At 60.4% G+C, this 55,508-nt stretch carries 56 protein-coding genes and 3 pseudogenes (2 of these 59 cut by a window edge); 22 read left to right on the top strand and 37 right to left on the bottom strand.

Features of this window, described 5'->3' with window-relative positions; all coding sequences use genetic code 11:
* Positions 1-426, top strand: the 3' end of a protein-coding gene (locus QMK55_RS24770; RefSeq protein ID WP_320330149.1) for an aldehyde dehydrogenase family protein. The gene continues 966 nt to the left of window position 1, outside the view; the window shows 426 of its 1,392 coding nt (coding positions 967-1,392); its start codon lies off the left edge, out of view; it ends in the stop codon at positions 424-426.
* Between the two features lie 172 nt (positions 427-598).
* On the opposite strand, the gene QMK55_RS24765 is transcribed toward QMK55_RS24770, so the two are convergent.
* Positions 599-2,134, bottom strand: a complete 1,536-nt coding sequence (locus QMK55_RS24765) for an MFS transporter (RefSeq protein WP_320330148.1) — start codon at positions 2,132-2,134, stop codon at positions 599-601.
* Positions 2,135-2,237: 103 nt separating this feature from the next.
* Between QMK55_RS24765 and QMK55_RS24760 the strand changes: the two genes are divergently transcribed.
* Positions 2,238-3,134, top strand: coding sequence for a LysR family transcriptional regulator (locus QMK55_RS24760; protein WP_320330147.1), 897 nt, complete (start codon positions 2,238-2,240; stop codon positions 3,132-3,134).
* 3 nt (positions 3,135-3,137) lie between these two features.
* Here the strand turns inward: QMK55_RS24760 and QMK55_RS24755 are convergent, their stop codons facing one another.
* The gene (locus QMK55_RS24755) at positions 3,138-4,307 is read right to left on the bottom strand and encodes a DUF1624 domain-containing protein (protein ID WP_320330146.1); all 1,170 of its coding nucleotides are present in this window, start codon (positions 4,305-4,307) and stop codon (positions 3,138-3,140) included.
* A 214-nt stretch (positions 4,308-4,521) separates the two neighbouring features.
* Here QMK55_RS24755 and QMK55_RS24750 point away from each other — a divergent pair, with 214 nt between their 5' ends.
* The gene (locus QMK55_RS24750) at positions 4,522-5,118 is read left to right on the top strand and encodes a paraquat-inducible protein A (protein WP_102357277.1); all 597 of its coding nucleotides are present in this window, start codon (positions 4,522-4,524) and stop codon (positions 5,116-5,118) included.
* A complete protein-coding gene (locus tag QMK55_RS24745) occupies positions 5,115-5,804 on the top strand; it encodes a paraquat-inducible protein A (RefSeq protein WP_102357279.1) in 690 nt (229 codons plus the stop codon). The genes QMK55_RS24750 and QMK55_RS24745 overlap by 4 nt, the downstream gene beginning before the upstream one ends.
* Here the strand turns inward: QMK55_RS24745 and QMK55_RS24740 are convergent.
* On the bottom strand, positions 5,737-8,763 hold the full coding sequence (locus tag QMK55_RS24740) for an FAD-binding and (Fe-S)-binding domain-containing protein (RefSeq protein WP_320330145.1): 3,027 nt from the start codon (positions 8,761-8,763) through the stop codon (positions 5,737-5,739). The genes QMK55_RS24745 and QMK55_RS24740 overlap by 68 nt on opposite strands.
* 159 nt (positions 8,764-8,922) lie before the next feature.
* Between QMK55_RS24740 and QMK55_RS24735 the strand changes: the two genes are divergently transcribed.
* Positions 8,923-9,807, top strand: a complete 885-nt coding sequence (locus tag QMK55_RS24735; RefSeq protein ID WP_102357283.1) for a LysR substrate-binding domain-containing protein — start codon at positions 8,923-8,925, stop codon at positions 9,805-9,807.
* A 688-nt stretch (positions 9,808-10,495) separates the two neighbouring features.
* Here the strand turns inward: QMK55_RS24735 and QMK55_RS24730 are convergent.
* The gene (locus QMK55_RS24730; RefSeq protein WP_102357285.1) at positions 10,496-10,831 is read right to left on the bottom strand and encodes a hypothetical protein; all 336 of its coding nucleotides are present in this window, start codon (positions 10,829-10,831) and stop codon (positions 10,496-10,498) included.
* 185 nt (positions 10,832-11,016) lie between these two features.
* Here QMK55_RS24730 and QMK55_RS24725 point away from each other — a divergent pair, with 185 nt between their 5' ends.
* Positions 11,017-11,256: a hypothetical protein gene (locus QMK55_RS24725; protein WP_095136471.1), complete on the top strand. Its 240-nt coding sequence runs from the start codon at positions 11,017-11,019 to the stop codon at positions 11,254-11,256.
* A gap of 60 nt (positions 11,257-11,316) precedes the next feature.
* Here the strand turns inward: QMK55_RS24725 and QMK55_RS24720 are convergent, their stop codons facing one another.
* The gene (locus tag QMK55_RS24720; protein ID WP_102357287.1) at positions 11,317-11,514 is read right to left on the bottom strand and encodes a DUF2188 domain-containing protein; all 198 of its coding nucleotides are present in this window, start codon (positions 11,512-11,514) and stop codon (positions 11,317-11,319) included.
* Between the two features lie 223 nt (positions 11,515-11,737).
* Between QMK55_RS24720 and QMK55_RS24715 the strand changes: the two genes are divergently transcribed.
* Entirely contained in the window at positions 11,738-12,100 is a 363-nt protein-coding gene (locus tag QMK55_RS24715) for an NUDIX hydrolase (protein ID WP_102357289.1), read from the top strand.
* A gap of 4 nt (positions 12,101-12,104) precedes the next feature.
* Here the strand turns inward: QMK55_RS24715 and QMK55_RS24710 are convergent, their stop codons facing one another.
* The 3 genes from QMK55_RS24710 to QMK55_RS24700 all read right to left on the bottom strand — a co-directional run bounded on the left by QMK55_RS24710 (position 12,105) and on the right by QMK55_RS24700 (position 14,435).
* Positions 12,105-12,347, bottom strand: coding sequence for a DUF1652 domain-containing protein (locus QMK55_RS24710; protein WP_102357291.1), 243 nt, complete (start codon positions 12,345-12,347; stop codon positions 12,105-12,107).
* 109 nt (positions 12,348-12,456) lie between these two features.
* Positions 12,457-13,356 carry a polysaccharide deacetylase family protein gene (locus QMK55_RS24705; protein ID WP_102357292.1) on the bottom strand — a complete coding sequence of 300 codons (900 nt, stop codon included), beginning with the start codon at positions 13,354-13,356 and terminating at the stop codon, positions 12,457-12,459.
* Positions 13,357-13,487: 131 nt separating this feature from the next.
* A complete protein-coding gene (locus QMK55_RS24700) occupies positions 13,488-14,435 on the bottom strand; it encodes an ABC transporter substrate-binding protein (protein WP_320330143.1) in 948 nt (315 codons plus the stop codon).
* 291 nt (positions 14,436-14,726) lie between these two features.
* Between QMK55_RS24700 and QMK55_RS24695 the strand changes: the two genes are divergently transcribed.
* Both QMK55_RS24695 and QMK55_RS24690 read left to right on the top strand, forming a co-directional pair.
* Positions 14,727-15,713 (top strand): aliphatic sulfonate ABC transporter substrate-binding protein, encoded by a 987-nt coding sequence (locus QMK55_RS24695; RefSeq protein WP_102357296.1) that lies wholly within the window; start codon positions 14,727-14,729, stop codon positions 15,711-15,713.
* 60 nt (positions 15,714-15,773) lie between these two features.
* Positions 15,774-16,616 (top strand): ABC transporter permease, encoded by an 843-nt coding sequence (locus QMK55_RS24690; protein ID WP_102357298.1) that lies wholly within the window; start codon positions 15,774-15,776, stop codon positions 16,614-16,616.
* A gap of 3 nt (positions 16,617-16,619) precedes the next feature.
* Here the strand turns inward: QMK55_RS24690 and QMK55_RS24685 are convergent.
* Positions 16,620-16,775: pseudogene (locus QMK55_RS24685) on the bottom strand (FKBP-type peptidyl-prolyl cis-trans isomerase); the annotation flags it as partial.
* Between the two features lie 382 nt (positions 16,776-17,157).
* Between QMK55_RS24685 and QMK55_RS24680 the strand changes: the two are divergent.
* Positions 17,158-18,498, top strand: coding sequence for an S-type pyocin domain-containing protein (locus QMK55_RS24680; RefSeq protein WP_320330142.1), 1,341 nt, complete (start codon positions 17,158-17,160; stop codon positions 18,496-18,498).
* The gene (locus QMK55_RS24675; protein WP_320330141.1) at positions 18,498-18,749 is read left to right on the top strand and encodes a bacteriocin immunity protein; all 252 of its coding nucleotides are present in this window, start codon (positions 18,498-18,500) and stop codon (positions 18,747-18,749) included. Before QMK55_RS24680 ends, QMK55_RS24675 begins: the two co-directional genes overlap by 1 nt.
* A 14-nt stretch (positions 18,750-18,763) precedes the next feature.
* On the opposite strand, the gene QMK55_RS24670 is transcribed toward QMK55_RS24675, so the two are convergent.
* Together QMK55_RS24670 and QMK55_RS24665 are read right to left on the bottom strand one after the other, a co-directional pair.
* Positions 18,764-19,213, bottom strand: a complete 450-nt coding sequence (locus tag QMK55_RS24670; RefSeq protein WP_320330140.1) for a hypothetical protein — start codon at positions 19,211-19,213, stop codon at positions 18,764-18,766.
* 165 nt (positions 19,214-19,378) lie between these two features.
* A complete protein-coding gene (locus QMK55_RS24665; RefSeq protein WP_102357299.1) occupies positions 19,379-19,717 on the bottom strand; it encodes an FKBP-type peptidyl-prolyl cis-trans isomerase in 339 nt (112 codons plus the stop codon).
* Positions 19,718-19,880: 163 nt separating this feature from the next.
* Here QMK55_RS24665 and QMK55_RS24660 point away from each other — a divergent pair, with 163 nt between their 5' ends.
* Entirely contained in the window at positions 19,881-20,960 is a 1,080-nt protein-coding gene (locus QMK55_RS24660) for a sensor domain-containing diguanylate cyclase (protein WP_320330139.1), read from the top strand.
* Positions 20,961-20,969: 9 nt separating this feature from the next.
* Here QMK55_RS24660 and QMK55_RS24655 read toward each other — a convergent pair whose 3' ends face one another.
* The gene (locus tag QMK55_RS24655) at positions 20,970-21,278 is read right to left on the bottom strand and encodes an RcnB family protein (RefSeq protein WP_102357303.1); all 309 of its coding nucleotides are present in this window, start codon (positions 21,276-21,278) and stop codon (positions 20,970-20,972) included.
* Positions 21,279-21,489: 211 nt separating this feature from the next.
* Here QMK55_RS24655 and QMK55_RS24650 point away from each other — a divergent pair, with 211 nt between their 5' ends.
* From QMK55_RS24650 to QMK55_RS24635, 4 genes are all read left to right on the top strand, one after another.
* The gene (locus QMK55_RS24650) at positions 21,490-22,086 is read left to right on the top strand and encodes a LemA family protein (RefSeq protein WP_102357304.1); all 597 of its coding nucleotides are present in this window, start codon (positions 21,490-21,492) and stop codon (positions 22,084-22,086) included.
* A gap of 22 nt (positions 22,087-22,108) precedes the next feature.
* Positions 22,109-24,079: a M48 family metallopeptidase gene (locus QMK55_RS24645; RefSeq protein ID WP_102357306.1), complete on the top strand. Its 1,971-nt coding sequence runs from the start codon at positions 22,109-22,111 to the stop codon at positions 24,077-24,079.
* 723 nt (positions 24,080-24,802) lie between these two features.
* A complete protein-coding gene (locus tag QMK55_RS24640) occupies positions 24,803-26,095 on the top strand; it encodes an MFS transporter (RefSeq protein ID WP_102358886.1) in 1,293 nt (430 codons plus the stop codon).
* Positions 26,096-26,107: 12 nt separating this feature from the next.
* Positions 26,108-26,875, top strand: coding sequence for a substrate-binding domain-containing protein (locus tag QMK55_RS24635; protein WP_320330138.1), 768 nt, complete (start codon positions 26,108-26,110; stop codon positions 26,873-26,875).
* Here QMK55_RS24635 and QMK55_RS24630 read toward each other — a convergent pair.
* From QMK55_RS24630 to QMK55_RS24570, 13 genes are all read right to left on the bottom strand, one after another.
* Complete coding sequence (locus tag QMK55_RS24630) at positions 26,865-27,779, bottom strand: LysR family transcriptional regulator (protein WP_102358888.1); 915 nt, start codon at positions 27,777-27,779, stop codon at positions 26,865-26,867. The two genes, QMK55_RS24635 and QMK55_RS24630, sit on opposite strands and share 11 nt — an antisense overlap.
* A gap of 61 nt (positions 27,780-27,840) precedes the next feature.
* Positions 27,841-28,464, bottom strand: coding sequence for a hypothetical protein (locus tag QMK55_RS24625; RefSeq protein WP_102358889.1), 624 nt, complete (start codon positions 28,462-28,464; stop codon positions 27,841-27,843).
* 108 nt (positions 28,465-28,572) lie between these two features.
* A complete protein-coding gene (locus QMK55_RS24620; protein WP_320330137.1) occupies positions 28,573-29,646 on the bottom strand; it encodes a ketoacyl-ACP synthase III in 1,074 nt (357 codons plus the stop codon).
* Positions 29,643-29,885 carry an acyl carrier protein gene (locus QMK55_RS24615; RefSeq protein WP_320330136.1) on the bottom strand — a complete coding sequence of 81 codons (243 nt, stop codon included), beginning with the start codon at positions 29,883-29,885 and terminating at the stop codon, positions 29,643-29,645. Before QMK55_RS24615 ends, QMK55_RS24620 begins: the two co-directional genes overlap by 4 nt.
* A 36-nt stretch (positions 29,886-29,921) precedes the next feature.
* Positions 29,922-31,277 (bottom strand): fatty acid--CoA ligase family protein, encoded by a 1,356-nt coding sequence (locus tag QMK55_RS24610; RefSeq protein ID WP_320404490.1) that lies wholly within the window; start codon positions 31,275-31,277, stop codon positions 29,922-29,924.
* A gap of 19 nt (positions 31,278-31,296) precedes the next feature.
* A complete protein-coding gene (locus QMK55_RS24605; RefSeq protein ID WP_320330134.1) occupies positions 31,297-31,611 on the bottom strand; it encodes a hypothetical protein in 315 nt (104 codons plus the stop codon).
* Between the two features lie 41 nt (positions 31,612-31,652).
* Positions 31,653-32,471: an SDR family oxidoreductase gene (locus tag QMK55_RS24600; RefSeq protein ID WP_102358894.1), complete on the bottom strand. Its 819-nt coding sequence runs from the start codon at positions 32,469-32,471 to the stop codon at positions 31,653-31,655.
* Positions 32,471-33,244: an SDR family NAD(P)-dependent oxidoreductase gene (locus QMK55_RS24595; RefSeq protein WP_320330133.1), complete on the bottom strand. Its 774-nt coding sequence runs from the start codon at positions 33,242-33,244 to the stop codon at positions 32,471-32,473. The genes QMK55_RS24600 and QMK55_RS24595 overlap by 1 nt, the downstream gene beginning before the upstream one ends.
* Positions 33,241-34,422 (bottom strand): NADH:flavin oxidoreductase, encoded by a 1,182-nt coding sequence (locus QMK55_RS24590; RefSeq protein ID WP_320330132.1) that lies wholly within the window; start codon positions 34,420-34,422, stop codon positions 33,241-33,243. Before QMK55_RS24590 ends, QMK55_RS24595 begins: the two co-directional genes overlap by 4 nt.
* Positions 34,419-35,492, bottom strand: coding sequence for an AfsA-related hotdog domain-containing protein (locus QMK55_RS24585; protein WP_320330131.1), 1,074 nt, complete (start codon positions 35,490-35,492; stop codon positions 34,419-34,421). The genes QMK55_RS24590 and QMK55_RS24585 overlap by 4 nt, the downstream gene beginning before the upstream one ends.
* A 64-nt stretch (positions 35,493-35,556) precedes the next feature.
* On the bottom strand, positions 35,557-39,201 hold the full coding sequence (locus QMK55_RS24580; RefSeq protein ID WP_320330130.1) for an indolepyruvate ferredoxin oxidoreductase family protein: 3,645 nt from the start codon (positions 39,199-39,201) through the stop codon (positions 35,557-35,559).
* Positions 39,202-39,574: 373 nt separating this feature from the next.
* Positions 39,575-39,838: a hypothetical protein gene (locus QMK55_RS24575; protein WP_320330129.1), complete on the bottom strand. Its 264-nt coding sequence runs from the start codon at positions 39,836-39,838 to the stop codon at positions 39,575-39,577.
* A 203-nt stretch (positions 39,839-40,041) separates the two neighbouring features.
* On the bottom strand, positions 40,042-40,374 hold the full coding sequence (locus QMK55_RS24570) for a hypothetical protein (protein WP_320330128.1): 333 nt from the start codon (positions 40,372-40,374) through the stop codon (positions 40,042-40,044).
* 42 nt (positions 40,375-40,416) lie between these two features.
* Between QMK55_RS24570 and QMK55_RS24565 the strand changes: the two genes are divergently transcribed.
* Positions 40,417-42,225: a monovalent cation:proton antiporter-2 (CPA2) family protein gene (locus tag QMK55_RS24565; protein WP_102358900.1), complete on the top strand. Its 1,809-nt coding sequence runs from the start codon at positions 40,417-40,419 to the stop codon at positions 42,223-42,225.
* A gap of 656 nt (positions 42,226-42,881) precedes the next feature.
* On the opposite strand, the gene hcnC is transcribed toward QMK55_RS24565, so the two are convergent.
* The 4 genes from hcnC to QMK55_RS24545 all read right to left on the bottom strand — a co-directional run bounded on the left by hcnC (position 42,882) and on the right by QMK55_RS24545 (position 46,630).
* On the bottom strand, positions 42,882-44,141 hold the full coding sequence (gene hcnC / locus QMK55_RS24560) for a cyanide-forming glycine dehydrogenase subunit HcnC (protein ID WP_102358433.1): 1,260 nt from the start codon (positions 44,139-44,141) through the stop codon (positions 42,882-42,884).
* The gene (hcnB, locus tag QMK55_RS24555; RefSeq protein ID WP_102358434.1) at positions 44,134-45,543 is read right to left on the bottom strand and encodes a cyanide-forming glycine dehydrogenase subunit HcnB; all 1,410 of its coding nucleotides are present in this window, start codon (positions 45,541-45,543) and stop codon (positions 44,134-44,136) included. Before hcnB ends, hcnC begins: the two co-directional genes overlap by 8 nt.
* Positions 45,540-45,854, bottom strand: coding sequence for a (2Fe-2S)-binding protein (locus QMK55_RS24550; RefSeq protein WP_102358468.1), 315 nt, complete (start codon positions 45,852-45,854; stop codon positions 45,540-45,542). The genes hcnB and QMK55_RS24550 overlap by 4 nt, the downstream gene beginning before the upstream one ends.
* 236 nt (positions 45,855-46,090) lie before the next feature.
* Positions 46,091-46,630 (bottom strand): hypothetical protein, encoded by a 540-nt coding sequence (locus QMK55_RS24545; protein ID WP_320330127.1) that lies wholly within the window; start codon positions 46,628-46,630, stop codon positions 46,091-46,093.
* Between the two features lie 30 nt (positions 46,631-46,660).
* Between QMK55_RS24545 and QMK55_RS24540 the strand changes: the two genes are divergently transcribed.
* Positions 46,661-46,834 (top strand): hypothetical protein, encoded by a 174-nt coding sequence (locus tag QMK55_RS24540; protein ID WP_320330126.1) that lies wholly within the window; start codon positions 46,661-46,663, stop codon positions 46,832-46,834.
* A 24-nt stretch (positions 46,835-46,858) separates the two neighbouring features.
* On the opposite strand, the gene QMK55_RS24535 is transcribed toward QMK55_RS24540, so the two are convergent.
* A complete protein-coding gene (locus QMK55_RS24535) occupies positions 46,859-47,800 on the bottom strand; it encodes a hypothetical protein (RefSeq protein WP_102358436.1) in 942 nt (313 codons plus the stop codon).
* A 192-nt stretch (positions 47,801-47,992) separates the two neighbouring features.
* Positions 47,993-48,328 (bottom strand): hypothetical protein, encoded by a 336-nt coding sequence (locus QMK55_RS24530; RefSeq protein WP_102358437.1) that lies wholly within the window; start codon positions 48,326-48,328, stop codon positions 47,993-47,995.
* A 165-nt stretch (positions 48,329-48,493) separates the two neighbouring features.
* On the opposite strand from QMK55_RS24530, the gene QMK55_RS24525 reads away from it, so the two are divergent.
* Both QMK55_RS24525 and QMK55_RS24520 read left to right on the top strand, forming a co-directional pair.
* Positions 48,494-49,177, top strand: coding sequence for a response regulator transcription factor (locus tag QMK55_RS24525; protein ID WP_102358438.1), 684 nt, complete (start codon positions 48,494-48,496; stop codon positions 49,175-49,177).
* On the top strand, positions 49,155-50,549 hold the full coding sequence (locus QMK55_RS24520; RefSeq protein ID WP_102358439.1) for a sensor histidine kinase: 1,395 nt from the start codon (positions 49,155-49,157) through the stop codon (positions 50,547-50,549). The genes QMK55_RS24525 and QMK55_RS24520 overlap by 23 nt, the downstream gene beginning before the upstream one ends.
* Positions 50,550-50,688: 139 nt before the next feature.
* Here the strand turns inward: QMK55_RS24520 and QMK55_RS24515 are convergent, their stop codons facing one another.
* Together QMK55_RS24515 and QMK55_RS24510 are read right to left on the bottom strand one after the other, a co-directional pair.
* Positions 50,689-51,099 carry an SRPBCC family protein gene (locus QMK55_RS24515; protein WP_320330125.1) on the bottom strand — a complete coding sequence of 137 codons (411 nt, stop codon included), beginning with the start codon at positions 51,097-51,099 and terminating at the stop codon, positions 50,689-50,691.
* 30 nt (positions 51,100-51,129) lie between these two features.
* Complete coding sequence (locus QMK55_RS24510) at positions 51,130-51,927, bottom strand: SDR family NAD(P)-dependent oxidoreductase (RefSeq protein ID WP_320330124.1); 798 nt, start codon at positions 51,925-51,927, stop codon at positions 51,130-51,132.
* A 379-nt stretch (positions 51,928-52,306) separates the two neighbouring features.
* Here QMK55_RS24510 and QMK55_RS24505 point away from each other — a divergent pair, with 379 nt between their 5' ends.
* Positions 52,307-52,966, top strand: a complete 660-nt coding sequence (locus QMK55_RS24505) for a methyltransferase family protein (protein ID WP_102358442.1) — start codon at positions 52,307-52,309, stop codon at positions 52,964-52,966.
* 177 nt (positions 52,967-53,143) lie between these two features.
* On the opposite strand, the pseudogene QMK55_RS24500 reads toward QMK55_RS24505, so the two are convergent.
* The 4 genes and pseudogenes from QMK55_RS24500 to QMK55_RS24485 form a co-directional block, all read right to left on the bottom strand.
* Positions 53,144-53,410, bottom strand: a pseudogene (locus QMK55_RS24500) (HAD-IA family hydrolase); the annotation flags it as partial.
* A gap of 147 nt (positions 53,411-53,557) precedes the next feature.
* Positions 53,558-53,824 (bottom strand): annotated as a pseudogene (locus QMK55_RS24495) (HAD-IA family hydrolase); the annotation flags it as partial.
* A gap of 147 nt (positions 53,825-53,971) precedes the next feature.
* Positions 53,972-54,640 (bottom strand): HAD-IA family hydrolase, encoded by a 669-nt coding sequence (locus QMK55_RS24490; RefSeq protein ID WP_320330123.1) that lies wholly within the window; start codon positions 54,638-54,640, stop codon positions 53,972-53,974.
* Positions 54,641-54,718: 78 nt separating this feature from the next.
* Entirely contained in the window at positions 54,719-55,132 is a 414-nt protein-coding gene (locus QMK55_RS24485; RefSeq protein ID WP_102358444.1) for a response regulator, read from the bottom strand.
* A gap of 199 nt (positions 55,133-55,331) precedes the next feature.
* On the opposite strand from QMK55_RS24485, the gene QMK55_RS24480 reads away from it, so the two are divergent.
* Positions 55,332-55,508 carry the start of a class I SAM-dependent methyltransferase gene (locus tag QMK55_RS24480; protein ID WP_320330122.1) on the top strand. The gene runs 765 nt beyond the window's last position, so 177 of the gene's 942 nt are visible here — the first part of the coding sequence; it begins with the start codon at positions 55,332-55,334; its stop codon lies beyond the right edge, outside the window.

Raw genomic sequence — 55,508 nt, 5'->3', positions numbered from 1 at the left:
CAAGTGCGCGACACCCTCGAAGAAGGCGCCACCCTGCTGCTCGGCGGCGGCAAGGCCCAAGGCCCGGGTAACTACTATGAGCCGACCGTGCTGGCCGACGTTACCGACCGCATGACCTCGTTCAAACAGGAACTGTTCGGCCCGGTGGCGTCGATCATCACCGCCCGCGATTGCGCCCACGCCATCGCCCTGGCCAACGACAGCGACTTCGGCCTGACCGCGACGATCTACACCGCCAACGTGCAACTGGCCCAGCAACTGACCAGCGAACTGGAAACCGGCGGCGTGTTCATCAACGGCTACTCCGCCAGCGACCCGCGCGTGAGCTTCGGCGGCGTGAAGAAAAGCGGTTTCGGCCGTGAACTGTCGCACTTCGGCGTACGCGAGTTCTGCAACGCGCAGACGGTGTGGCTGGATCGCAAATAACCCGGGACATCAGCTTCCGCAGCGCCTACAGGTTGGGAGCCTGACAACGACCTTGCGAGCGACACCGAAATCTGTGGGAGCGGGCTTGCTCGCGAATGCGGTGGATCAGTCACTTTTGCAGTGATAGACCTTCCCTCTTCGCGAGCAAGCCCGCTCCCACTGTGGTCTGGCGTCAAGCCGTTGCCTGTTGCGACTCTGTGACCGTTCGGTTCTTGCTCAACAGCGCGAGCACCACCGCCGCCGAGACCAGGGTGATCACGGTGAGGATGTGCAGCAGGTACTGAAACGCCGAAGCATAACCCTGCACCAGACGCTCATTGGCCAGCCCCGGAAGCGTGTTGATCGCATGCGCCATGTCGCCCGTGGTGACCCGGTGCGCGGTCTCGGCAATCAGCGCCGCATCGACACTGCCTGCCACTGCCCCCCTCAGATCGGTATTCAGCAGCGAAGTCAGCACTGCGGCCACAACCGCCAGCGCAATGCCCTCACCCGCCACTCGCACGGTATTGAAGATCCCCGCCGCCATCCCCGCGCGCTCTTTCGGTACGACGCTGACCGACAGACCATCCATCAACCCCCAAGGCAAACCGGTGCCAATCCCGACCAACACCATCGCAATGACCAAGGCCAATTTCGGCTCGCCGACGTCGTACAGGCTCACCCCGTGCAACCCCAATGCAGCGATCAGAAAACCAATCCCCGACAAGATCCCCGCCGAGACAAAACGGGTCATCGACGCCGCCAGCATCGGTACCACCAGCATTGGCGCCGACAGCGCCAGCAACAACAGGCCGGCGTCGATTTCGCTCAAGCCTTCCACGCCGATAAAGCGCAATGGCAACATCACCACCAGCACGATGTAGCAAAAGCAGGTGCCGATCGGCAGCATCTGTACGCCAATGAAGCGCGGAAAACGAAACAGGGTCAGATCGAGCATCGGGTGTTTGACGCGCATTTCGATCGTCACGAACAACGCCAGCAACAATGCCGAAGCACTCAGCAGACCGACCACCAGCGGACTGCCCCAACCGCTTTCCGGGGCCTGAATCACGCCGAAGGTGAACAACGCCAGCATCGCGCTGAAGGTGATCGTGCCCGGCCAATCCAGCCCCATGGCATCCGGGTTGCGGCTTTCGCGCATGCGTGGCAGGCCGAAGACCATGGCGATCACGCCGATCAGCGCGGTGAAGAGGAAAATCGCCCGCCAGTTGAGCGCCTCGATCAACGCGCCCGCCACCAACGGCCCGAATGCCAGGCCGATGCCGAATGTGGTGCCGAGCACGCTGTACGCACGGGTCCGCGCATGGCCTTCGAACTCCTGCGCCAACGACGCTGAACCGCTGGCCAACGCCGCAGCACCGGCCACGCCCTGCACCGCACGCAGCCCATCCAGCCAGTACACCGAGGGTGCCAGGCTCTGGGCAATCGATGCTGCGGTGAACAGCAACATGCCGAAGGTGAACAGGCGTTTACGCCCATAGACATCGGCCAGTGCCCCCGCCGCCATCAGCAGACTGCCGAACGACAACATAAACGCATTGGTGATCCAGGTCAGGGCAACGGGGCTGCCGCCCAGATCACGGCCAATGGCGGGCGTCGCCACCGCGCCACCGGTGAAACTCAAGGGAAGTACCAGTGCCGACAGGCAGACGGCCGCGAGAATCAGCAGCTTGTTACGCGCTCCTTGCGATTGAGCGACAGTTGTCATGAACTCATCCTTTATAAAAAATTGTCAGGCTGCGACTTTAAGGCCGTGTTACTGATGTGATAATCCCAACAATTTTTCATGACTTTGTGAAAGGCATTCACAGATGAAATCACCCTCAGCAGCAGACCTCTCCGTATTCCTCTGTACGGCACAACACTTGAGTTTCAGCAAAGCCGCCGTCGAACTTGGCCTCACACCCTCAGCCCTGAGCCATTCGGTAAAGGCACTGGAGAATCGCCTCGGGGTGCGCCTGTTCAATCGCACCACCCGCAGCGTGGCGTTGACCGAGGCCGGCGAGCGCCTGTACACGCGGTTGAAACCGGCGTTCCGCGACATCGACGACGCACTGGAAGACCTCAACCATTTTCGCGACAAACCCACGGGCAACCTGCGCATCACCTGCGGACGCCAGGCGTGCGAACTGGTATTACTGCCGATTGCCAGCGAGTTCTTGCAGGCGTATCCGGACATTCGAATGGAAGTGGTCGAAAGCGAGGCATTGCTGGATATCGTCGCCGGCGGATTTGATGCGGGCGTGCGCTTTGGCGATCGACTGGAGGCCGACATGGTATCGCTGCCGATTGGCCGGGCAATGCGTTCGGTGGTGGTCGCTTCGCCGGCATTCCTTGAACGCCATCCTGCGCCGCAAAAAACCGAAGATCTGCACGACTTGCCGTGCCTTCGCCACCGCTACCCCAGTGGCACGTTGTATCGCTGGGAGTTCGAACGTGACGGCATTGCCCGGGAAATCGAGGTCAGCGGACCACTGACCCTGGGCGACGTCAGCCTGATGGTCGGCCCCGCGCTGCAAGGCCTGGGATTGGCGTATGTGTTCGATGACATGGTCAGCGAACACTTGGCGTCGGGGCGTCTGATTCAGGTTTTGGCCGACTGGTGCCCTTACTATCCGGGGCTGCATCTGTACTACCCGAGCCGGCGCCATGTACCGGCACCGCTCAAGGCTTTTATCGACTTCGCGCGCGAGCGCAGTGGCCACTAGGGCTTACAGATATTTCAGCCAGGCGATGTCGCGACGCCGCGATTTCAGCGCGGAAAACCAGCGCACCGCCGGGTACAGCGCCAGCGCCAACAGCACCGATACCAGCCATATCGCCGCTACTGAATCGAAGCCGAAATAGCTACCGTGGTTAAGGCCGAACAGCCCCACGATGATCAGATACAGCACCTTCAGCACATACAGGTGCAGCAGATAGAAAAACATCGGCGCCGAACCGAAAACGCACAACCAGCGAATCCAGCGACGTGCCTGCCCCCGTTCAAACACCCGCAACAGCAGCAGTCCCACACTCAACGTCAGGGTGATGAACAGCAGCGATGGTGGGTACTTGGTGATGTTGAAAAAGGACATCAGCGTTTGCACGGTCGTGTCGTGCAACGCCCAAGGCTTATCGCCGTAACCGTTGAGCAGCCGCAGCCCCACAAAACCCAGCAGACCGCCGACACCCCCCAGCAACAGACACTGCTGACGAATCCCCGCATCGGCCACGCGGGCGAACCACGGGCCCAGCGCATAACCCAAGCCGATCACACCGATCCACGGTAACAGCGGATACGAGGTGCGTAAGCGCAAGCTGTCACCGGCCTCGATCCAGCCGCGGTCATGCAGGATCGCCCACGGCACATGCAGTGCCGACTCCGGCGCGAAATGCAGCCCATCGAGCAGGTTATGCCCGGCAATGATCGCCAGGCTCAGCGTCAGCAATAGCCAGCGCGGCAGCCAGACCAGCAGCGACAACGCGATCATGCTCAGGCCAATCGCCCAGATTACCTGCAGATAGATCGCGCTCGGCGGCAACTGAAACGTCCACGCGAAGTTCACCAAGGTGAATTCCAGCACCACCAGAAACAGCCCGCGCTTGAATAGAAAGGCACTCACGTCGGTCTTGCCCGCGTACTTCTCGCCAAACAGCCACGCGGACAGCCCGGTTAGAAACACGAACACCGGCGCGCACAGATGCGCCAGCGTCCGGCTGAAAAACAACGCCGGCTCGGTGTTGGCAATGTCCATCGGGTCGCCGACCTGACGGTGCAGGAGAAACGTCTCACGCACATGGTCCAGCAGCATGAACAGGATCACCAGACCTCTTAACGCATCAATGGACAGCAGGCGACCGGTCGGCGCCGGGGGGGTGCGAGCAAACGCAATCGTCATGGACATTTCGCCATCGAAAGGATGAGCTGGAGTGGGTGCAACTGCACGCCACCCGGAAAAATTCGCGTTACTCTATAACATTATCGATCGAAGCCCAAGCCAAACGCTACTGGTTCTCAAAAATGAAGCTTGCGCCGTCATTTGCCCAATCACGTCAGGCTTCTATAGTGATCAAGCGCCCTCCGCCCTTTGCGCCTGCTGTCGAGCGTTGTCCATGACCCAGACCGAACACCTGATCATCTGCGAGCACTGCGATTGCGTGTACGAAAAAGTCGTGCTCGGCAAACACCAGAAAACCTCCTGCGTGCGTTGCGGTGGCGTGCTGCAGCGCTATAACGGCCTGACCATCGAGCAGCGCCTGGCCCTGAGCTTCACCGCAGCCATGCTGTGGCTGTTCGCCAACTTCTACCCGGTGATGAGCATCAGCATGAAGGGCCTGAAGAACAGCGCGACGCTGTGGGACTCGGTGCTGGCGTTGAGTCAGGGGCCGATCACGTTCATGGCGATGGTCGCGGCGATTTCAATCATCATCGCCCCGGCGTTTCAGCTGGTGCTGTTGATCTGGGTCCTGAGTTTCGCCCTGTCCTCGCGACGCGCGCCGGGGTTCAGGTTGTGCATGCGCTGGCTGGAAACCCTGCGTCCGTGGAGCATGCTTGAAGTGTGTCTGCTGGGGGCGATGGTGGCAGTGTTCAAACTGGCCGGGCTGCTCGACGTGCTGCCGGGCATCGGCCTGTTCGCCCTGGCCGTGTTGAGCCTGATGATGATCCGCATCGCCGGCCGCGACGTTCGTGATTTGTGGGACATTCTATGAAGCGACCACCGACCGCCAGCGAACTCAACCTGTGCCTGTGCCACAGCTGCGGACTGGCCTGCGACATGACCGACGAGCCGCACGAATGCCCGCGCTGCGAGGCACCGTTGCATCGGCGCAAGACCAACTCCCTGACCCGCACCTGGGCCTACATGTTCGCTGCGCTGGCGTTTTACGTGCCAGCCAATCTGCTGCCGGTGATGAACACCGTGATGCTCGGCAATGGCGCCGACAGCACGATCATGAGCGGCGTGCTGGAGTTCTGGGAAGGTGGTGCGTGGGACATCGCCCTGATCATCTTTATCGCCAGTATTGCGGTGCCGGGGATCAAGTTCGTCGCCCTGACGCTGCTGCTGATCACCGTGCAGCGCAACAGTGGCTGGGCGCGCCGTGAGCGCTCGAAGCTGTTCCGTTTCGTCGAGCTGATCGGCTATTGGTCGATGCTCGACGTGCTGGTGGTCGCGCTGGTCGCGGCGCTGGTGAAGTTCCAGGCGCTGGGCGATATCGAACCACGACCGGGCATTCTGTTCTTCGGCCTGGTCGTGGTGTTCACCATGCTCTCGGCGATGAGTTTCGATCCACGGTTGATCTGGGACAACGCTCCGGACGATGAACCGCTCAGCGACGTACCACCTCAAGCAACACCTGCAACGGATGGCGCAACGCCCGATCCGACTGGCGCTTGACCTGACTGCGGCACGAATAACCGGTGGCCAGCGCCTCACCACGTTCGGCCGGCGCCTCAACCTGCCTGGCCCAGGATTGCTCGTAGATCACCGCCGAGGTTTCGCGATTGCGCGCCTCGTGGCCATAAGTGCCGGACATGCCACAGCAACCGGTGGCCTGCGTCGCCAGTTTCAACCCGACCCGTTCGAACACCTGTTCCCACTGCCGCGTGGCGGCCGGTGCGTTGGTTTTTTCGGTGCAGTGCGCCAGCAGGCGGAATGGCTGGGCCGCGTCGGTACCGGTCTGCTCTGGCATCACCTTGAGCAGCCATTCCTGAACCAGCGCGACTTCCGGGCATTCCTGCAGGCCGGGTACTTTCAGGTATTCCTGGCGATAGACCAGGGTCATCGCCGGGTCCAGCCCCACCAACGGCACGCCGACATCCGCCAGCTCACGCAGTTGCTGCGCATTGCGCAACGCCGCGCGGTTGAACGCCGATAGGAAGCCCTGCACATGCAGCGGCTTGCCATTGGCACTGAACGGCGCCAGATGCACCTGATAGCCCAGCCGCGAAATCAGCTCCAGCAGATCCGCCAGCAGCGGCGCCTCGAAGTAACGGGTGAACGCGTCCTGCACCAGCACCACACTGCGCTCGCGTTGCGCCGGGGTCAGCGCCGACAGTTTGGCAACCGTCGCCGGCTGCACATTCCAGCGCCGCAACGCCGCGTGGAAATCAAAGCGACTGAGCAGCGGCACATCGACCATGCCGCCGAGGCGCTCCAGCAACTTGCGGACAACCGAGGCGCCCATCAAACCGTTGTACAGCGCCGGAATCCGCGCCATGTACGGGATGCTGTACTCCAACGACGCGATCAGATAATCCCGCGCCGGGCGCAGATAACGAGTGTGATACAGCTCGAGAAAGCGCGAACGGAACTCCGGCACATTGACCTTGACCGGGCACTGGCCCGCGCAGGATTTGCACGCCAGGCAACCGGCCATGGCGTCGTAGACCTCATGGGAAAAGTCAGCGCCCTGGCTGCGACTGTTGCGCCAGCGCATCCACAAGTTGCTGAAAAAACCCGGACGACGGATCGCATCGGACAGCACATCCACGCCCGCCTCGCCCTGCAATCGTAGCCATTCGCGGATCAGCGATGCGCGGCCCTTGGGCGATTGCGCACGCTCGCGAGTGGCCTTCCACGACGGGCACATGGCGTCATCAGGATCGAAGTTGTAGCAGGCGCCGTTGCCGTTGCAATGCAGGGCCGCGCCGTAGCTTTGCCAGACTTTCTCGTCGATCTGCCGATCCAGTTCGCCACGCAGGGTCACCTCGTCGATCTTCAACAGCGTCGCGCCGCTGTTGGCCGGGGTGGCGATCTTGCCCGGGTTGAACTGGTTGAACGGGTCGAACGCGGCTTTCAATGCTTGCAGCGCCGGGTACAGCTCGCCGAAAAACGCCGGCGCGTATTCCGAACGCAAGCCTTTGCCGTGCTCGCCCCACAACAGGCCGCCGTAGCGCTGGGTCAGCGCTGCCACGCCATCGGACACCGGGCGCACCAGCGCCGCTTGCTGCGGGTCTTTCATGTCGAGAATCGGCCGTACATGCAACACGCCGGCATCGACATGGCCGAACATGCCGTACTGCAAATCGTGGCTGTCGAGCAGCTCGCGCAGCTCGGCGATGTACTCGGCCAGGTGCTGCGGCGGCACCGCCGTGTCTTCGACAAACGGCTGCGGCCGCGCTTCACCGGCGACATTGCCGAGCAGGCCCACCGCCCGTTTGCGCATGCCATACACCTTGTTCACCGCCGCCTGCCCGACCGCCAGCGTATGGCCCAGGCGTTCAACCGTGGCGTCGCTGCTCAAGTGTTCGAGGAAGGCTAGGACCCGGCGCTGCAGATCGTCAGGATCATCACCGCAGAACTCCACCAGGTTGATCCCCAGCGTCGGCCGTTCAGCGCTTTGCGGGAAGTATTCGGCGACGCCGTGCCAGACGATGTCCTGCATCGCCAGCAACAATACTTTCGAGTCGACGGTTTCAATCGACAGCGGCTTGAGCGCCATCAGCGCCCGGGCATCACGCAATGCGTCCATGAACCCGGCGTAGCGGATGTTCACCAGCATGGTGTGTTTGGGGATCGGCAGTACGTTGAGCCTGGCCTCGACCACAAACCCCAGCGAGCCTTCGGCGCCGCACAGCACGCTGTTGAGGTTGAAGCGATTGTCGGCCTCGCGCAGGTGCGCCAGGTCGTAGCCGGTCAGGCAGCGGTTGAGATCCGGAAAGCGTTGTTTGATCAGTTCGCCCTGCTCATCGATGATCTGCCGCGCGCAACGGTAGACTTCGCCGACCCGGTCTTCGCGGGCGCACAGCGCTGCCAGATCATCTTCTGCCAGTGCGGCACCGTGCAGGCGCTCGCCGCCGTGCAGGATCATGTCGAGTTCCAGCACGTGGTCACGGGTCTTGCCGTAGGTGCAACTGCCCTGACCGCTGGCGTCGGTGTTGATCATGCCGCCGACGGTGGCACGGTTGGAGGTCGACAGCTCCGGAGCGAAGAACAGCCCGGCGGACTTCAGCGCGGCGTTGAGCTGATCCTTGACCACCCCGGCCTGCACTCGCACCCAGCGCTGCTCGACGTTGATTTCCAGAATACGGTTCATGTGCCGCGACAGGTCGACAACGATGCCATCGGTCAGCGACTGGCCGTTGGTGCCGGTGCCGCCGCCACGCGGGGTGATCACCACTTTCTGGTAAGCCGGCTCGGCGATCAGTCGAGCGACCCGCGCCACATCCTCGGCGTCCATCGGAAACACCGCCGCTTGCGGCAGGCGCTGGTAGATCGAGTTATCCGTGGCGAGTACCACGCGGCTGGCGTAATCGGCACTGATTTCACCGCGAAAACCGCTGGCTTTCAGGGCGTTGAGGAACTGCTGGTAATCGGCGGTCAATGCGGTGGCGGGCGACAGCTGGGCAATCATCGGTCAGGAAATCTCGGTCAAAATCGGGCCGTGTGGCGGTGAACAGTTGTGCGCAACGAATGATTGCGTCACGCTCCCGCCATCTCATGGTGCTTATGTTCATTGCTTGACGCCGTCGGGACAAGCGTAAAATCGACCCACAATCCATGACTAAAACGAATGAATCCGCGAACCCTCACCCCTTCCATGTCGTTGTTGCTGGCCTTCGAGGCCGCCGCACGCCATGAAAGCTACACCCGTGCCGCCCACGAACTGTCGCTGACGCAAAGCGCGGTCAGCCGTCAGGTGCAGATTCTGGAAAAGATGCTCGGCATGCGCCTGTTCAGCCGCGAAGGCCGGCAAGTGGTGCTGACCGATGTCGGGCGCATGTATCAGCGCGAACTGGCCGAAGCCCTCGGGCAGATCCGCAGCGCGACCTTGCAGGCCATGGCGTTTGGTTCGGGCATTCACAGCCTGCGCCTGGCGACGCTGCCAACGTTTGGCTCGAAATGGCTACTGCCACGGCTCAAGGATTTCTACACCGCACACCCGGGAATGACCGTGCACTTGCATTCGCGGATCGAAGCGATCGACTTCGACACCAGCGAGATCGACGCGGCGATCTGTGTGGGTGGTGGTGAATGGCCGGGGCTGAGCGCCCTGCCGCTGCACACCGAAGAACTGGTGGTGATCGCCAGTGCGCAGTTGTCGGCAGCCGAACGTCTGGACGCTGAACAGCAGATTGCCGGACAACTGCTGCTCAATGTCAGCAGCAATGCCCAGGCCTGGGCTGAATGGTTCACTCATCACGGCCTGCCGCACCGCAGCATGCGCATCGGGCCGAGCTTTGAAATGACCTCGCACTTGATTCAGGCGGTTCGGGCCAATATCGGCGTGGGGCTGGTACCGCGGATTCTGGTTGAGGATGAATTGCTAAACGGCGAGCTGCTGCAACTGGGGAAACCGATCACCAGTCGGCGCAGCTATTACCTGGTGTATCCGCCGCGTAATGAGGCGTTGCCGTCGCTGAAGGCGTTTCGGGATTGGTTGGTGGACACGCTGTGATCGGTGCCCCCGCACATGCAAAACATAACGAAACGCCGCTCGATGAGCGGCGTTCAGTCAATCCCTGTACTGGCGCTTTAGCGGAGGCGGCGCACTCGGCCCTTTAACGAGGGGCTTGGCTAGCAGTTTGCCGTCCGGGCCATAAAAGAGGCGTCTGACGCTGGGCGGCATGGGAGTAGGCTCTTTTGCGCTCATGTTGAAACCTCTTCGATAGAACTGAATTCGACCCACTGAACTTTCGAGGAATCTATCACTAATAGTTCGGCGCCAAAAGGCAGCGCCACGCCATCCTCCCCCAGCCAGCCTGGATTGAGCATGATGAACTGTCCCTCCAGAGGTCCGGAAGGCCACTCGACGGGCCAGCCAAACAATCGCCTTTCATCCGTCAAATGCAGAGTTACCAGCCGATTGTGGCGGACAAATGTGCTGTACCACTCGCTGGGATAAGAGTTTTTATTCGTTGCAGTTCTACTTCGTAACCATTTGTGCGGTACGCCAGCCGCTAAACCTGTGCATCCTGCAAAATCAGATCCGCGCCCTTGTCCGCCACCATCGGCACCGCCGCATGGCAGCATCCAGATGACGGGGGCTACAGACTGAGCAACCCCCGCAAAACGCAAAAAAAAGCAGAAACCGTTGCTCCGGTTTCTGCTTTTTTGTAGCTGGCTTTGGTCACTGAAGCCGTGCGTTACAGGCAGTCACGCACCGATTTGCGCAACGACCCGGACTTGGCCCACGGCGGTCCCTGATACAGGGAGACACGGCTGCCGTCCTTGTATTTGATGACGTCGAGAATCTCGTCAGCAGTGACGATGCTCGGTGCAGTGATGCGATAGCCGTTGGAAATCGAAGTCTGCGTGGTCTTCGGAATGTCCTGCTGCCACAACGGCAACAAGCACGCGGCATAGTCTTTAGGCGCCTTGGTGCTGGTCTTGCTGAGATTCGGTTCACCCGGTACCAGCGACGCCGGCAATGAGCAACCTGCCAGCAATGCCAACGCCAAACTCCCGATCCATATCCGCATGGTGTTTCCCTGATCTGAAAAAAAGCGAATGTACCGTGTAACTGGGTGCACATCCATCGTGGCACCGCGTCAACGGGGCATTTGGACAAATATTTACATCCATTCAGCCCAGTGGCAGACGAGCTGTGCATCATCGACCCAAAATGCGGCTACTCTTTTCTACCGAGAATGTTCCGGAGGTGATCATGCGGCTCAATGAATACGAACACGAACTTCAGCGCGACCTGCAGGCTGTTGCATCGGATCTGAGATGGTCAGCGGTCGACCTCAAACGCATTGCCGAACAACTGCGCAAGAGCGGCAATGAAGCGGATGCCCAAGCCGTGCTCAGGTCCTGCGAGGTGCTGCAAAGCGATGAAGAGCGGCTGCAGCTATATGCCAAAGAAGTGAAGACGCGCTCCATCAGTCGAACCAAAGTTCACTGACAACACCCGCCCCTCAACAAAAGCCCCGGCAATCACCGGGGCTCTTTCGTTACATTGACTTCAACTTGCGGTGTGACTTCGCGCCCGCGCCGAGCGTTGTTTGTAACCCGGCAACGCGGCGGCGTAAGCCAGCGCCTCTTCTCTGCTACCAAACGACGCAAGCCGGTCGCCCTGGGTACAAACCCGCCATGGGCCATTGTTTACGCTGAGTACGTCGTAGCCGTTCATGTGCATCTTGTTCAGTACAGGAATGCTCATGGGCACCTCCTTTTCTGCCAGCGATGGATTCAGCCTTACCTTTTTACCTTACACCCTGCTGCCAGCGGTGTGCCGACCGGGTGTCGCGAGAGCGATGCGCCAAGGTGCTGGCACTTTCTGTTCGATCCGACGCTCAAAACCCCGACGGAACCTTTAATCCGTGGGCCGGCTCGAATATTGCAGTTTTATTTCATTTTTGTGACATGCCGCAAAAAGGTAACAGATGAAAGTACGCGCCACCGTCATTTGCGAGCAGGATCGACACGTTCTCCTGGTGCGAAAACCCAGATGCCGCTGGACATTGCCCGGCGGCAAGGTCGAGCCCGGAGAAACCAAAGTCGGGGCGGCAACGCGCGAGCTGCAGGAAGAAACCGCACTGGCTGCCGAGCAGATGTTGTACTTGATGGAGTTGCAGAGCGGCAGCACCCAGCATCATGTCTACGAGGCCTCGGTGCCGGACCTTGAGCAATTGCGCCCGCAAAACGAGATCACCGAATGCATCTGGCATCCGCTGGATGCCGTGCAGAATCTGCCCACCAGCGACGCAACGCTGCGCATCGTGCAGGCATTTCAGCGGCGTTTGTGAGGTTTCAACCGGCGAACGCTCGGCGTCCGGCGCTCATTTCCGTGCGCAATTCGCCGATGAAGTTGGAAATATCGCGGATCGTCACCAGGTGTTCCGGCGACACACCATTGAGCAACAACTCGACCCGTCCGGAGTCTGGTTCGTAAACCTTGATCCGCAACAGTCCTTGCTCCACTTGGGTGCATTCGCACTCAAGTGGCGGAAAGCCGGATTCGACTATCCGGCAAATGTCGGCAATGGCTAGCATGGGCGCACGCCTCGCAGGCGATGAGTCGGTCGACCCGTTGAGCATAGATGAGCCTGCGCCGACCTGCTGTCCCGGCAACTGCCAACCCGATCACACTTCTGACGCAGTCTCAGTGCGCGTCATGGTCCCAGACCCAGTTCCACATTCCCGGTAGCTGCACCGGCTCCGAACTTTGCTGAACCGTGCGTGCCAGCGCTGCCTTCTCCAGCGCCGCGTGATCATCGTAAAACGGTTTGTCCGCCAGCCTCACGCCAGTGGCTGCGGCACTGTCGAGGAGGATTTGCAGGTATTCGCGGGTATGTCGCGCGGTATAGCGGTTGAGGTCATGAAAGGTCACCACCACCGGAATCACCCCGTCCACGGTGGGAAATTCGCCGAGGGCAATCCGTTCGCGGACTTCCGATAGCTGCCGCAGCATGTTCGCCCGCCGCCTGGGGCTGGCGTTGAAGCCCCAGATCTTGCCGTCGTTGGCGCTCAGATCGGTCAATAACACGTGCAGACCGTGCTGCTGATAGGCGGCGAACGTGCGTTTGTCGTAATTCCAGAACGGCGGCCGCAGCAGGACCGGTGCAGCCCCGGTGATCGCGGCGATATCCGCCGTGCCGTTGGTCAATGACTGCTCCAGTTCCTGTGGGTCGAGCAAGCGATGATTGGTGTGCCAATGGGTGGCGGTGTGGAACCCCAGGATGTGTCCTTCGGCGTGCTCGCGACGCATGATGCCGCGCCCGATCTCACTGTTGCCGGCCCGGGGCGCACGGGTCTGGACGAAGAACACCGCCTTGATGTCCGGTTGCACCGGGTTGGTCTTGAGGCTGTCGAGCACCGTCGCCGACGGGTTCCAGAAGCTCGAAGCGCTCGGGCCGTCATCAAACGTCAGCAGAAACCGCACCGGGGCCTGGGCCTTGAGGCGGGTTGCGGTTTGCGCGGTCATCTCGATGGGCGCCGCAATGCAGCCGGCCAGCCCAAGCGCGATGGCCGCTGCACAGAGAAGGTTGAACGCGTATTTCATGTTTTGCCTTGCACCTGACCATTGCGGTCCTGTTGTCGTCTGGCAAAACTCCCTCGCCCTGATCCATCCCTGCGCCCGACTTCGCGAGCCAGGTTTGGATAGGGTACACAGGGTTTGGTTCCGGCGCTCGCTCAGTCAGCCAGTGCCTGTTGAAACGAGGTATCGATGATCCCGGCAGTGGCCAGCGGCGACGGCAATGCCTTGACCTTGAACAGGAAATCCGCAGTGCTTTGCAGGTCGGCTGCGGCCTGTTGATCCACCGGGCCGATCGTCATGTGCGCCTGACGCAACCAGTGCCGCGACACCTGCTGATCGAGGTTGGCCTTCTTCGCCCACACGTCAGCGTACTCGTCGGTATGGCTGTCGACCCAGACCCGAGCCTGCTTCAAACGCCGGAGAAAATCGGCGATTGCTTCGCGTTTGCTGTCGATTGACGGCGCCGACGCCGCAATGGCGCTGAGGCCCGGCATCAGGTTTTTCGCGGTGAGGATCGGCCGCGCGCCAGAAAATACGATTTGTTGGGAGATGTACGGTTCCCACACCGGGAACGCGTCGATGCTGCCCTGTGGCAACGCAGCCGCCGCATCGATCGGCATCAACTTGACGAAGTCGACGTAATTTTCCGGCAGACCGCCCTGCTCCAGCGCCCGCAAGGTCAATTGTTGGCTCCAGGCCCCGGGCCAGTAAGCGACCTTCTTGTCCTTCAGATCGGCGATGGTTTTCACCGGTGAATCTTTCGGCACCAGCAGCGCGATGGTGTCCGGGTTCTGCCGCGACACACCGATCAATTTCACCGGTGCCTGTTTGGCGGCGAGAAACAGGAAACCGGAATCCCCGAGAAAGCCCAGATCCAGCGACCCGGTCTGCAACGCCTCGGCCAATGGTGCCGCAGCCTGGAAATGCTTCCAGTCGACGCGGTAAGGCGCGTCTTTCAATACACCGGAGGCTTCTATCGAGGCGCGGATGTTGTAGTAGTTCTGATCACCGACGTGCAGAACCAAGGGCTCAGCGGCGTAGGAAAATGGTGCGGCGAACAGTCCAGCAATCAATGTGGTGCGGAGGAATCGGAAGCGCTTCATGGCGGGTCCTGCAATGGGATTTTGCATAGACCATAACGCTCTTGATTGAGCACTTTTAAATTCGATTAATGCATAAGCTCAGCACCCTGAATACTCACTGTTCGCTGCGCAACAGTGCCTTGGCACACTGTTGTTCCGGCAACAGTTTCACACCGTGAAATCTGCTCCAACTCCCGTAAACACGGGCTTCGGCGCACATGGCACAGAGCCTGCAATATTCCATTCATGCAGGAAGCATTCGATAAAAATATCTTTTTTGACATAAAAACAGTGCCTTTGCCGGAGCGCCCCATGACATCGTTCTTACCGCTTTCCCGACTCAAAACGCTGCTGGTCGCCAGCGCCATGGCACTGAGCCTGCAACCGCTGGCCCACGCTGCAGAAACCGCGCCCGCCGAGGTTCATCTGGATTACGCCTACTACTCACCCGTGAGCCTGGTGCTCAAGCATTTCGGCTTCCTCGAAAAAGCCCTGCCGCAGACCACAGTCAGTTGGGTGCTCAGCCAGGGCAGTAACCGTTCGCTGGAATATCTGAACAGCGGCGGCGTCGATTTCGCCTCCAGCGCCAGCCTCGCCGCCGTGCTGAGCCGCGCCAACGGCAGCCCGATCAAATCGGTCTATGTCTACAGCCGCGCCGAATGGACCGCATTGGTGGTGCGCAAGGATTCGCCGTACCAGAGTGTCGCCGACCTCAAGGGCAAGAAAATCGCCGCCACCAAAGGCACCGATCCTTATCTGTTCACCCTGCGCAGCCTGCAACAGGCCGGGCTGAAAAAAGACGACGTGGAACTGGTCCACCTGCAACACCCGGACGGCCGCACCGCGCTGGAAAAGGGTGACGTCGATGCATGGGCCGGCCTTGACCCGCACATGGCCGCCAGCCAGGTGCAGGCCGGTTCGCGCCTGCTGTACCGCAACCCGGCGTTCAACAGTTATGGCGTGGTCAGCGTCACCGAGCAGTACGCCAAGGAACATCCGCAGACCATCGACACCGTGATCAAAGCCTACGAGCAGGCGCGGGAATGGGCGTTGAAAAACCCCGACGAGTTCGCCGCCCTGCTCGCCAAAGAGTCCGGCCTGCCGCTGGACGTGGCCAAACTGCAGCTGTCGCGCACTGACCTGAGCAACCCGCAGCTGACCGCCAACGACGTGCAGGCATCCAAGGCGGCGGCGCCGATTCTGGTCTCCGAGGAATTGGTACGGCGTGGAGTGAATGTCGATCAAGTCATCGATCAGTTGCTCGACAGTGGCGTGCAGCAAGCCGTCGCCCGCCAGTAATCGAACAGACTTCCCGCGACCCCGTGCCCGACGCGGATTCGCGGTGAGCGGAGCCCACGTATGACCACTCGCAGTAACGAACTGCCCGCGCCTCGGAGCTTGTCGAGGCCGCGCCCTATCCCCTTCAACCCAACGTGGCGACGGCGCTTGAAAGGTCTGGCCCTGCCGCTGCTGATCGTGGTCGCACTCGAGTTCATCGTGCGCATCGGCTGGCTGCCGTCCTACCAGATGCCCGCCCCCAGCGAGATCGCCCTGACCCTCACCGACCTCGCCGAAGGGGCCTTGTGGAAACACATCGGCGCCAGCCTGATTCGCGTATTGCTCGGGTTTGCGATTGGCGCCAGCCTGGCGCTGGTGTTTGCCGCCTGGGTCGGCCTGAGCCGCGAGGCCGAGGCGTATCTGGAACCGACGTTCGCCGCCCTGCGCTCGATTCCGAGTCTGGCCTGGGTGCCGCTGTTGCTGCTGTGGCTGGGCATCGATGAAACGTCGAAAATCGTGCTGATCGCCATCGGTGCGTTCTTTCCGGTGTACGTCAACGTGGTCGCGGCAATTCGCAACATCGATCGCAAACTGGTGGAGGTCGGGCACATCTATGGCTTCAGCCGCTGGCAATTGGTTCGGCGGATTCTGTTGCCCGCCGCCCTCCCCGGCCTGTTCACCGGGTTGCGCAGCGGCATGAGCCTGGCATGGATGTTTCTGGTGGCCGCCGAGCTGATCGCTGCGACCAAGGGCCTGGGTTATCTGCTCAGCGACGGACGTGAAACTTCGCGGCCGGACATCGTGCTGGCGGCAATCATCGTGCTCGCCCTGCTCGGCAAACTCAGCGACGGATTGCTTGCGCTGCTGGAGCGCCGCTGGCTGGCCTGGCGCGACACGTTCACCGGCCAAGAGGCGAAGGCGTGATCCTCAATCCTCCCGCGTCAAAACCTCCAGCAACTCGATCTCGAACAGCAGATTCGAATTCGGCGGGATCTTGCCCATTGTCCGCTCGCCATAACCCAGATGCGCCGGCACCAGCAGCTTGCGCTTGCCGCCCACCTGCATGCCCATGAGTCCCTGATCGCAAGTATTTTGTAAGTAACACAGATTCTCAGCCCTCCCCTAGCGATTCCTGCTCAAGGAAGCGCTCCCGGCCCAGTGGGGTGAGATCTGCATATTGAAGACCGTAAGAACCACGAGCGGGGCGAACAAGTCCAACTCTTGCAAGGTGGTCTAAGGCATTCTGTGTGACTCCGACTACCAGCCCTGCTCCATCGTCAACCTAGCCAGTAGCCACCATTCAAAGCCCCGCACCAAGCGTTTATCCTTCGCGTCTCAGCAACGACACGGAACTGTCAGTATGGTTTTTTGGGATTTGTCCTACAGTCATGCGTGCGTTTCCCGCTAACGTCGATGCGGTCCCAGCTATGGCCGGAATTCCCCAAGGACGAACAAGGAAGCTCATGTGAGCGGATACGTACCAAACCCGCCGAAGGGCTATCGCAATAGCGGCGTTGAGCCTGTCGATATCCACGCCCAGCGTTGGGCTGAATACAAAGACCTCCCCTCCAAAGAAGACGCCAAACCAGACAGCTTGGGCTGCGTGTTCGCCAAGAGCTGCGATCTTCCAGACGGTGTGATCGACCACAAGCAACCAGCCGGGTTTATCCCCGTTGAAACGATCGGTAATTTTGGCGAGCTTGCCATTCTCGGCGGAAGTGAGACAGACGCACAGGGAAACATTCCCCTAAAGAAAATCAGTGGTAATGCGCTACCCACTGCACTGGGAACGCTCCTGTTGGGCGCAGGTGCTGCAACTGCTGGCGTGTCATGTGGTGGCCTGTGTACTGCCGGGGCTGCTGTTGCTGGTGGTAGTGCTACAACGGGTGTAGGTGCTGCCACCGGGGCTACTACTGGCGCACTTACGACAGGTGTAGTCGCCGGGTTCTTCGGAGGAATAGTCGCAATGCTGTGGCCTTCCAGTTTGGGCGATGGCAGCCTGTACACAGAAGAACAGCTTCAATCCCTCAAACAAGGACGCACCCGTGTGCGATTGCATGTCGAGCAGCAGGCCGATGGCACCTTAAAAGGATACGGGTACAACACACAGAGCCGCACTGACTGGGAGATGATTCCGGTGGTGCAATTCGTTGAGCAAGCCTCTCAGCAGGTGGCAGACTTTGGCGATGGTGTAACCCTGATATGGACGCCAGCCGTTGACCCGTCCAGCACATCAGGAATCCCACCGTTAGAGGGTGCACCTCAAGTCCCGCAGATCTGGGTTTATCCGCCGTCCGAAAAAGCGGATAGCATCATCGTCAACCCGATCTACCCGCCCGAATACAAAGACTTCATTCTGGTATTCCCTGCTGACTCGGGAGTGCAGCCGCTTTACATCGTGATGAACGTCCGTCGAAAGCCAGGCACTGTTACAGGCCAAGGGCAGGACGTAGTAGGAATCTGGCTTGCAGGCACTGGTGTGGGGCTTGGCGTGCCTGTTCCCTCACAGATCGCAGACCAACTGAGGGGACGGGAATTCAAGGACTTCGACACTTTCCGACAAACCTTCTGGGAGTTTGTAGCCAAAGACCCAGAGCTAAGTCAGCAATTCAACGAACGTAATCTCAAAGGCATGCTAAATGGTCTGGCACCTGTTACACCGAGGGCCGGACATGCAGGAAAGCGAATCGCATTCGAGCTGCACCACATCGAACTAATCAAGGATGGTGGTGCGGTATACGATACCGACAACATCAATGTCGTCACCCCAAGACGCCATATCGACATTCACCGAGGAGTTGAGTAATGGAATTGAAGAGCCAGTTGGCTGACTACACCGAACAGGAATTCAAGTCGTTGATTCAGGCGATTGAAGACGCCAAGACCGAGGATGAACGGGGTGAGCTTGTCGATCACTTCAACAAGATTGTTCCCCATCCATCAGGAAGCGACTTGCTGTTCTACCCAGAGGCTGGCGAGGATGATTCAGCAGATGGCGTGACGCGCACTGTAGACAACTATTGCCATGCTAATGGACTGCCGGGCTTCAAGAGTTGACATGTAAAAACCGCTCAAACACGAACGTGATTCGTTAGGCGGGCCTCAACCTCATCACTTGCCATGATGGTTTTCAAGCCATGACGCTCGACCTCTCGCCAGAACAATACAACAGCGTGTACCAACGAGCGGAGCAGCTCAACCGGGAGCTGGATGTCGGATACTGGAAGTTTACCGAAATAGTCTTCGAGTAAAGGCCCGGGCACAGCCCAAAGGTCTTTCTGCGTCTCCCGCAATGTTCTAGCTGCACTCCCCTCGCCGTGTTGACAGACATTACCTGAAAGCATGAGTAGACCAAGCTTGTCGCTGCACAGGGGGGGGCATCCTTTGGATTGCATGACGGCGATATCTCGGATTGTTTGCAGATCCCTATGGATCGCGGAAAGGACAAACAACAAGCCAGAACCCAGGCAGCCAACCGCGAAGCCGATTAAGGCGCCCAAATATTCAAGGTTACCCTTCATGAGGAAATACCCTACGGCTGTTGCAACAAGGATTCCAATCCACGCAAAGAAAAATCGACTACCGTAATCACAATATCCTTCATTGCCGTCACTCCTGTTGTAATGGATGGAAGCATCGTGCCGTACGCTACCGCTGAGTCCAATCAAGCTCCTATCCCACCGCCCTCAATCCTCCCGCGTCAAAACCTCCAGCAACTCGATCTCGAACAGCAGATTCGAATTCGGCGGGATCTTGCCCATTGTCCGCTCGCCATAACCCAGATGCGCCGGCACCAGCAGCTTGCGCTTGCCGCCCACCTGCATGCCCATGAGTCCCTGATCCCAGCCCTTGATCACCCGGCCGGTGCCAATCACGCACTGAAAGGGTTTGCCACGGCTGTGGGAAGAATCGAACTCGCTGCCGTCTTCCAGCCAACCGGTGTAATGGGTGGTGATCAGCGCGCCTTTGACGGCGGCCTTGCCCTCGCCCACCTGGAGATCAATTACCTGCAGTTCATCATTCATGACATTCACTCTATTGTTCAGCTGGCGGCCGTTTTCCCAGAATTGGCGATGATTGGCAACCCGCAAACGCAGATCAACGCTGTATCCGAAGTGAGTGACGAAGCATTAACATAGCCAACCGCCATTACTTCACGGATCCTCTCGTCATGCTGGCAAAGCCCCAATGATTCAACTCTGGGTCAGCCTTGCCATTGGCATTGTCATGCTTGCCGTGATTGTCGTACTGGTTTTGCGCGAACGCGATTTGCGCCGTCAGTTGGCTGAATTCCGAGAACTGCTGACCCGCGCCGCTGAAGGCAGAAGCATCCATCAGGACAACGACGCCGAGCGTTTCAAACGCAGTCAGTACTTTGCGCGGATTGGCACCTGGGATTGGGAAGTCGACACCGATCGGCTGTACTGGTCAGACGCGATCTACGGCATGTTCGGGTTCAAGATCGGCGAGATCACGCCGTCCTATGCGCTGTTCTGTTCCTGCGTGCATCCAGACGACCGCCTACGTGTGCGCGAAGGTGAACTGCGTTGCCTGGAGACCGGCGAAAACCATGATGAGGAATACCGCGTGGTCTGGCCCGACGGCACGATTCGCTGGCTGCGCGAGACCGGCAACGTGGTGCGCAACGACCACGACGCAGTCATCAAAATGATGGGGGTAGTGCGCGACATCACCGAAGAAAAAGCCTCGGCCAGTTATCTCCAACACCTCGCCCACTACGACCCGCTGACCGGTTTACCCAATCGCCTGGTGCTGGAAGAACGCTTGTCCGAAGCACTGGATCAGGCGCGACAAACCAATACCCGAGTGGCGCTGGTGTTCGTCGACCTCAACGGCTTCAAAAACATCAACGACCACTACGGCCACGCCACCGGCGATCGTGTGCTGATCACCACCGCCACCCGCCTCAAACGCATCCTGCGCGCCACCGACACCGTCGCGCGCATCGGCGGCGATGAGTTCGTGGTGATCCTGCAAGGCCTGGCACCGAGCCTCAACCTGCAGGACGAAGCCCGCAGCATTTGCCAGAAAATCTTCATCGAACTGTCCCCGCCCATCAGCATCGGCAACGACCTGCGCCACATCGGCACCAGCCTTGGGGTGGCGGTGTTTCCCGATCATGCACCGACCATGGATCGGCTACTGCACATTGCCGATCTGGCGATGTATGAGGCCAAGCGCAGTGGGAATAATCAGTATCGGTTGGGGGGTGAGAGCCCTGCACGGCTGCATGCGCAGGGCCTTTGAGTTCGGGGATTAACGCTCGACAGGTTGCATCTCGACGATGGTGCCGTTGGTGATCATGACCATCACGTACTTGTCGTTGATTTGCACCCACTGCGCCTGTTCGACCGGTGCCTTCAAGCCTTTCTGTTTCCAGTTTTTCAAGGCTTTTTCGCTGCGCTGATAAATGTCTGGAGCACGGTCGTTGACCTTCAATTCGCGGTCGCTGGTCGGGGACTGGACGGCAGGTTCGCTTGAGGTTTGCGCCGCTTGAACAAGTGGGCTGATCCCGGCAATGCCGGCAACGAGGGCCAGGCTGGCGATTAGGGTTTTGCTGTTCATCGGTGAACCTCCTTCAGAGATGTGATACCTGAACTCCGACTGCGGAGTCGCGGAATCATTCCTTGTTTTTTGCCTGGGCTGGCCGGGGGATTGTAGTGGGCAGACAGGCCGCCTTCGCAAGCAGGCTCGCTCCCACAGGATCCGGGCTCAACCGTGTGCTTTTGCGCTAAGATGCCGCGCCTCATTCCACCGTGTGAACAAGGACATCACCGTGAACAGCACCCTCGTTATCGTTTTGGTCGTTGTCGGGCTTCTCGCCCTCTATGCCATCAAGCTCTTCAATGCCCTCGTCGCTCGACGCAACCAGATCAAAAATGCCTTCGCGCAACTCGAAGTACAACTCAAACGTCGCTACGACCTGATTCCCAATCTGGTGAGCACCGCCAAAGGTTACATGGCCCATGAGCGGGAAACCCTGGAAGCCGTGATTGCCGCACGCAACAGTGCAGTGGCGGGTCTTCAGGCGGCCCAGGCGCAGCCGGGCAATGCGCAGAACATTGCCCAACTCGGTCAGGCTGACAGCGCTTTGAGCAGTGCAATGGGCAGACTGAATGTCACTGTCGAGGCCTATCCGGATCTCAAGGCCTCGCAAAACATGCAGCAGCTGAGTGAAGAACTGAGCAGCACCGAGAACAAAGTCAGTTTCTCTCGCCAGGCCTACAACGATGCGGTGATGGCCTACAACACCCTCAAGCAGAGTTTCCCGGCAGCGTTGTTCGCGCCTTTGTTCGGCCACGGCGCTGACGCATCCCCGCTGACGTTTGCGGATAGTGCGGCCATTCAGGAAGCACCAAAGGTTTCGTTCTGACTCCCTGCCAACGGATGGCGACATGAATTTTTTTGAACAACAGCGCCAAGCGAAGCGCCGCACCGTGCTGCTTATCTTTTTGATGATCTTTGCCGTAGTCAGTCTGATCGCGGTCTCTTGCGTGCTGATGACAATTCCAGTCGAGGATGGCGACGGCAAAGTCCTGATGGATCTGGAACTGGACTGGCTGTTGGTCGCAACCGTTTCGGGAGTGATCGTCAGCATCGTACTGCTGGGCAGTCTGTCGAAATATGCAGAGCTGTCCGACGGCGGGAAAGTGATCGCACGACGCCTCGACGGTCGCCTGATCAATCACAGCGCGCAGACGCTGGAAGAACAGCGACTGCTTAACGTGGTGGAAGAAATGGCCATCGCCTCAGGCACCGCCGTCCCCTCGGTGTATTTGCTGCCGGACTTGGGCATCAACGCCTTCGCTGCCGGACTTACACCCCAGGACGCCGTCATCGGCGTAACCCAGGGTGCAATCAATCTGCTGACCCGTGAAGAGTTGCAAGGGGTGATCGCTCATGAGTTCAGCCACATCTATAACGGTGACATGCGCCTGAATACCCGACTGGTGGCCATCGTCCACGGGATTCTGGTACTCGGGCTGACGGGCAGCGTGATCTTGCGCGGCACCGAAGGTGTCCGTAAAACCCCGGCAAGTCGCAACCAGCTTGTCGGTGTGACGGTACTGATCGGTTTTGTTCTGTGCATTGCAGGTTTTGCAGGGACGTATTTCGGCAACTTGATCAAGGCCGCGATCGGCCGGCAACGGGAGTTTCTGGCTGATGCCACAGCGGTGCAATACACCCGCAACCCACAGAGCATTGCCGGAGCCCTGAAGAAAATCGGCGGCTATGAGTTGGGCGCCACCCTCAACGCCGCCCACGCCGAAGAATACAGTCATCTGTATTTCGGTTCGGGCACCTCAAGTTTCGACCTGATGGCTTCCCACCCGGACTTGAGTGAGCGCATTCGCCGGGTCGATGCACAATGGGATGGCACCTTCATCAAAATCGCGGCACCGAAAGTCGAGCCGCAGGCCCCCGCTGTGCTGCCCGTACCCGACGCCTTCAGCGGCGTGCCGGCCGCAGCCATGGCAGTGTTATATGACCTGAATGCAGTTCAGGCATCCGTTGCGGCCATCGGCGCTCCGCAGACCGAACACTTGATCGAAGCGCGGCGGGTGCTGGCAGACATTCCGCTGCCACTTAAAGCCGCCGCCCGCAATGTCGAAGGCGCCGAGGCCATCGTGTATGGCCTGCTGCTGTCACGCTCGGCTTCGCTGTTGGGTATCCAACTGGATGCACTGCAGTCGAACACCGACAGTTCGGTGTACGAGTCCTTGAAACTGTTGAGTGAACCGCTGTCGCAGCTCAATCCCGGCCTACGCCTGCCATTGCTTGATCTGGCGATTCCAAGTTTGCGCCAGCTCGACAAAAAAACCTTTGCCAAGGTCAAGCGCAACCTGAACCTGTTGATCGAGGCGGACAACGAAACCGAGCTGTTGGAGTGGACGCTGCTGCGCATCGTCGAGCGTAATGTGGAAGGTGCACCACCCGTTCAGTTCAAATTCGGCCTGTTCCAGTGCGCCGAACAACTGCTGGTTCTTTTGAACGCTCTGGCCCGCGCGGGTCAGCACAGTCAGCCCGTAGCAATGCAAGCACTGAACTTTGCCTGGGATGGCTTACCGTTCCCACAGCCGCAAGAGCTGCCTGCCGAACTGGAAGAGCTCGCGGGGCTCGAAGCCGCCATCAAACGCCTGCGCCACCTGATGCCCGAAGAGCGACCTGCCCTGCTCGATGCCATGACTCGCTGCGTGATGCATGACGGGGTGATCACCGTGGCGGAAGCTGAGTTGTTTCGTGCGGTGGCGGATCTGCTCGACTGCCCGCTGCCACCCTTTCTGGTCACAGAGCCCGACACGGGAACGAGCAAGAATGAGAGTGCAGGCGAAAGGGCCGGCACTTCCGGCATTGGCTTCGTCTGACGCAACGCCATCGCGAGCAGGCTCACTCCTACACGGTCCAGTGGTGTGAACGAGATTTGCAGTCAACCCGCAAACTTGTGGGAGCGGGCTTGCTCGCGAAGAGGCCGGCACATCCAACATTTTCATTGCCTGATACACCGCTTTCGCGAGCAGGTTCACTCCCACAGGGTCCAGTGCGGTTAACGAGATTTGCAGTCAACCCGCAAACTTGTGGGAGCGGGCTTGCTCGCGAAGAGGCCGGCACTTCCGGCATTGGCTTCGTCTGACGCAACGCCATCGCGAGCAGGCTCACTCCTACACGGTCCAGTGGTGTGAACGAGATTTGCAGTCAACCCGCAAACTTGTGGGAGCGGGCTTGCTCGCGAAGAGGTCGGCACTTCCGGCATTGGCTTCGTCTGACGCAACGCCATCGCGAGCAGGCTCACTCCTACACGGTCCAGTGGTGTGAACGAGATTTGCAGTCAACCCGCAAACTTGTGGGAGCGGGCTTGCTCGCGAAGAGGCCGGCACATCCAACATTTTCATTGCCTGATACACCGCTTTCGCGAGCAAGCTCGCTTCCACAGGTGCAGCGGTGTTTCAGAGGATTGATCCGCTTTGCGCATCAATCCATACCAACAATGCAATTAACATCCAGTTACACCTGCGCCACTATCCGCCGCAATAACAACCGTGCGCCGCTTCCACGTCGCGCACGTCATAAAAGCGGTGGAGTTCTTTTCTATGACAGCCTCAATCCCACACAGCGGCTCGCGGGCCGGCGCCATTTTCCGGGTCACCTCGGGCAACTTCCTCGAACAGTTCGACTTCTTTCTGTTCGGCTTCTACGCCACGCAGATCGCGGCGGTGTTCTTCCCGGCGAGCAGTGAGTTCGCTTCCCTGATGATGACGTTTGCCGTGTTCGGCGCAGGCTTTCTGATGCGCCCGCTGGGTGCCATCGTGCTCGGCGCCTACATCGATGATGTCGGTCGGCGTAAAGGGTTGATTGTCACCCTGTCGATCATGGCCAGTGGCACGATCCTGATTGTGCTGGTGCCCGGATACGAGACCATCGGTCTGTTCGCCCCGGCGCTGGTGTTGATCGGACGGCTGTTGCAGGGGTTCTCCGCCGGTGCGGAACTGGGCGGGGTTTCGGTGTATCTCTCGGAGATCGCCACCCCGGGCCGCAAGGGCTTTTTCACTGCCTGGCAGTCGGCCAGCCAGCAAGTGGCGATCATCGTCGCCGCTGCTTTGGGCTATGCGCTGAACGCGTGGATGGCGCCAAGCGTGGTGGCTGACTGGGGCTGGCGGATTCCGTTTTTCGTCGGCTGCCTGATCGTGCCGTTCATCTTCCTGCTGCGCCGTAACCTGGCGGAAACCGAAGAGTTCGCCGCCCGCAAACACCGCCCGAGCATAGGCGAAGTGTTCCGCACCCTCGGCCAGAACTGGGGTGTGGTACTCGGCGGGATGTTGATGGTCGCGCTGACCACCACCGCGTTTTACCTGATCACCGTATACGCACCGACCTTCGGCAAAACCGTGCTGCACCTGAGCACCTCCGACGCGCTGCTGGTGACGCTGCTGGTGGGTGTGTCGAACTTCTTCTGGCTGCCGATTGGCGGCATGTTGTCCGACCGTATCGGCCGGCGTCCGGTGCTGATCACCATGTCGCTGCTGGCCCTGGCCACCACGTATCCGGCGCTGTCGTACCTGGTGCAGGCGCCAAGCTTCAGCCACATGTTGCTGTCGCTGTTGTGGCTCTCGTTCATCTACGGCATGTACAACGGCGCGATGATTCCGGCGCTGACCGAGATCATGCCGGTGGAAGTGCGGGTGGCCGGTTTCTCCCTCGCTTACAGCCTGGCGACCGCGATTTTCGGTGGCTTCACCCCGGCGATGTCGACCTTCCTGATCCAGTACACCAGTGACAAGGCCGCGCCCGGTTACTGGATGAGCGTCGGCGCGCTGTGTGCGTTGTGCGCCACGCTGTACCTCTATCGCCGCGCAGGCGGCCGTTTGCAACCGGTCGCCGCGTAAGGAGCAATCACCTTGAAAAAACTGATCAACCTCAGCGCCGTCGCCCTCTTCGCGTTCAGCGCCCTGGCACACGCTGAACAGCTGAACGTGATGACGTCGGGCGGCTTCACCGCCGCGTACAAAATCCTCGGTCCGAAATTCGCTGCCGCCACCGGCAACACCCTCGACACCCAACTCGGCCCGTCGATGGGTAAGGCCCCGGAGGCGATCCCCAACCGTCTCGCACGCGGTGAACACGCCGACGTGGTGATCATGGTCGGCTACGCCCTCGATGACCTGATCAAACAGGGCAAGGTCGACCCGGCCTCGCGGGTTGAACTGGCGGACTCGCGGATAGGCCTGGTGGTGCGTGAAGGCGCGCCGAAACCGGACATCAGCAGCGTCGAAGGCCTGAAGAAAACCCTGCTCGATGCACAGTCGGTGGCCTACTCCGACAGCGCCAGCGGCGTGTACATCGAACAGCAGTTGTTCAAGAAGCTTGGCGTCGAAGATCAACTGAAACCGAAGGCGAAGATGATCCCGAAAATCCCGGTCGGCTCGGTAGTTGCCACTGGCGACTATCAACTGGGCTTCCAGCAGGTCAGCGAATTGCTGCCGGTGCCGGGGGTGAGTTTTGTCGGCAAGATTCCGGAGTCTGTGCAGTCGGTGACGCGCTTCGCCGCCGGCATTCCGGTCAGCGCGCAGCATCCAAAAGAGGCCAAGGCCTTGCTTGACTACCTCGCCGCACCCGCCGCCCAGGCTGACGTACAGGCCACCGGGCTGGATTCGGTCAAGCGCTGATCGTTGGCGGCTGGACTTTCATTTCCACCACCAGCCGCTCCAGTTCCAATGCCGCCGGGGTCAACGTGCGACCCCGGCGCTTGATGATGCCGACACTGCGCATCACTTGCGGATCGGTCAGCGGCACCCGCGTCAGAATCGGATGATCCGGGCCGGGCAGTGCCATCAGCGGCACAGCCGCCACGCCCAACCCTGCTTCCACCAGTCCGATCATGGTCGTCACATGCCGCGTCTCGCAGATGCTCGGGCGCTGCGGCACCACGCTGCTCAAGGCCTGATCGAGAAGGAAACGGTTGCCGGAGGTCTTGTCCAGCGAGATGTAGTCCTGCTGATAGAACTCATCCCAAGTCACGCTGCTGCGTCCAGCCAACGGGTGATCGCGGCGACAGGCAACCACGTAGCTTTCCTGCACCAGCGGTTCGAATTCGACTTTCGCCTCCTGAGTGCCCATGAAACTCAAGCCGAAATCCGCCTCGCCGTTGACCACGGCGCTGAGCACATCGTGGGCGCTGGAATCGAGGACTTTGACTTTGATTCGCGGAAACTGCTGGTGATAACGGGCGACCACACGCGGCATGAAGTAATACGCCGCCGACGGCACGCAGGCCACCGTGACATGCCCCAGTCGCGTCGAGGCCACTTCACTGATGCCCAGCAACGCCACGTCCAGGTCATCCAGCAAGCGCTCGACGCTGGGCATGAAACCGCGTCCGGCCTGGGTCAGGCTGACCTTGCGCGTGGTGCGCTCGAACAGCTTCACGCCGAGGGCGTCTTCGAGCTTTTCGATGCGCCGGCTCAGGGCCGGTTGCGACAGGCGCACGGTGTCGGCGGCCTTGCGGAAACTGCCTTGCTCGACCACGGCGCGAAAAGCTTGCAGGTCGTTGAGGTCGAAGTTGATGGCCATGGCGGAACTCGCAAAGGACTGATTCGCAGAGGCTATCAATGTAACCAATTGATGCGCACTTTTACACCGCGCGCTCCGTCGAGAATTGCCGCTGGATCGAAGCCAGGTTGCGCCGCCGGATCCAGCCGCTGGCCAGGCGGATCATCAGCCAGTAAGGGGTGAACAGTATTTTCGTGCGTGTATTGGCGCAATAGACGAAGGTTTCAGTGCGCAAAGTGTAGATGTCCTGGGCATGCTCGATGACCTGAAAGCGCAGTACCAGTTTGGCGACGTTCGGGTCATCCAATGCCTTGAAAGCTTGAGCGTCAGGGATGTGGCCCGTCTTCAGATCCGGGCGCCAGAAGCGTCCCGCCAAACCGAAGGTCACTTCAGAGGCGGTGCGTTCAAGGAGCGTGAAGGCATCAAAACCAAAGGGAGCGGATGGTTGCTGCAATGCGGGGTCGCCGAACTTGCGCAGTATTTTCCCGGGTAATTCGCGCAGCGATAGCAGCGTATCGACCACGCGGTCTTCGCGCATGTCGAGCGCGCAAACAGCAGCGATGATGGCCTCGGGTTGCGCACGGATCGCACCCGATTCGTGACACTCGTGAAACTGGAACCACCGCAGAAAAGGCGACGGATATTCCCACAGCAGATTGTCCCTGCGCCCGATGATGCCCAGTGCGTTGCAGAGTGTGCGATTCATGAATCAGCGGTCCCGTGTGATCAGACGATGTGAACCAGAGCGCGGCACCTTTGAGGTCGATGCGGGCATCGCCGCAAAGGTGCTGCGTATCGCCAGTCAATGACTGGATCAAGCCTGCAGACGCTCACCTGCTGCCTGCGCCGGCGAGTCCGCCAGAGCGGTCTTTTCCGGTACCTCACAGGGTGCCACAGCGATGGTCTGACGCAGGTCAGCCTTCAGCGCGCCCCACGACAATCCGGCTCCGAAACCGCACAGCACAACGTGCTCGGCCTGCGGTGTACCGATCGCAGCATGGCGCGACAGCACGATCGGAATCGAGGTCGAACTGGTGTTGCCGACGCCATCGATGTCGACCGGCATCTTTTCCGCTGCCACGCCAATCATCCGTCGCAGGTAATTGAGCATGAACTCGTTCGCCTGGTGCAGTACCAGCAAGTCCAGCGCAGCAGGACTTGACCCCGTGGCTTCAAGCAAAGCCTTGACGGTCTGCGGGACCCGGCTCAGGGCAAAATTCATCACCGCCGTGCCATCCATCTGCAAACGCTGAATGGTCGCGCAGACGTGACTGCCCTCTTCCCGGGCATAGGCGATGTCGGACTGCAGCGCCGCACCGCCGCTGCCGTCGGCGCCGCAGATGAACTCGAACTTGCCTGCACCCGGTTCCAGCAAGGTCGCCGAAGCGGCGTCGCCAAAGAGCATTTTCACGTGGCGGTCGCGCTCGTCGAGGATCCGCGTGGTCACGTCACCGGTACACAGCAGGATCTTCTTGCAGGCGCCGGACGAAATCAGCGCCCCCGCTTGCACCAGCGCACTGATGTAGCCGGAGCAGCCAGCGGCGACATTCAGCACCAGGCAATGCTGCGGCAGGCCGAGAGCCTGCTGCACCACGAAGCCGACGCCCGGCACCCATGAATCCGGGGTCTGGGTCACCACGATCAGGCCATCGATGTCCGCTGCCACAGCATGCCCTTGGTCGAGCAGGTTGCGGCACGCGGCGATGATCAGGTCGGAGGTGTGCAGGGTTCTGGTTTCGCGGATCGACTGAATGCCGGTGCTTTTGGCGATGCGCGCGACTTCCTTGGCGCCGAACAGTTCGGCGAAGTCCTCTTCAGTGACACGGCGCTCAGGCAGCGCCGCCGTGACCGCACGAATCGCGACACCTTCAATGGTCAGCAGGCTCATGCGGCGTCCTTGATTTTCCGGTCGATCAGATCGAACAGATCCTGCACCGTGACCACACGCTCGATCTCCTCGCCCGACACGCTCACGCCGACTTGTTCGAACACCAGCGCGATAATCCCGATTCGCGCCATCGAGTCCCAGTTGTCGCTGTTTTCCAGCACAGTTTCGCCGTGCAACTCGGCCACCGGAATGAACAGGATTTCAGCGATGCTTGCGCGCACTTTTACCAGATCAACCATTTGTCATTTCCTTATAACGTGATGAGTAACCCGGTCTCACGACTGGGCGAGAACGCCGGGGTGACGCATTTTCTTGAAGCGGCTGGTGTACAGCGGAGTCTCGGCAATGGACACCACCCGTGGCAGTTGTTCCGGGGCCAGAACGCCGCGAACGTGCTGATACAGGCGGACCTTGAACGCCTCCAGCGCTTCCGGCTCGAACAGCGTGAAACGCGCCGCAACGATCTGCCCGAGCAATGGGTTGGGTTGTGCGTAGACCACCACGTCAGAGACGTTTTCCAGGCCCATCAGCACGCTTTCCACGTGCGACGGAAACACCTTCTTGCCGCCGACGTTGATCAGATCGACCGCGCGCCCCGTGACCCGAAAGTAGCCTTCGTGCTCCTCGGCCAGATCATGGGTAATCAGGTAGCCGTCACTCGACAGGTCGCCAGCGCTCGCCAGGTAGCCGAGCATGTTGGTCGCGCCGCGCACGTGCAGAATGCCGTCGACCACCCGCAGGCTGTAATTCGGGTCTTCGATCTTCATCCATGCGCTGTCGCCGTCCTTGCTGCGGCACGGCAGCACACCGATTTCCGACATCCCGTACAACTGCTGCAATTGCACCTGCGGCATCACGTTGGCAATGCGCTGGATGGCCTCCGGCGAACTCGGCTCCGAGCCGAAATAGATGCGCTGCAAACTGGTCGTGTCCCACTTCTGGAAGACCCCGGTGATCGTCGCCAGGTTCAGCAGCGTCGGCGACACGTGCAGGGTTTGCACATTGAACAATTCGATGCAGCGACCGACCTCTTGCGGCGAACGCTCGTTGGGCAGAATCAACGTGCCATGCGTCGCCAGCGCTTGCAGGACCGTGACCAGCCCACCGATATGATCGAACAGCAGAAACGCCAGGATCGCGCCGCAGTGCTCCGCACTCAGATAGCGCTCGAAGAACGGCGCAATGCTGTGCACCACGCCCTTGGCCGGGCCGGTCGAGCCTGAAGAAAACACAATGAACCCGGCCTGATGCCGCGCCAGCAGCCCGTCGACCGTGGGCGGTACCTGATGGTTGCCGTGAGGGATAAGCGCAAACTCCGGCGCCCCGCCGATCACCGAAAACCGCGCGCCCGCGCCGCCGGCCAGCGTCGCCAGTTGCTCCTCGCCCTTGGGCACAGAAAGCGCCACGACGTTGTTGTGCAGCCACAATGCGAACAGCATGCAGACGCTGTTGAAGCTGTAGTTATCGACCAGCAGCACGCACGAATCGCGGACGGACTTTTCCGCCAGCTCCGCACCATAAGCGTTTATTTGCGCGTGCAACTGATCATAGGTAAATCGCCCCTCATCGCTGACGATCGCCATTTGGCTGCCGGCGCTTTTCAGATGAGCCAAAAATGCTGCTACTTGCATACCCCACCCCGTGATTCGATCAAACGGCTTGAGCCTGAGCTTGCGCTGCAGACAACCGGTCCATGATGTAGGCGATCAGCGTGCCCAACGTGGCAAACGGCGTGGCGGATTCGGGCAGATCGGTGGTATCGGCCAGACGCACGTCAACGCCCAGCTGGCTGCGCAGCTTTTCCTCGACATCGACGATGATTGACACCAGCGTCAGCGAGTCGATACTGCCGTCCACGCCATAGAGGCGGCTGTCTTCGCCCTGGGACAAATCGATCGGGGTACTCAACAACAGATCCTGTTGCCGAACTACTGACTCGGTCAGCGTTTTGACTTGATTGAACATTCCAACATTCCTTTATTGGCTGATGCAGGTCCCTGCGCTCACTACGCTTGAGACGATGACTGGTGCGCTTTCTGGTGATCGGCCAGCGCCGTGCGCATGTCGACAAATAGCCCGCTCTTGATCCCGTAGGCGTCGGGTGCGTCGATCATCGCCAGGATGTCGATTGCGCGTTGCGCGGGCGAGACCATGTAGCCAGGCGCCAAGGCTCGTTGCTGTAGCGACTTGAGGTCAGGAAAGTCAGCGGTGCGCTGGCTGAAGCTCACCTGCCGCGACAGACCGGTGTCGACGTTGCACAGGCCGAGCACGGCGAAGAAGATCTCCGGATTTTCCTCGGCATAAACGCCACCCAATGCCTTCAGCGCAGCTTTCGACAGGCTGTACGGCAGCGTACCCGCACGAAAGCGTACGCCGGCCATCGAGGCTGACAGCACGCAGGTCGCTGGACGATGCGCTGCAGACAGCATCAAATCGAGAATGGCTTTGTTCGCCAGCACGTTGACGTTGAGCACATGCTGCAACTCATCCAGCGAGAACTCCCCGCCACGCCCCGGCACGTTTCCGCTGACCCCGGCATTGAGGAAAAACCGGTCGACGCCCTGCTCCAGAACGGTGGCAAAGTTGTCCTTGAACAGCTCGCCCATCGCGCTCGGCCGGGAGAGGTCGAATGGCCGAAAGTGGAAGTTCGGATGATCCATCAACTGATACGGCTGACGGCGCGAGGTGCCAAAAACCGTGTGCCCGTTTTGCAGATGCAGCTGCGCCAGCGCCTCGCCGATGCCGCTGCTCACGCCGGTGATGAACACCCGCTGTTTGCCCTTCTCGCGGGAACCTGTGGTGGCGTTGCGTTTGACCGTGTGCATCAGAATTTACCGGCGGAAAAACCGCCATCAACCGGCATCACGGTGCCGGTGACAAACGAAGACGCGTCGCTCAGCAGCCACAGGATCGCGGCAGAGATTTCGCCCGGATTGGCGAAACGCTTCATCGCCGTCACCTGCAGCTTGTGTTTGGTCGATTCCGGGTTGGCTTTCAGGCGTTCTTCCGAGTTCATGCCGCCCAGTGTCGGGCCGGGGCATACGGCGTTGACGCGAATCGAATGCCGCTCAGGCAAGGCTTCTTCCGCGCACTCGATCGCGCACACCTGCGTGAGCATGTTCAGCGCAGCCTTGCTGGTGGAGTAGGCACTTTGCTTGGCAACCCCGAGCAGACCGGCGCAGGACGAAACGTTCACGATCGAGCCGCCGGCGTGTTTCGAGATCAGGTTGGTCTCGTGCTTGAGCAACAGCAGCGGGCCCAGCAGATTGATCTCCAGCACGCGTTTCCAGTCTGGGAAATCCATGTCACGGATCGGCGCGTGCCTGGAGGTGACGCCGGCATTGTTGACAGCCAGATCAAGGCGACCGTGTTTGTCGTTGATGATGCGGAACAGCTCGATCACCGAGGCTTCGTCGGTGACGTCGCTTGGGATGAACGTGCAGTTTTCGCCGAGGCGACTTTGCGCGGTCAGGCCATCGTCCTCGTTGCGCCCGGTGATGTAGCAGATGCAGCCGGCGTCGATCAGCTTCTGGCTGACATCGAAACCGATCCCGCGTGTGCCGCCGACAACAAGGGCGATCTTGGCGTTGAAGTTCATTTCAGGGTTTCCTCATAGTGCTGTTGTAGTTGTTCTGGCCGTCGATAGTCAGGATTGACGCAGCAGTAAACGCGCTCGGCCATGGGATCTTTTTTGTCGCGGAAACAAAAGGCATCGCCCCGGCAGCGATTGACCTGATCCGCTCGGCCCGCCAGTTGCTTGGCGACAAAGCGCTGGTCGGCGAGCATGGCGCGGCCGAACCCGACGAAATCGGCATCACCACTGGCGATGATCTCATCGGCTTGCGCCACGTCCGCGACCGAGCCGGTAAAGCCCAGTGGAATCCGCACGAAACGCTTCAGATAGCGGCAGCCGGCGCGCGCCATGGCCAGGGCCTGTTCGGTATTTTTGAAAAAGAAACGGAAGGTCTCGCTGATGCCCAGCGAACAGGTAATGGCCGCGACCCCACTGGCCTCCAGCGCGGCGACGACATCACCCAGCAACGCGGCGTGCTGCCCTTCCTCGCCCAGGCCGTCGTCCATGCCCAGGCGCACGGTGACCGCGACCTTGTGGTCGGTGGCCTCGCGGATGCCAGCCACGATGGCGAGCAACAGCCTGGCACGCTTGAGCGGCGTGCCACCCCAGTCATCTTCGCGCCGGTTGGTCTTCGGCGAGAGGAAGCTGCTGATCAGATAACCGTTGGATGCCTGCAACTGGATCAGCGTAGCCCCGGCCTGTTGCGCGTAGCGCGCGGCGGCACAGAACTGCTCGATGCAGCGCTGGATCTGCGCCTCGGTCATTGCCATCGCCCGCGCCTCGGGATGCGCACTGAGGATGGTCGGGGACGCGATGGCGCTGGGGGTCAGAATAATCCCCTGCTTCGACGGCAGAGACTGCGGCCCGTAATGCTGCAGTTGTACCCCGAGCGGAAAACCCCGCGCCCGCGCCGCTTCAAACAGCGGACGCAGGGCCTGTGCGTGAGCCGCCGAGGTCAGCCGCAGCCCACGGCTGTTGTAGCGCGCATCGGCGTCGACGCTGGCATTACCGAGAAAACCAAAGCCGGCACCACCGTCCATCAAGGCTTGATAGACCGAAAAAAACGCCGGCTGCGGGAAGCCGTGTTCGTCACACAAATCCATGCCGAGCGAGGAAAAATACAGTCGGTTCTTCGCCACCGCATGCGCGCCGAAATACAACGCCTGGGTGGCTGCCTTGAAGGCGGGGTTTTCCTTGATCATTGCTTCAGTGCCGCAAGCGCCGGTTCATCGAGGTAGATAAAACCGCGCTTGATCATGTCGCTGATCACCTGCAAGCCATTGAAATCCACCTCGGCGAACTCCCACGACGAATGCTCGCCCTGCCCGACGCGGCGGATGCCGGCGGTAAAACTGAATTTGCCGTCGTAAACGATATTCAGGCTGACCGGGTCGGGCAGATCCGATGCTGTCGTCACGCAGCCGCTTTTACCCAGGCCCAACAACTGCACCTCGGCGCGGCGGCCCTGCTTGTCGCTCAGGGTGCAGGCCAGCGTCAACGGTTGCAGCGGTGCAAACCAGTCGTTGGAGTAGATGAAGATGTTGCGTGTCTTTTCGAACAGCGGCATATCGATCACGGTGGCTTTGGTGTCGACCGTGGCGAACAAGGTCTGGCGTTGATAGAACGCGACCCGCAGATGGATTTTCTTTGGCGACGTGGCATCGCTCGGGGTCATGTTGTCGACCACCAGCTCGATTGGATACATCAGCTCGGCGTAGGCGAAAAAACTCGAGTTCAGCTCATTGACGCTGACGGTCACAGCACCACGCGCATGGTCGGTGTGGTGGTACAGGTGGTGATAGACCGCCTGGCGCGCAGCTTCGATGAACATCGTCCCCGGCACATGTTCGTGCGCCTTGCGGTAGAAGAAGTAGTTGTCGGCGTTATTGATGAAGCGAAACGAACTGGCGCGGCGGATCGGCGGAATCGATTCGCACAAGGCGGCAACGGCAAACTCCAGGTTGTCGCCCTTCGCCTGGACCGCCCCCATCTGCGCGGCGACGATCTGGTAGGGTAGTGCCCTGACCTTGTTCCATTCATCATCGGCACCCACGCCGTCCATCCGGCTCTTTTTCTGCAGATCGGGCGCAATCTCGAAGCGCCGCTGCTGGTTGGCGCTCAAGGCATAGTTGCGCACCAGCGGGTTATGCCCGTTGGCCTCAATCAGGGTTTCGTCCAGATACAACGGTAGCGCGTCTCTAGGGGCGCAAATCAATACGTCGTCAGCCGAACCTTTGTGCAGGAGGTCGGGCGAAATGCAGTCGTTATTCATCGTGGTCAGCTCATCTCGGTAATTGTTGTATTTCTTGTGGTGTGGGGCTGGCGATAGCCTCCCGTCAGGAGGCTTCCATCACGTCGCGCTCTTCTGCGCTCATTTGCCTGGCGATGATGGTTGATGGCTGCCATGACTCGACACCGTGGATGACCGGCTTGTCCGCCAGAATCTGTTCGATGAGTTCTTTCTCGCGCAGACGTGCCGCCGCCATCGAGCGGTCCTTGACGTGACCGTAGCCGCGAATCGAATCCGGCAGATTCGCCCAGGTGACGAACGCCGACAGATTCTCCGAGTTCAACTTCGGCAACAGGCGTTGCAGGGTTTGCTCGTAATCGCTCAGCAGGCGGCGCTCTTCGCGGCGCTCGGCGGAATAACCCAGCGGGTCGAACCGGGTGTGGCGCAATACGCGGCCCTTGGCCAGGACCTTCAACAGCGGCAGGATCCAGCCGGAAAACGCGATCTTTTTCGGCTCGCCGGTGCTCTCTTGGTTCTTGCGCAGCAGCGGCAAGGCAAAGTGGAATTTCAGACGAATGCCGCCGTCGAACCGGGCCTTCAGCGAGTCGGTGAAACTGCGCGCGGTGAGCAGTCGCGCCACTTCGTACTCGTCCTTGTAAGCCATCAGCTTGAACAGGTTGCGTGCCACGGCTTGCGTCAGTGCGCTGTCATCACCGGCGGCCGGCAGTGCCCGCAGTTGCTCGATGACCTTGCGATAACGTGCCGCATACGCGGCGTTCTGGTAGCTGGTCAGGAACTCGCTGCGGCTGTTGATCAACTGCTCGAGGCCTTCGCGGCGACCGCGCATGTCGCTGATGTCGCGGATCGCAATCGTCGACACGGCGTCCACCGGCTGATCGAGATAAGGTGCGACAAAAGCTGTGTCCTGCGCCCACAGTCGGCCCCAGGCAAAGGCCAGATGGTTGGTGGTGGCGCTGCCGGCCAGATCGATGGCCTTTTTCAGCGCGGGCAGCGACACCGGTACCGTCCCCTTCTGCCAGGCGTAACCGAGCAACAGCATGTTGGCTTGCATCGGGCTGACCAGCGAGTTCGCCAACTCCCCGGCATCGAGGCTGTGGAAGTGCTCGGCGCCGACCTGCTCTTTCAAAAACGCTTGAATCGCGTCGGTTTCGATATTCAGCTGGGTATTGCGCAACATCGCGCCGGTCTGGGTCAGGGCACTGTTGGCAATGACCACGGTTTTGTTCGGCCGCAGCGTCACCAGTGCATCGTCCTCGCTGGCCACCACCAGATCGGCGGCGAGCAGCAGGTCGGCACCGCCGATATCGATGCGGTGCTGGTGCAGCGCATCGGCATTACCGGCCAGGCGCACATGGCTCAACACCGCGCCGCCCTTCTGCGCGAAACCGGTGAAGTCGAGCACGCTGACCGCACGCCCATCCAGGTGAGCAGCCATGGCAATCGCCCGCGCCACGGTCACCACACCCGTACCACCGACACCGGCCAACAGCATTTCATACGGCAGCTCGAGCGAGCGCGGCACTGGCGGCAGCGCCAGTGCTTCGGCCCGCGCCAGCACCTGGACGCTGTCGGCCAGTTTGCGCGGCCGTTGCCGTGGTTTGCCGGTCACCGTCACGAAGCTTGGGCAAAAGCCCTTGATGCACGACAGATCGGTGTTGCACGAGTGCGGATCGATGCGACGCTTGGCGCCGAACGGCGTTTGCACCGGAACCACCGACAGGCAATTGGATTTGACCTGGCAGTCGCCACAACCTTCACAGACGGCTTCGTTGATCACCACTTCAGTCTTCACCAGCGGTGCCGGCAATTGCTTCTTGCGACGGCGCCCTTCGACCGCGCAGACCTGATCGAAAATCAGCACGCTGACACCGCGAGTGTCACGCAGCTGCAATTGCACCTCTGCCAGTTTTTCACGGTGAAACACTTCGATGCCCTGGGGCAGGCTGTCATGCGCCTGATAGCGCTGCAGGTCATCCGCCACCACCACGATTCGCTGTGCGCCTTCAGCCTTGAGCAACTCAACGGCTTTCTTCACCGTCAGCTTGCCGTCGATAGGCTGACCACCGGTCATGGCCACGGCATCGTTGTAGAGCAACTTGTAGGTGATGGTCGCACCGGCTGCGATGGCCTGGCGCACAGCAAGGAATCCAGAGTGGAAAAAGGTCCCGTCGCCGATGTTCTGGAAGATGTGCGGGGTCTGCACGAACGGAGCCTGGCCCAGCCAGTCGACCCCTTCCCCGCCCATCTGCACGCTGCCGGTGGTCGAGCGTTCCGGCATGCGCGCCGCCATCGCATGACAACCGATGCCGAGCCGCGCTTCACTGCCTTTGGGCACCTGGGTCGAGGTGTTGTGCGGGCAACCGGAGCACAGATAAGGCGTGCGCCGGATCCAGTCGCCAGCCCGCGAGATGCCGGGCATGCGCCAGAAATGCGGAAGGCTCAGGTCGATGCCCAGGCCTTGCAGACGCTGCTGAAGCAATGCGGCGATGCGCGACGGCCGCAGTTCCTCGTGATCCGAGATCAGCGGTTGGCCGTCTTCGTCGGTTTTGCCGATAATCACTGCACGCTGGTCGTGGGCGGCGTTGTAGTACTTCTGTTTGAGCTGTTCTTCGACGATCGCCTGCTTCTCTTCAATGATCAGCACCTTGTCAGCGCGCTGGGTCCAGGCGTCCAGCACCGGCGACAGCGGATACACCAGGTTGATCTTGAGCAACGCGACGCCGGCGTTTTCCAGTTGTTCGAGGGCGATGCCGCATTGCTGCAAGGCCTGGCGAACGTCGCCATACGCCTTGCCGACTGCCGCGATGACCAGCGTTGGCCGGGCTGGCGCGGTGACGGCGGTATCGATCGGGTTGGCCAGGGCAAAGGCGCGGGCCGCGTCGAACTTGAACGCGGTCCGGCGCTCGATCTGCATGCCTGGCAAATCCGGCCAGCGCCAGTGCAAGCCGTCCGGCCCCGGATCGATATCCGGGGTGACGAACGTCGGCAGCGTGATCGACTCGACGGAGGTAGTCGCCTCGACCGTCTCGGTAATGGCCTTGAACCCCACCCACAATCCCGACACCCGGGACAGCGCCCAACCCCACAAACCGCAGCGTTCGTAGTCGTCAAGGCCGGCCGGATGAATTACCGGCAAGCCCCAGGCGATCAGTGTGCGGTCGGATTGATGCGACATCGACGACGACACGCAACCGTGATCGTCGCCGGTGACCACCAGCACGCCACCGTTGGGCGACGAACCATAAGAGCTGCCGTGCTTGATCGCGTCACCGGAGCGATCGACCCCCGGCCCCTTGCCGTACCACATGCCGAACACGCCGTCATACAGACGCTGCGGATCGGTTTCCACGCGCTGGGTGCCGATCAGCGCCGTGGCCGCCAGATCTTCGTTGATCGCCGGTAGAAAGCGAACGTTGGCGTTTTCCAGAACAGCCTTGGCCTTGACCAGTTCGCGGTCCACGCCGCCCAGCGGTGAGCCGCGATAACCGCTGACAAACCCCGCCGTACGAATGCCGTTGGATCGATCAAGTTCAGCCTGGGACAGCAGCAGCCTTACCAGCGCCTGCTGACCGCTCAAAAAGATCCGTTCGTTGGGCTGCGCGTGCTCCCGGCAATACATCGAGCGACTGTCGTATTGCTCGATTCGCGACAATGCAGCCAGTGCCACATCACTCGCGGGTTTGTCGGGTTGCAGGCGTTGACGTTCTGAATCAATGGAATCCAAGTACACAGTTTCAAATCCTTATGAAAACTTCACATTAAATATGCTTATTCGCGCACTACAGCAGAGGTTGCATCAAAAATTTCGACCGCCACACGACGGAAATTCAGGAGAGACAAGTACCTGACTGGCCGCACAGAAAGACGCACTCGCTCGGCTCCGCGACATCTCGGGAGCTCGTCAAGTCAAGTCAGTCTTTTTAAACAGGCCGCATGAATTTCAGGTACAAAGTTTCAAATCCTTATGAAAACTTTACTTTCAATAGATATATTTTTCGCCTCGGGGGCACAACTTCAGAGTGGCGAATTCGCTCAGGCGAGAGTGACGGCTTTATAAGCGCGTGACGGCTCGCGGCGATCCGATTTGACTGAAGTTGTTGGCGTTATGAACCGTTCAAAAACGCCTCATCTGCGGCTTGGAGAGCAAGCTGCCGCACAGGGCTTTTTCGGTTTTTTGAAATGATGAACTCGGCTGAGGCCGCCGCAGTCCGGGACTCTATCGAATGATTGCCATGAATTTGGCGACGGGACAATGACGCCTCGATTTCAGCCTGTGCACGATCTTGTGCCACGTTCTGGATAAAACAGAAAACGAGCTGATCGAGTCGAAATCGCAGAGGTTCCGATCCAATGGAATCCAGATACAAGTTTCAATTCCTTATGAAAACTTCGTGCGGCCATCCTGGTCGCTTTATGACGGCCGTTATAAGCAGCCAGCATCTTGAGTGAAAAATAGTAGGTTCGGAGCCCTCGCCTTGTCAATCGTTGTAACAAACATTTAATGGTCAATTGCAAACCATGAACTATCTGGTTCACACAATCGCTACCGGCAATTAGCAATGAATGGCGTTTAAAGCTCTACATTATCGAATCCGCTGTCCAGGCCGCTGATTAACCGGCGATCGCACTTCAGTTGACTTGCCAATTCAAAACTTCGTCCATCGCCAGCGAATATCGAGTTGACGCGCAATGGCTCGGCAATATCACGCACCGGACACTTAAGACCAAAGTATAACTTTACATCGCCATATAACTGCCTGAGCACCTTTAACTCGATGATGGCAATGCGACAACTTTCAAGTTGCCGGACGCTCATCGGCGCAGAGCCATTCACGCTTTCGCAATGATATTGATCGAAAATCCCCTGCCCAAGCGCCCTGTGGTGCGACGGGGGATCAGCCATTATCCTTGACGCCCCCGCCGTACCGTTGTCAGGAGTTTCCCCATGCCCCATGAAGGCAACCTGTTACAAGCCGCTGTCGTGTTTCTGTTCGCGGCCGTGCTCACCGTGCCCTTGGCCAAACGTCTGCAACTGGGCGCCGTGCTCGGTTATCTGCTGGCGGGGGTGATCATCGGCCCGTCGGTGCTCGGCCTGATCGGCAACCCGCAAAGCGTTGCGCACATCTCGGAACTGGGCGTGGTGTTGCTGCTGTTCATCATCGGCCTGGAACTGTCGCCACGCCGATTGTGGGTGATGCGCAAATCAGTGTTCGGCGTCGGGCTGGCACAGGTGCTGCTGACCGCTGCGGTGATCGGCGTGCTGGCGTTGTACGTATTCGGTCAACCGCTTAACAGTGCGATTGTGCTTGGTCTTGGCCTGGCGCTGTCATCGACCGCGTTCGGCCTGCAAAGCCTGGCCGAACGCAAGGAGCTGACCAGTCCCCACGGGCGGCTGGCGTTTGCGATTCTGCTGTTCCAGGACATCGCCGCGATCCCGCTGATCGCACTGGTGCCGATGCTCGCGGGCGGCGGCCACGAAACCAGCAGCGCGGGAGGCCTGAATCATGGTTTGCAGGTACTCGGCGGGATCGCCGTGGTGGTGGTCGGCGGGCGTTATCTGTTGCGCCCGGTGTTTCGTATTGTGGCGAGAACCGGTCTGCCGGAAGTGTCCACCGCCACCGCGTTGTTGGTGGTGATCGGCACGGCGTGGCTGATGGACCTGGTCGGCGTGTCGATGGCGCTCGGGGCATTCCTCGCCGGCCTGCTGCTGGCGGACTCGGAATATCGCCATGAACTGGAAGCGCAGATCGAGCCGTTCAAAGGTCTGCTGCTGGGGCTGTTCTTCATCAGTGTCGGCATGGGTGCGAACCTGAGTCTGTTGCTCAGTGCACCGATCACCGTGCTGGGGCTGACACTGCTGCTGATCGGCTTGAAACTGCCACTGCTGTTTGTGGTCGGGCGCCTGGCCGGTGGGCTGAACAAGGTCAGTGCGATTCGCCTGGGCATTGTGCTCGCGGCCGGTGGTGAGTTTGCCTTTGTGGTGTTCAAGATCGGTCGCGATCAGGGCCTGTTCGAACCGCGCCTGTATGACCTGCTGGTGTTGACCATCACCCTGTCGATGGCGTTGACGCCCTTGCTGCTGCTGATCTGTGCACGGCTGGTCAGCCCGAAAGTGCAGCCGGTGGTGGTGCCGGAGAAATTCCGCGAAATCGACACCGAGGCTCCACGGGTGGTGATCGCAGGCATGGGCCGGATGGGTCAGATCGTGGCGCGGATTCTGCGGGCGCAGAACATCAAGTTCGTGGCGCTGGACACCTCGGTGGAAACCATCGAGCTGTCGCGCAGTTTCGGCGGTGTGCCGGTGTTCTACGGTGACCCGATGCGCCCGGAAATTCTCAACGCGGCCAAGGTGGGTGAGGCTGAATATTTTGTCATCGCCACGGACGATCCGGAGACCAACATCAAGACTGCCGAGATCGTGCGCAAGCTGTATCCGCACATGAAGATCATCGCCCGCGCGCGTAACCGTCAGCACGTGCACCGCTTGGTCGATGTCGGCGCCGAGCCGATTCGAGAAACCTATTACTCCAGCCTGGAAATGAGCCGTCGCACTCTGGTCGGGCTTGGTCTGACCCAGGCTCAGGCCGATGCGCGGATCAAGCGCTTCAAGCACCACGACGAACAGGTGCTGGAAGCCCAGCACGCGATCTACGATGACGCCGCCAAAGTCCTGCAGACCGCCCAGGAAGCCCGGGCGGAACTGGCGCGGTTGTTCGAGTCGGATCAGCTGGAAGAGGAATCGCGCCAGTCCTGACCTTCACACAAATCCAATGCAGGAGCGAGCCTGCTCGCGAAGGCGCTGTGTCAGACAACACAGCTGCAACTGACAGATTGCATTCGCGAGCAAGCCCGCTCCCACGGGGGTTGGTGTCGTGCGCAAATGATCGGTATGACATTGATCAATGTAGGAGCGAGCCTGCTCGCGATGACGGTGGCACAGTCAGCATATGCGCTGACTAATCGACCGCTATCGCGAGCAGGCTCACTCCTACAGGTTTGATGTCCACCCGCAAAATGGCCGAACACCACATAACCAATGTGGGAGTGAGCCTGCTCACGAATGCGTCTGGTCAGACGACGCTATGTTGATTGTGCCGGCCTCTTCGCGAGCAAGCCCGCTCCCACGGGGGTTGGTGTCGTGCGCAAATGATCGGTATGACATTGATCAATGTAGGAGCAAGCCTGCTCGCGAAGGCGCTGTGTCAGACAACGCAGCTGCAACCGACAGAGTGCATTCGCGAGCAAGCCCGCTCCCACAGGGGTTGGTGTCGTGCGCAAATGATCGGTATGACATTGATCAATGCAGGAGCGAGCCTGCTCGCGAAAGCGCTGTGTCAGACAACGCAGCTGCAACCGACAGAGTGCATTCGCGAGCAAGCCCGCTCCCACGGGGAGGGTGTTGGACTTAGGTCAGGCCAGTTCCAGCTCGCGCTCTTGCTTCACCGGTGTGACCTCAAAGCGATCCGCCAGAAACGGCGTGATATCCAGTGGCAGCGCTTCGTAGTTGACCAGTTTGTCCAGCAGCACCCCGGTAATCGCCGAGGTCAGGATGCCGGTGCGAAAGTGCCCGCAGGCATTCAGATAACCCTCCACCCCACGCATTGGCCCGAGAATTGGCAGTTCATCCGGCGAGCCCGGACGCAGGCCGGCCCAGGTGCGCTTGAGATTGACGTCCTTGAGCTCCGGCAGACAGCGCACCGCGCCCTGCACCAGTCCGGCGATTTCCGGATAGGTAGTCGTGACGTCGAAGCCCTTGTCTTCGGTGGTGCTGCCGATCAGGATCTCGCCGTTGTCCTTCTGCGCCACGTAACAATCGCTGGTGGTCAGGCAGCCGTTGAGGATCTTCGGCATGCGTTCGGTCAGCAGGATCTGGCCCTTGACCGGTTTCACCGGAATGCGTACGCCGGTGGCCCACTCGCTCAAGTCTGCTGCCCAGGCACCGGCGGCGTTGATCAAGGTCTTGCAGTGGAACACGCCCTCCTCGGCCGTCTGCACGCCGGTCACACGGCTGCCGTGGTGCAGCACGCCGGTGACGTTGGTGTTGACGTAAATGTCCACGCCATTCTGCCGCGCGCCTTCCATGTAGGCATCGGCGAGGCGGAACGGGCTGACCTGGTGATCGCAGAGAAACTCCAGCGCACCACGGGCCTCGTGGCTGACGCTCGGTTCAGCCTCGCGCAGCGCCGCCTGATCAAGCCAGCGCACCTGATCAGCGAGGTGCGGAATGCAGCCGACGATGTGCTCGGCGTAGAGCCGGTCTTCATCGTCATAGATGACAAATTTCAGCCCGGTCTTTTCGAACTTGAAATCCATCCCGTGGTTGTCTTTCAGCTCACGGTGCAACGCCGGGTACAGCGCGTTGGACTGCAAGGCGAAATCGAAGAACGACTCCGGCAGAATGTGCGGCGTGCTGGCGTCCACCGCCACCGCCGCGCCCTGGGTTTCGCGCTTGCGGCTGGCCGACATCATGCGGAAGAAAATCACCCCGCAGCCCAGCCCCACCGACTCGCCGATGGCCCACAAGCCACCGGCCGAAGCGCGGGTCGCGTTGCCTGGGCGCTTGGCGTCGATCAGCGCGACCTTGAGGCCTTGGCGCTTGGACAATTGATAGGCGCAGGACGCCCCGATCACGCCGCCGCCGGCAATGATCACGTCATAGAACTTACTCATGGGAAGCGGCCTCCGTGCCGACGGACTGGAACGCGGAAAAAGGAATCGGATCGATCGGGAAACGCGGCCGCAACCAGCCAACGTCCTTGCGGCCGGTGGCCTGGCGCAGGCGATCGCTGCAGTAACCGACGCACATCCGCCCCTGACAATCACCCATGCTCACCCGGGTGCGCATCTTCAGGCTGGCGATGTCTTGCACGCCCTGCTCCAGCGCCAGATCGATGTCGGCGCGAGTGGCGTGTTCGCAACGGCAGATCACTGTGTCAGCGGCCGGCAGCGCAGTCTGGCCGACCCCGCGTTCGGTGTAGCGATCCACCGCCGCCCGAAAGCGCACGATGGCTTTCAGTTTGCTCAAGAAGCGGTCGCGTCGCACCCGCGCCAGCTCTTCTTCGATAATCTCGCGCTGGAGCAGGATCGAGGTCGCGGCGATCTTGCCCGCGAGCATCGCCGCTTCACCGCCGCGAATCCCGCCCATGTCGCCAGCCAGGTGCACGTGCGGCTCGTTGCTTTGCTGCCAGTCGTTCGAATTGGCGCGCAGGTAACCGTCGTCACTGAAACCGTGATCCAGGCCCATTTGCTGACTGAGTTGAGTGCGCGGAATGAAACCGTAGCCGACGGCCAGGGTCTGGGCTTCGAAACGTTCGATGCGCGTCAGATCCGGCTCCCAGGTGGCCGAGTACGGTGCCACCGTGACGCTTTTCAGCTCTGCGTCGCCGTGCGCTTCGACCACGCCCCAGCCGTAGTTCATCGGGATGCCGTGCAGTTTCAGGTAAGCGAGCATGCTCAGGCCATCGAGGAACAGCTGCGGTTTGTTCAGCAGCGCCAGGCTTTCGCGGGCGATCTTGCCGAACGCGCAGGCTTCATACACGCCCGCAACCTTGACGCCGGACGCGTGCAACTGGGTCGCCACCAGTGGCAGCAACGGCCCGGTGCCCGCGATGATCACCGGCCCCCGCGGCTTGACCACACCACTTTTGATTTGCAGTTGCAGGCCGCCGAGCATGATCACCCCCGGCAGTGTCCAGCCGGGGAACGGCACGCTGCGTTCATGACAACCAGCGGCCAGCAGCAGCTGCGGGTAATGGATTTCGTGCAGTTGCTCGTCGCCATCCAGCACTACCAGTGCGCGAGTGCCTTCGGCACCGACCACGCGATGGTTCAGGCGTACGTCGATCAGCCCGGCCTGCTCCTGGAAATCACCGTGCAGTTTGCCCAGTGCCTCGGAATAACGTGGCCCCAGATAATCCAATTGCACACCGTCGCGCAACGGCCCGCGATAGACCACACCGCCCAGGCGTGAAGCTTCTTCGAGCAACGTGCAACGCACCCCGTGGCGCGCCAGTTCGATGGCCGCCGCCATCCCCGCCGGCCCACCACCGACGATCACCGGTTGCTGGCTCATACGACCTCCTGCGCGACAACGCGATTGACCTGGGTTTCGATCTGCATGCCGTCACGCACGACGGTCTGGCAGGCACGGCGCTTGTGGCGGCCGTTGATTTTCACCAGGCAGCACTGGCACACGCCCATGCCGCAGTAGGCACCGCTGATCTGGTCATGATCATTGCGCGCGATCTGGCGTACGCCGAGGGACTGGATAACGCTGAGGACGGTTTCGCCGATGGCGGCAGTCACCGCTTGGCCGTTGATGTGGACGGTCATATCCGCCTGGGTCAGGGGCTGGATATCGAAAGTTCTTTCTAGGCAGTGCATTGCAATCATCCGTGAAGGTTCGGTTGAGGTGGTGTCAGCTCCTTGCTGCACTACACCGTGTCGACTTTTATTGCTTTGATTGGGGCGTCGGCGCGGATACTTCGTCAGCGCAACAAGATGCGCGTGAAGCACTGTAGTTCATACCTCAGCAAAGGCCTGGATCATTTACGTTAGGCGAAGTTGCCAGACGAAATATTGATCCAGGCCAGTGAAAGCAGTTGGATTGTTCAACGATCTCAGTTGGAGAAGACGAACTGCCCTTTGATCTTTTTCGAGCCCATGAAGCCGAGGTCGGGAAACAGCAGGTTTTTCACCCAGGCCACAAAAAACACCATGGCCAATGTCGTCACTACGCCGATAATCACCGCCACCGGGTCTTCGGCGTAATCTTTGAACAGCCGTGGCACCTGGCTGATCGAAAGCAGCATGTAGACGGTGTAAGTCTGCGCCGAGTTGCGGTAGAAGCCCCAGGCGAACAGCAGCGGCACACCGCCGGCGAGCAATCCCCGGACGATGGCAAAACCGCTGCTGATGGTCAGCCCCAGCAAAAAGCCGCCGACCAACCCGATCAATGCCTGCACGTAAACCAGCCCGAGCAGTACCTTGATCTTGCCGGCATGACGCTCAAGCAATTGCGGATCCGGATGGGAGCCAATCCAGTAGGCCAGCACCTTGTCCTTGACCGCGCCACCGGACAGCGCCTGGAAGGTCTCGGTTTTCGAGCGCCCGGCCTCCAGCATCTGCACCACCTGACGTTTGATTTCCTTCTTGTCCAACGTACTTTTCCTTAAATAGAGGGTCGCGGTATGAAGCGCTGCGCTTCAGCCGCCGATTCTCGCCTTGTTGGATGCCAGAAAGCAAAAAGCCGCTTCCACCGTGAAGTGAAAGCGGCCGAGGCATTCGCCTCAGAGGGATCAGTGTACGAACAGGGCGATCAGGATGATGATCGGGATCGGCACGCCGAGGAAAAACAGCAGTAATGAGCGCATGGTGATTCTCCTTGCTTAACGAACGGGTGGCAGCGTGGTGGTAGTGGCGTAGGTCTCGACTTCAACGTACTCGACCGCATCCCGGCGACGACCGCCGAAGGTCGCGGCGAGGCTGGCGAAGAACGCACCGGCCAGCAGCGCGATGAACATCCACAGCGAAGTCCAGGCAGCGACTTTGGCGGCGGTGTCGGCAGCCTGTTGGGCTTTGACTTTGGCGTCGGCGATGGCTTTCTGGGTACGGGCGTAGACTTCGTCGACACGACGCTCGGCATCGGCCTGACTCAGGTTGGTCCGTTGTGCGACCAGTTGCGCCAGGTAGGTACGGTCTTCAGGGCTGAGTTGGCCGTTGGCCAGGCTCTGGGCGAAGATCCGGGTCACGGCGCCATGGGCAGCGTCATCGCTGACGGATGCCGGACGATCATCGCGAAACAGGCTGTCGACAAAGTAACCGTACTGGTCACTGCTGGTGTTCGCGGCAGCAGAACCGGCCGCTTGAGTCGCGGCAGCTGCGGCACCACCGGCCACACTGGCACCGGCCTGCACACCGCCACTGATGACACTGCTGACCGAGCCGACCACCAGAACGGCGGTCACCAGCGTGGCGACACACCAGGCGAGAAAGCCATGGGCAGTATCACGGAAATACACTTCATCACCGTGCATGTTGGCCCACTTCACCCGCAGACGACCGGCGATGTAGCCACCCAGACCCGACGCGATGATTTGCGTTGCCGCCAGCCAGACAATCGTTGAAATCCCCAGGCTCTTGGCGCTGACGCCCTCCCCGGCCCAGGGTGAAACGGCAGAGAATCCCAAACCGAAGCCGAGCAGCACCAGAATCATCGACAGTGCTGCGGCCGCCGCCGCGCCCGCGAAAATCGCGCCCCAGGACACGCCTGACACGTTGCTCGACTCTCCTTCGAAGGCAGGATAAAACCCATCAGAGGATCTATTCATTGTTGTAGTGCTCCAGGCATGAAAAATGGTGTTACAACTCGTCAACGGATGAATTGCAGCGACCGTGCCATCTGCCAACTTTAAATAAATCGTTAAATTTCAACAGGTTAAAAAGACTGAACTTCTCCACTCATTGCAATTTGCAACAATGCACTGAAAGCAGCGGGTTTTATGCATTGGCACAAAGCGCAGTCATTTGCGCTTGTAGCTTTTGTTTCCGCTTGGCGTCAGGCAGTACACCCCGCCACGCGGCCCGGTGCAGAACGAGCCGCTACCGCAGGTGCAGCCATCATCACTTTGCAGAAACTGCTGTGGACGCGCCTGCCCCTTGATCCCGAACATCGCCGCGCAACTTTTCTTCGAGCCACTGATGGAGCCGTCATTGCACAAAAACAGATCGCCGTCGCAGCGATCGATACCGCCCTTTTTCCCGGAACACGGCGTGTTGGCGGCCAGGGTTGCAGTGCTCAGCAGCATCAGCAACAAACCGGTGATCGGCATCCAGCCGGGGCGAATCGAAGTACGCACGGAACCACTCCTGTCGGAAATTATGGCTAGATGATATCAACGCTCTCGGAAATAATTCCGCAGCCTTGGCAAATCGCAGCTAAAACATGAAAGTTAATTTAAAGCGTCACGGAAAATACTTGGCAAAATGCTGCCATTCCGTTTGAACCGATCAAGGCCTGCTCTATGACTCGTATTTTGACCATCGAAGACGATGCCGTGACTGCCCGTGAAATCGTTGCCGAACTCAGCAGCCATGGCCTGGAAGTGGATTGGGTCGACAATGGCCGCGAAGGCCTGGACCGTGCCGTCAGCGGCAACTACGACCTGATCACCCTCGACCGCATGCTGCCGGAACTCGATGGACTGGCCATCGTCACCACCCTGCGCACCATGGGCGTGGCCACGCCGATTCTGATGATCAGCGCCCTCTCCGATGTCGATGAACGCGTGCGCGGCCTGCGCGCCGGCGGTGATGATTACCTGACCAAGCCGTTCGCCACCGACGAGATGGCCGCGCGCGTGGAAGTGCTGCTGCGCCGGCAGAACAGCGTCGCCACACAGGCCACCACCCTGCAGGTCGCCGACCTCGAGCTGGATTTGATCAGCCACGAAGCGCGCCGCGCCGAGCAGGTGCTGACGCTGCTGCCGACCGAATACAAGCTGCTGGAATTCCTCATGCGCAACAGTGGACAGATCCTGTCGCGAATGATGATTTTCGAAGAAGTCTGGGGTTATCACTTCGACCCGGGCACCAACCTGATCGACGTACACATCGGTCGTTTGCGCAAGAAGATCGACGCGGTGGGCAATGTCCCGTTGATTCGCACGGTACGGGGCTCGGGTTATGTCATTGCCGAACCCGTCTGACGGCTGGCGCTCTTCCAGCAGTCGTCTGCTGGCGCTGTACAGTTCGCTGTTCGTGGCGTGGAGCGCGATCCTCATGGGGGTCATGTATTTCGAGGTTTCCGGTTACCTCGACAACCTCGCCAAGCATTCGCTGATGCAACGCCAGCATCTGTTTTCGCACTTTCGCGGAGAGCAACTGGAAGAAGCGCTCGCCGCCAGCATGACCTTCGACATCCGTGGCATCGACGCCTATGGCCTGTTCGACGCCCAGGGCGTGTACCTCGGTGGCGCCTTGCAGCAACTGCCCGAAGGCCTGCCGCTGGACGGCAAGATCCACACGCTGGATGACTGCGCCGACTCCGACGACCCGACCCTGCCCGCCGACAGCTGCGACGCCGTGGCGACCCAGACCCGTGACGGTCGCTGGCTGGTGTTGCTGCGCGACAACGGTTCGCTGTTCGCGGTGACGCGGATCATTCTGCATGCGTTGTTCTGGGGCGTGTCGCTGACGATTCTGCCGGGGATTGCCGGTTGGCATCTACTGCGCCGCCGACCGATGCGCCGCATCCGCGCGATTCAGGACAGCGCCCAGGCGATCGTCGCCGGTGACCTGACCCACCGCTTGCCGCTGTCCAACCGCCGCGATGAACTGGACATGCTCGCCGCCATCGTCAACGCGATGCTCGATCGCATCGAACGCCTGATGCATGAAGTCAAAGGTGTGTGCGACAACATCGCGCATGACTTGCGCACGCCGCTGACGCGTTTGCGGGCGCAGTTGTATCGCATGCAGCAGCAGGCTGGCGAAGGCTCGCAGGAAGCAGCGCAACTGGATCTGGTGCTGGCCGAGGCGGACACGCTGATGGCGCGGTTTCGCGGATTGCTGCGGATTTCCGAGCTGGAAGACCGTCAGCGCCGCTCAGGTTTTATCGAGCTTGATCCGGTGAAATTGCTCGAAGAACTGCATGAGTTTTACCTGCCGCTGGCCGAGGAAGGCGAACTGCTGTTCGTGCTGAACATGCCGGAAACCCTGCCACCCTTGAATGGTGACCGGGCGCTGCTGTTCGAAGCGCTGGCGAATCTGTTGAGCAACTCGATCAAGTTCACCCCGGTCGGCGGCACGGTGATTCTGCGCGGTGTGAATGACGGCGGGCATACGCGGATCGAGGTCCACGATTCCGGACCGGGGATTCCCGAAGCCGAGCGCGAAGCGGTGTTCCAGCGTTTTTATCGGGCCGAGGGCGGGCAGCCGCAAAGCGGCTTTGGCCTGGGCTTGTCAATTGTCGCGGCGATTGTCAGCCTGCATGGCTTCACGCTTGAGGTGGGCAGCAGTGAGTTGGGGGGCGCGAAGCTGGTGCTGGATTGTCGGCAGAGTTTGATCGCCAATACCTGACAGGACATGCCCCCCCCTGTGGGAGTGGGCTTGCTCACGAATGCGTCGGATCAGTCGACATCTCCTTTGGATGACACACCGCATTCGCGAGCAAGTCGAATCGTCGCACCGCCGCTCACATAGGGGGATCTTTGTCACATCACGCGGGGTAGTTCGCCCGCAGTGCCTCAAGACCACCCTGGTAGATGCCATTGAACAGCGCCACCACTTCCTCATCGCTCACGCCTTTGGCGGTAAAGCGACCCGACCACGACACCCGCGCGCCCTGCCCGTGGGCTTCGACCTTGATCGTCGCCAGGTAATCGGTGGCCGGAAACGGCGCCTGTTCGATCGAATAGCTATAGGTCCTGGCGGCGTTGTCGAAGGCTTGCAGTCGTTCAATCACCACCGCGCCATCGGCGGTTTGCAGGGTGCGCACGCGCCCGCCTTCGCTCAGTTCACTGTTGGGAATGAACGGCAGCCAGTCCGGCAGCGTGTTGAAGCCGCCAATTAATTGCCAGACCTGATCGGCCGAAGCCGGGATGTCGATCGTTGCTGATGCAGTTGCCATAAATAAACGTGTCTCCAGAGTATTCGGGGTTCAGATCGCCATACTGTCGACGACGCCGCCATCCACGCGCAAGGCCGCACCCGTGGTGGCCGAAGAAAACGGCGACGCGATGTACGTGACCAGATGCGCCACCTCGGCGACGTCGGCCACACGCTGGATGATTGATGTCGGGCGAGCCCTGCGCACAAAGGCGTCGGCTTCTTCGCGCAGGTTACGACCGGACTCGGCCGCGGCGTCCTTGAGCATGTGTTCCACTCCACCGGTAAAGGTCGGCCCCGGCAGGATCGCATTGACCGTCACACCCGTGCCAGCCAGACGTTTGGCCAAGCCATGGGACACCGCTAGGTTGGCGCTTTTGGTCACGCCGTAATTGAGCATGTCGGCCGGCGTCGCCACACCGGACTCCGACGACAGGAAAATCACCCGTCCCCAGCCCTGCTCGACCATCGCCGGCACGTAATGCCGCGACAGGCGCACGCCGGAAATCACGTTGACCTCGTAGAAGCGTGTCCACTCGCTGTCTGGCGTGTCGAAGAAATCCACCGCGTCGAAGATCCCGAGGTTGTTCACCAGAATGTCCGCACGCGGTTCGGCGGCGAACAGTTTTTCTGCGCCTTCGGCGGTGCCCAGATCAGCCGTCACACCGCGCAACTGTGCACCCGGCACCCTCTGCCGAATGCTCGCCAGCGCCTGTTCAACCTTGGCCGTGTCCCGACCGATCACCACAACGGTGGCGCCGGCTTCGGCCAGCGACTGGCTGATGCCCAGACCAATGCCACCCGTGCTGCCACTGACGATGGCCAGTTTTCCACTCAAATCGATTTTCATGGGTTCACCTCTTCGATTGGCAATACACGGACAAATAGAAGGAATGGATCAGCGTAGACGCGATATTGGCTGGGTGAACACGTTGCCGACCGACGACCGGCGTTGCTGAGGTCCTTTGGCAAAAGGCATGTCCGGTCGCGATTGATACGACGCCGTCGTCGGAACGCCGCCCGGAGCATGCCCGCTCCCACAGGGGATCGTCGGCGGGACGGCGATCTTGGGGCTGGCCAAGCTCAAGGCGGGAGTGGGCTTGCTCACGAAGGGGCCGGTACATCCAGCATTAATCCTGACTGACTCGACGCCCTCGCGAGGATGCCCGCTCCCACAGGTTCAGCGGCGTTCTACACTGAATGGGTCAGCTGCCTGTTAAGAGATCACCATGAAAATGTCTGCGCAAATGATCGTGGTCGCGGTGCTCGCCACCCTCGCCTACCTGGGGCTTGCGGTGTGGGGCATTGGCGGGCCGGCGGTGTTCTTTGCCCACGGGGCGCTGGTGGTGATTGCGCTGGCAACCGTGTTGATGGTGGTGGCGTCGCTGTTCACCGATGTCAACATGAGTTCCGGCGAGCGCGAAGACCGCGCCAATCGCTGGGTGATTCCGGCGTTCGCGGTGATCGGGGTGGTCAGCGGGTTTCTGCCGGCGTATTGCGACCGCCTCGACTTCTGGACCTTCGGCGGTGAAGGGGTGCGCTGGCTCGGCGCGCTGCTGTTTATCGTCGGCGGCGCGCTGCGCCTGTGGCCGGTGTTTGTGCTGGGCCGACGTTTCAGCGGGCTGGTGGCGATTCAACCGGGGCATCGCCTGGTCACTGACGGCATTTACACGCGCCTGCGCAACCCAAGCTATCTGGGGCTGGTGGTCAACGCGATGGGCTGGGCGCTGGCGTTTCGCTCCAGCGTCGGGTTGATACTGGCGGCACTGACGCTGATCCCGCTGATCGCCCGCATCCACTCGGAAGAGGCGCTGCTGCGCGGGCAATTTGGCGCTGAGTACGATGCTTATTGCGCGCGCAGTTGGCGGTTGTTGCCGGGGGTTTACTGACGCCATCTCCAGCAGGCTGGCTCCTGCAGTGTCTGATTGTGAACACCATTTCACGGACCCACATAGATCCAGTGTGGGAGCGGGCTTGCTCGCGAATGCGGTCTGTCAGTTACAAGTGGTGTCGACTGATCCACCGCATTCGCGAGCAAGCCCGCTCCCACAATGAATCACGTTGTTTCAGGTTATTTGCAGGTGCAGTTGGCCTTTGCCGTCAACGGTGATGCTGAGCGACTCGTAACTGTCGAGGGTCGCGTGCGTGGTTTCGAGGGGATGCTGGTGCGTGGTGGTGATGATCATCAGCGCCGCGCCCGCCGCTTCAGCGGCCTGGATGCCAACGGTGGCGTCTTCGAAAATCAGGCAGTCGCAAGGCGCAAGCCCAAGGCGTTGCGCCGCCAGACGATAACCCGCCGGATCAGGCTTGCCAGCCGTCACATCTCCCACAGTGTTTGATTGTGAACACCGTTTCGCGGACCCACATAGATCCAGTGTGGGAGCGGGCTTGCTCGCGAATGCGGTCTGTCAGTTACAAGTGGTGTCGACTGATCCATCGCTTTCGCGAGCAAGCCCGCTCCCACAATGAATCGCGTTGTTTCAGGTTATTTGCAGGTGCAGTTGGCCTTTGCCGTCAACGGTGATGCTGAGCGACTCGTAACTGTCGAGGGTCGCATGCGTGGTTTCGAGGGGATGCTGGTGCGTGGTGGTGATGATCATCAGCGCCGCGCCCGCCGCTTCAGCGGCCTGGATGCCAACGGTGGCGTCTTCGAAAATCAGGCAGTCGCAAGGCGCAAGCCCAAGGCGTTGCGCCGCCAGACGATAACCCGCCGGATCAGGCTTGCCAGCCGTCACATCTCCCACAGTGTTTGATTGTGAACACCGTTTCACGGCCCGACATAGATCCAGTGTGGGAGCGGGCTTGCTCGCGAATGCGGTCTGTCAGTTACAAGTGGTGTCGACTGATCCATCGCTTTCGCGAGCAAGCCCGCTCCCACAATGAATCGCGTTGTTTCAGGTTATTTGCAGGTGCAGTTGGCCTTTGCCGTCAACGGTGATGCTGAGCGACTCGTAACTGTCGAGGGTCGCGTGCGTGGTTTCGAGGGGATGCTGGTGCGTGGTGGTGATGATCATCAGCGCTGCGCCCGCCGCTTCAGCGGCCTGGATGCCAACGGTGGCGTCTTCGAAAATCAGGCAGTCGCAAGGCGCAAGCCCAAGGCGTTGCGCCGCCAGACGATAACCCGCCGGATCAGGCTTGCCAGCCGTCACATCTTCGGCAGTGATCATCACCGCAGGCTCGGGGATCCCCGCTGCCGCCATGCGCCGCAACGCCAGATCCCGTGGCGCCGACGTCACCATGGCCCAGCGCTCGGCAGGCAGGCTGTCGAGAAACGCCGCAGCGCCGGGAATCTGCACAATCCCTTCCACGTCGTCGATTTCCGCCTGAGCGATGAACGCCGCTTGCGCCTCGGCGTCCACCCCCGGCAGGTTCAGGCGGCGGATGGTATCGATGGCGCGCACGCCGTGAATGGTCGGCAAAAACGTCTCGACATCAACCCCGTGGCGTTCAGCCCACGCGGCCCAGACCCGCTCGGCAGCGGCAATGGAGTTGAGGACGGTGCCGTCCATGTCGAACAGGAACGCGCCGAACGCGCGACCAAAGAGGTTATCGTGAGCAGACAAAAGGTCGCATCCTTTGACAAGACGGGGCAGATTGGCCGGGCAATGTAGCATTTTTGCCCGACGATTCGACCCGACACCTCAGTGCAGTCGCGGGGCCTTGGACTTGAACGCGCTGTCGACGCAGTCAAGCAACTGGCCGATGGCCCAGGGCTTCTTGATGAACGCCACCGGGTGCTTGACCCCGGATGTCTCCGGGGTTTCATAACCGGACATGACCATCACCGGTTTGTCCGGCCAGCGCTCGCCGACCAGATTGGCCAGCCCGGCGCCGTTGATTTCACCGGGCATGGTGATGTCGGTCAGCAGCAAGGCCACTTCCGGCGCGTGCTCTTCCAGATACAGCTTGGCGTCATCCGCGCTGGTGCGCGGTTCGACCACAAAACCTTCCTCCTGAAGAATTTCGCAGAGAAACTCCAGAATCAACGGATCGTCCTCAACCACCAGAATCAACCCGCCAGGAAGGTGCGCGCTCGCCGTCGGTGTTGGACTCATGAACTGACACTCCCTGAATTGCATTAACGATTTAGCGGCTCGAATCCGCTGCTTATCTGGTATGAGCAGCGCGCCCTGCATAAATTCATTTTTGATACGGGTCTTTTCTTAACAGTGCTGATCGGCCTTGGGTGACCGGCGTTCGCCAGGCAGGTTTTGTGGTTAAAATGCCGGCCCTTTTACTTGCCGACCATGACTGATGAACCCTGAAGCCCTCGCCACCCTCCGCGCCCATCTGCTGCCTGCACTCGCCGCGGCACCGAGCGAAACCCGCCGCCTGTTCCATGGACGCGGACGTTGCTGGCCGGGGCTGGAACAACTGACGGTGGACTGGCTGCAAGGCGTGGTGCTGGTCTCGCTGTTCAAGGAACCGGTG

Source organism: Pseudomonas sp. P8_229 (assembly GCF_034008635.1).
In the GTDB taxonomy this organism is placed as follows: Bacteria; Pseudomonadota; Gammaproteobacteria; order Pseudomonadales; family Pseudomonadaceae; genus Aquipseudomonas.
Note: the sequence above shows the minus strand (reverse complement) of the source record. Positions and strands in the feature narration are given on the sequence as shown.

Excerpts from the sequence above, each read along its gene's own strand:
- QMK55_RS24765 (WP_320330148.1), bottom strand. The coding sequence starts at position 2,134 with ATGACAACTGTCGCTCAATCGCAAGGAGCGCGTAACAAGCTGCTGATT.
- QMK55_RS24760 (WP_320330147.1), top strand. The coding sequence starts at position 2,238 with ATGAAATCACCCTCAGCAGCAGACCTCTCCGTATTCCTCTGTACGGCA.
- QMK55_RS24755 (WP_320330146.1), bottom strand. The coding sequence starts at position 4,307 with ATGACGATTGCGTTTGCTCGCACCCCCCCGGCGCCGACCGGTCGCCTG.
- QMK55_RS24750 (WP_102357277.1), top strand. The coding sequence starts at position 4,522 with ATGACCCAGACCGAACACCTGATCATCTGCGAGCACTGCGATTGCGTG.
- QMK55_RS24745 (WP_102357279.1), top strand. The coding sequence starts at position 5,115 with ATGAAGCGACCACCGACCGCCAGCGAACTCAACCTGTGCCTGTGCCAC.
- QMK55_RS24740 (WP_320330145.1), bottom strand. The coding sequence starts at position 8,763 with ATGATTGCCCAGCTGTCGCCCGCCACCGCATTGACCGCCGATTACCAG.
- QMK55_RS24735 (WP_102357283.1), top strand. The coding sequence starts at position 8,923 with ATGAATCCGCGAACCCTCACCCCTTCCATGTCGTTGTTGCTGGCCTTC.
- QMK55_RS24730 (WP_102357285.1), bottom strand. The coding sequence starts at position 10,831 with ATGCGGATATGGATCGGGAGTTTGGCGTTGGCATTGCTGGCAGGTTGC.
- QMK55_RS24725 (WP_095136471.1), top strand. The coding sequence starts at position 11,017 with ATGCGGCTCAATGAATACGAACACGAACTTCAGCGCGACCTGCAGGCT.
- QMK55_RS24720 (WP_102357287.1), bottom strand. The coding sequence starts at position 11,514 with ATGAGCATTCCTGTACTGAACAAGATGCACATGAACGGCTACGACGTA.
- QMK55_RS24715 (WP_102357289.1), top strand. The coding sequence starts at position 11,738 with ATGAAAGTACGCGCCACCGTCATTTGCGAGCAGGATCGACACGTTCTC.
- QMK55_RS24710 (WP_102357291.1), bottom strand. The coding sequence starts at position 12,347 with ATGCTAGCCATTGCCGACATTTGCCGGATAGTCGAATCCGGCTTTCCG.
- QMK55_RS24705 (WP_102357292.1), bottom strand. The coding sequence starts at position 13,356 with ATGAAATACGCGTTCAACCTTCTCTGTGCAGCGGCCATCGCGCTTGGG.
- QMK55_RS24700 (WP_320330143.1), bottom strand. The coding sequence starts at position 14,435 with ATGAAGCGCTTCCGATTCCTCCGCACCACATTGATTGCTGGACTGTTC.
- QMK55_RS24695 (WP_102357296.1), top strand. The coding sequence starts at position 14,727 with ATGACATCGTTCTTACCGCTTTCCCGACTCAAAACGCTGCTGGTCGCC.
- QMK55_RS24690 (WP_102357298.1), top strand. The coding sequence starts at position 15,774 with ATGACCACTCGCAGTAACGAACTGCCCGCGCCTCGGAGCTTGTCGAGG.
- QMK55_RS24675 (WP_320330141.1), top strand. The coding sequence starts at position 18,498 with ATGGAATTGAAGAGCCAGTTGGCTGACTACACCGAACAGGAATTCAAG.
- QMK55_RS24670 (WP_320330140.1), bottom strand. The coding sequence starts at position 19,213 with ATGAAGGGTAACCTTGAATATTTGGGCGCCTTAATCGGCTTCGCGGTT.
- QMK55_RS24665 (WP_102357299.1), bottom strand. The coding sequence starts at position 19,717 with ATGAATGATGAACTGCAGGTAATTGATCTCCAGGTGGGCGAGGGCAAG.
- QMK55_RS24660 (WP_320330139.1), top strand. The coding sequence starts at position 19,881 with ATGATTCAACTCTGGGTCAGCCTTGCCATTGGCATTGTCATGCTTGCC.
- QMK55_RS24655 (WP_102357303.1), bottom strand. The coding sequence starts at position 21,278 with ATGAACAGCAAAACCCTAATCGCCAGCCTGGCCCTCGTTGCCGGCATT.
- QMK55_RS24645 (WP_102357306.1), top strand. The coding sequence starts at position 22,109 with ATGAATTTTTTTGAACAACAGCGCCAAGCGAAGCGCCGCACCGTGCTG.
- QMK55_RS24640 (WP_102358886.1), top strand. The coding sequence starts at position 24,803 with ATGACAGCCTCAATCCCACACAGCGGCTCGCGGGCCGGCGCCATTTTC.
- QMK55_RS24630 (WP_102358888.1), bottom strand. The coding sequence starts at position 27,779 with ATGGCCATCAACTTCGACCTCAACGACCTGCAAGCTTTTCGCGCCGTG.
- QMK55_RS24625 (WP_102358889.1), bottom strand. The coding sequence starts at position 28,464 with ATGAATCGCACACTCTGCAACGCACTGGGCATCATCGGGCGCAGGGAC.
- QMK55_RS24620 (WP_320330137.1), bottom strand. The coding sequence starts at position 29,646 with ATGAGCCTGCTGACCATTGAAGGTGTCGCGATTCGTGCGGTCACGGCG.
- QMK55_RS24615 (WP_320330136.1), bottom strand. The coding sequence starts at position 29,885 with ATGGTTGATCTGGTAAAAGTGCGCGCAAGCATCGCTGAAATCCTGTTC.
- QMK55_RS24610 (WP_320404490.1), bottom strand. The coding sequence starts at position 31,277 with ATGCAAGTAGCAGCATTTTTGGCTCATCTGAAAAGCGCCGGCAGCCAA.
- QMK55_RS24605 (WP_320330134.1), bottom strand. The coding sequence starts at position 31,611 with ATGTTCAATCAAGTCAAAACGCTGACCGAGTCAGTAGTTCGGCAACAG.
- QMK55_RS24600 (WP_102358894.1), bottom strand. The coding sequence starts at position 32,471 with ATGCACACGGTCAAACGCAACGCCACCACAGGTTCCCGCGAGAAGGGC.
- QMK55_RS24595 (WP_320330133.1), bottom strand. The coding sequence starts at position 33,244 with ATGAACTTCAACGCCAAGATCGCCCTTGTTGTCGGCGGCACACGCGGG.
- QMK55_RS24590 (WP_320330132.1), bottom strand. The coding sequence starts at position 34,422 with ATGATCAAGGAAAACCCCGCCTTCAAGGCAGCCACCCAGGCGTTGTAT.
- QMK55_RS24585 (WP_320330131.1), bottom strand. The coding sequence starts at position 35,492 with ATGAATAACGACTGCATTTCGCCCGACCTCCTGCACAAAGGTTCGGCT.
- QMK55_RS24570 (WP_320330128.1), bottom strand. The coding sequence starts at position 40,374 with ATGGCTGATCCCCCGTCGCACCACAGGGCGCTTGGGCAGGGGATTTTC.
- QMK55_RS24565 (WP_102358900.1), top strand. The coding sequence starts at position 40,417 with ATGCCCCATGAAGGCAACCTGTTACAAGCCGCTGTCGTGTTTCTGTTC.
- hcnC (WP_102358433.1), bottom strand. The coding sequence starts at position 44,141 with ATGAGTAAGTTCTATGACGTGATCATTGCCGGCGGCGGCGTGATCGGG.
- hcnB (WP_102358434.1), bottom strand. The coding sequence starts at position 45,543 with ATGAGCCAGCAACCGGTGATCGTCGGTGGTGGGCCGGCGGGGATGGCG.
- QMK55_RS24550 (WP_102358468.1), bottom strand. The coding sequence starts at position 45,854 with ATGCACTGCCTAGAAAGAACTTTCGATATCCAGCCCCTGACCCAGGCG.
- QMK55_RS24540 (WP_320330126.1), top strand. The coding sequence starts at position 46,661 with ATGAAGCGCTGCGCTTCAGCCGCCGATTCTCGCCTTGTTGGATGCCAG.
- QMK55_RS24535 (WP_102358436.1), bottom strand. The coding sequence starts at position 47,800 with ATGAATAGATCCTCTGATGGGTTTTATCCTGCCTTCGAAGGAGAGTCG.
- QMK55_RS24525 (WP_102358438.1), top strand. The coding sequence starts at position 48,494 with ATGACTCGTATTTTGACCATCGAAGACGATGCCGTGACTGCCCGTGAA.
- QMK55_RS24520 (WP_102358439.1), top strand. The coding sequence starts at position 49,155 with ATGTCATTGCCGAACCCGTCTGACGGCTGGCGCTCTTCCAGCAGTCGT.
- QMK55_RS24515 (WP_320330125.1), bottom strand. The coding sequence starts at position 51,099 with ATGGCAACTGCATCAGCAACGATCGACATCCCGGCTTCGGCCGATCAG.
- QMK55_RS24510 (WP_320330124.1), bottom strand. The coding sequence starts at position 51,927 with ATGAAAATCGATTTGAGTGGAAAACTGGCCATCGTCAGTGGCAGCACG.
- QMK55_RS24505 (WP_102358442.1), top strand. The coding sequence starts at position 52,307 with ATGAAAATGTCTGCGCAAATGATCGTGGTCGCGGTGCTCGCCACCCTC.
- QMK55_RS24485 (WP_102358444.1), bottom strand. The coding sequence starts at position 55,132 with ATGAGTCCAACACCGACGGCGAGCGCGCACCTTCCTGGCGGGTTGATT.